36 protein-coding genes and 2 tRNA genes are annotated in these 44,300 nt (G+C 61.9%); 28 read left to right on the top strand and 10 right to left on the bottom strand.

From position 1 onward, the window contains the following. Positions 1-109 precede the first annotated feature (109 nt). The 3 genes from ACPZMI_RS22570 to ACPZMI_RS22560 all read right to left on the bottom strand — a co-directional run bounded on the left by ACPZMI_RS22570 (position 110) and on the right by ACPZMI_RS22560 (position 5,874). On the bottom strand, positions 110-2,920 hold the full coding sequence (locus tag ACPZMI_RS22570) for an FAD-binding and (Fe-S)-binding domain-containing protein (protein ID WP_426353113.1): 2,811 nt from the start codon (positions 2,918-2,920) through the stop codon (positions 110-112). 74 nt (positions 2,921-2,994) lie between these two features. Then, on the bottom strand, positions 2,995-4,140 hold the full coding sequence (gene lldD / locus ACPZMI_RS22565; RefSeq protein ID WP_112897265.1) for an FMN-dependent L-lactate dehydrogenase LldD: 1,146 nt from the start codon (positions 4,138-4,140) through the stop codon (positions 2,995-2,997). A 63-nt stretch (positions 4,141-4,203) separates the two neighbouring features. Further along, complete coding sequence (locus ACPZMI_RS22560; RefSeq protein ID WP_186711857.1) at positions 4,204-5,874, bottom strand: lactate permease LctP family transporter; 1,671 nt, start codon at positions 5,872-5,874, stop codon at positions 4,204-4,206. A 255-nt stretch (positions 5,875-6,129) separates the two neighbouring features. On the opposite strand from ACPZMI_RS22560, the gene ACPZMI_RS22555 reads away from it, so the two are divergent. Then, complete coding sequence (locus ACPZMI_RS22555; RefSeq protein WP_426353112.1) at positions 6,130-6,897, top strand: FCD domain-containing protein; 768 nt, start codon at positions 6,130-6,132, stop codon at positions 6,895-6,897. 71 nt (positions 6,898-6,968) lie between these two features. On the opposite strand, the gene smpB is transcribed toward ACPZMI_RS22555, so the two are convergent. After that, complete coding sequence (smpB, locus tag ACPZMI_RS22550; RefSeq protein ID WP_027917703.1) at positions 6,969-7,451, bottom strand: SsrA-binding protein SmpB; 483 nt, start codon at positions 7,449-7,451, stop codon at positions 6,969-6,971. A gap of 160 nt (positions 7,452-7,611) precedes the next feature. On the opposite strand from smpB, the gene ACPZMI_RS22545 reads away from it, so the two are divergent. Both ACPZMI_RS22545 and ACPZMI_RS22540 read left to right on the top strand, forming a co-directional pair. Then, on the top strand, positions 7,612-8,046 hold the full coding sequence (locus tag ACPZMI_RS22545; protein WP_054892629.1) for a type II toxin-antitoxin system RatA family toxin: 435 nt from the start codon (positions 7,612-7,614) through the stop codon (positions 8,044-8,046). Further along, complete coding sequence (locus tag ACPZMI_RS22540) at positions 8,039-8,341, top strand: RnfH family protein (RefSeq protein WP_426353111.1); 303 nt, start codon at positions 8,039-8,041, stop codon at positions 8,339-8,341. The genes ACPZMI_RS22545 and ACPZMI_RS22540 overlap by 8 nt, the downstream gene beginning before the upstream one ends. A 69-nt stretch (positions 8,342-8,410) precedes the next feature. On the opposite strand, the gene ACPZMI_RS22535 is transcribed toward ACPZMI_RS22540, so the two are convergent. Continuing rightward, positions 8,411-8,932, bottom strand: a complete 522-nt coding sequence (locus tag ACPZMI_RS22535; RefSeq protein WP_054892627.1) for an outer membrane protein assembly factor BamE — start codon at positions 8,930-8,932, stop codon at positions 8,411-8,413. A 97-nt stretch (positions 8,933-9,029) separates the two neighbouring features. Between ACPZMI_RS22535 and fur the strand changes: the two genes are divergently transcribed. Next, positions 9,030-9,434, top strand: a complete 405-nt coding sequence (gene fur, locus ACPZMI_RS22530; RefSeq protein WP_046788147.1) for a ferric iron uptake transcriptional regulator — start codon at positions 9,030-9,032, stop codon at positions 9,432-9,434. An 81-nt stretch (positions 9,435-9,515) separates the two neighbouring features. Here the strand turns inward: fur and recN are convergent, their stop codons facing one another. Continuing rightward, positions 9,516-11,189, bottom strand: a complete 1,674-nt coding sequence (gene recN, locus ACPZMI_RS22525) for a DNA repair protein RecN (RefSeq protein ID WP_186720377.1) — start codon at positions 11,187-11,189, stop codon at positions 9,516-9,518. A 181-nt stretch (positions 11,190-11,370) separates the two neighbouring features. Between recN and grpE the strand changes: the two genes are divergently transcribed. The 8 genes from grpE to ACPZMI_RS22485 all read left to right on the top strand — a co-directional run bounded on the left by grpE (position 11,371) and on the right by ACPZMI_RS22485 (position 21,812). Beyond that, positions 11,371-11,925, top strand: a complete 555-nt coding sequence (gene grpE / locus ACPZMI_RS22520; protein WP_112897268.1) for a nucleotide exchange factor GrpE — start codon at positions 11,371-11,373, stop codon at positions 11,923-11,925. A 101-nt stretch (positions 11,926-12,026) separates the two neighbouring features. Then, positions 12,027-13,952 carry a molecular chaperone DnaK gene (gene dnaK, locus ACPZMI_RS22515; RefSeq protein ID WP_186669392.1) on the top strand — a complete coding sequence of 642 codons (1,926 nt, stop codon included), beginning with the start codon at positions 12,027-12,029 and terminating at the stop codon, positions 13,950-13,952. A gap of 201 nt (positions 13,953-14,153) precedes the next feature. After that, entirely contained in the window at positions 14,154-15,278 is a 1,125-nt protein-coding gene (dnaJ, locus tag ACPZMI_RS22510) for a molecular chaperone DnaJ (protein WP_186669394.1), read from the top strand. A 13-nt stretch (positions 15,279-15,291) separates the two neighbouring features. Continuing rightward, entirely contained in the window at positions 15,292-16,098 is an 807-nt protein-coding gene (dapB, locus tag ACPZMI_RS22505; RefSeq protein WP_186711517.1) for a 4-hydroxy-tetrahydrodipicolinate reductase, read from the top strand. A 343-nt stretch (positions 16,099-16,441) separates the two neighbouring features. After that, positions 16,442-17,578: a glutamine-hydrolyzing carbamoyl-phosphate synthase small subunit gene (gene carA / locus ACPZMI_RS22500; RefSeq protein ID WP_186669398.1), complete on the top strand. Its 1,137-nt coding sequence runs from the start codon at positions 16,442-16,444 to the stop codon at positions 17,576-17,578. A 106-nt stretch (positions 17,579-17,684) separates the two neighbouring features. Next, on the top strand, positions 17,685-20,906 hold the full coding sequence (carB, locus tag ACPZMI_RS22495; RefSeq protein WP_125930812.1) for a carbamoyl-phosphate synthase large subunit: 3,222 nt from the start codon (positions 17,685-17,687) through the stop codon (positions 20,904-20,906). Then, positions 20,903-21,385, top strand: a complete 483-nt coding sequence (greA, locus tag ACPZMI_RS22490) for a transcription elongation factor GreA (RefSeq protein ID WP_081255197.1) — start codon at positions 20,903-20,905, stop codon at positions 21,383-21,385. Before carB ends, greA begins: the two co-directional genes overlap by 4 nt. Then, positions 21,363-21,812, top strand: coding sequence for an MFS transporter (locus ACPZMI_RS22485; protein ID WP_081255198.1), 450 nt, complete (start codon positions 21,363-21,365; stop codon positions 21,810-21,812). Before greA ends, ACPZMI_RS22485 begins: the two co-directional genes overlap by 23 nt. A gap of 12 nt (positions 21,813-21,824) precedes the next feature. Here ACPZMI_RS22485 and yhbY read toward each other — a convergent pair whose 3' ends face one another. Further along, positions 21,825-22,133 (bottom strand): ribosome assembly RNA-binding protein YhbY, encoded by a 309-nt coding sequence (gene yhbY / locus ACPZMI_RS22480; protein WP_426353110.1) that lies wholly within the window; start codon positions 22,131-22,133, stop codon positions 21,825-21,827. 102 nt (positions 22,134-22,235) lie between these two features. On the opposite strand from yhbY, the gene rlmE reads away from it, so the two are divergent. From rlmE to ACPZMI_RS22400, 16 genes are all read left to right on the top strand, one after another. Beyond that, positions 22,236-22,862 (top strand): 23S rRNA (uridine(2552)-2'-O)-methyltransferase RlmE, encoded by a 627-nt coding sequence (rlmE, locus tag ACPZMI_RS22475; protein WP_054892618.1) that lies wholly within the window; start codon positions 22,236-22,238, stop codon positions 22,860-22,862. A gap of 202 nt (positions 22,863-23,064) precedes the next feature. Next, the gene (gene ftsH, locus ACPZMI_RS22470) at positions 23,065-24,972 is read left to right on the top strand and encodes an ATP-dependent zinc metalloprotease FtsH (protein ID WP_186669402.1); all 1,908 of its coding nucleotides are present in this window, start codon (positions 23,065-23,067) and stop codon (positions 24,970-24,972) included. A gap of 8 nt (positions 24,973-24,980) precedes the next feature. After that, positions 24,981-25,832: a dihydropteroate synthase gene (gene folP, locus ACPZMI_RS22465; protein ID WP_426353109.1), complete on the top strand. Its 852-nt coding sequence runs from the start codon at positions 24,981-24,983 to the stop codon at positions 25,830-25,832. A 17-nt stretch (positions 25,833-25,849) separates the two neighbouring features. Next, complete coding sequence (glmM, locus tag ACPZMI_RS22460) at positions 25,850-27,190, top strand: phosphoglucosamine mutase (protein WP_186711621.1); 1,341 nt, start codon at positions 25,850-25,852, stop codon at positions 27,188-27,190. Positions 27,191-27,256: 66 nt separating this feature from the next. Continuing rightward, a complete protein-coding gene (tpiA, locus tag ACPZMI_RS22455) occupies positions 27,257-28,012 on the top strand; it encodes a triose-phosphate isomerase (protein WP_426353108.1) in 756 nt (251 codons plus the stop codon). Positions 28,013-28,016: 4 nt separating this feature from the next. Then, positions 28,017-28,409, top strand: coding sequence for a preprotein translocase subunit SecG (gene secG, locus ACPZMI_RS22450; RefSeq protein WP_054892613.1), 393 nt, complete (start codon positions 28,017-28,019; stop codon positions 28,407-28,409). Between the two features lie 21 nt (positions 28,410-28,430). After that, positions 28,431-28,516: transfer RNA gene (locus ACPZMI_RS22445), tRNA-Leu, on the top strand. 98 nt (positions 28,517-28,614) lie between these two features. Beyond that, positions 28,615-28,691: transfer RNA gene (locus ACPZMI_RS22440), tRNA-Met, on the top strand. Positions 28,692-28,821: 130 nt separating this feature from the next. Next, complete coding sequence (gene rimP, locus ACPZMI_RS22435; protein ID WP_426353107.1) at positions 28,822-29,280, top strand: ribosome maturation factor RimP; 459 nt, start codon at positions 28,822-28,824, stop codon at positions 29,278-29,280. A 59-nt stretch (positions 29,281-29,339) separates the two neighbouring features. Beyond that, entirely contained in the window at positions 29,340-30,821 is a 1,482-nt protein-coding gene (gene nusA, locus ACPZMI_RS22430) for a transcription termination factor NusA (RefSeq protein ID WP_186669412.1), read from the top strand. A gap of 27 nt (positions 30,822-30,848) precedes the next feature. Next, on the top strand, positions 30,849-33,386 hold the full coding sequence (infB, locus tag ACPZMI_RS22425; protein ID WP_186669413.1) for a translation initiation factor IF-2: 2,538 nt from the start codon (positions 30,849-30,851) through the stop codon (positions 33,384-33,386). 118 nt (positions 33,387-33,504) lie between these two features. Continuing rightward, complete coding sequence (rbfA, locus tag ACPZMI_RS22420; RefSeq protein WP_054892610.1) at positions 33,505-33,903, top strand: 30S ribosome-binding factor RbfA; 399 nt, start codon at positions 33,505-33,507, stop codon at positions 33,901-33,903. Positions 33,904-33,906: 3 nt separating this feature from the next. Further along, the gene (gene truB, locus ACPZMI_RS22415; RefSeq protein ID WP_065861581.1) at positions 33,907-34,824 is read left to right on the top strand and encodes a tRNA pseudouridine(55) synthase TruB; all 918 of its coding nucleotides are present in this window, start codon (positions 33,907-33,909) and stop codon (positions 34,822-34,824) included. A gap of 151 nt (positions 34,825-34,975) precedes the next feature. Beyond that, on the top strand, positions 34,976-35,245 hold the full coding sequence (gene rpsO / locus ACPZMI_RS22410; protein WP_029613930.1) for a 30S ribosomal protein S15: 270 nt from the start codon (positions 34,976-34,978) through the stop codon (positions 35,243-35,245). 257 nt (positions 35,246-35,502) lie between these two features. Then, on the top strand, positions 35,503-37,608 hold the full coding sequence (gene pnp / locus ACPZMI_RS22405; protein ID WP_411383750.1) for a polyribonucleotide nucleotidyltransferase: 2,106 nt from the start codon (positions 35,503-35,505) through the stop codon (positions 37,606-37,608). A gap of 263 nt (positions 37,609-37,871) precedes the next feature. Then, positions 37,872-38,225 (top strand): BON domain-containing protein, encoded by a 354-nt coding sequence (locus tag ACPZMI_RS22400; RefSeq protein ID WP_186669415.1) that lies wholly within the window; start codon positions 37,872-37,874, stop codon positions 38,223-38,225. A gap of 96 nt (positions 38,226-38,321) precedes the next feature. Here ACPZMI_RS22400 and ACPZMI_RS22395 read toward each other — a convergent pair whose 3' ends face one another. Genes ACPZMI_RS22395 through acs form a run of 3 tightly spaced genes read right to left on the bottom strand, consistent with a single transcriptional unit; the run spans position 38,322 to position 44,169 of the window. Next, entirely contained in the window at positions 38,322-41,303 is a 2,982-nt protein-coding gene (locus ACPZMI_RS22395; RefSeq protein WP_483407409.1) for a DUF748 domain-containing protein, read from the bottom strand. 31 nt (positions 41,304-41,334) lie between these two features. Next, on the bottom strand, positions 41,335-42,204 hold the full coding sequence (locus ACPZMI_RS22390) for an oxygenase MpaB family protein (protein ID WP_426353105.1): 870 nt from the start codon (positions 42,202-42,204) through the stop codon (positions 41,335-41,337). Positions 42,205-42,234: 30 nt separating this feature from the next. Next, positions 42,235-44,169 (bottom strand): acetate--CoA ligase, encoded by a 1,935-nt coding sequence (gene acs / locus ACPZMI_RS22385; RefSeq protein WP_411383753.1) that lies wholly within the window; start codon positions 44,167-44,169, stop codon positions 42,235-42,237. Positions 44,170-44,300: the final 131 nt, after the last annotated feature.

Here is a 44,300-nt window from a genome sequence, read left to right as displayed (position 1 = left end):
GCGGGTTTACCCGCGAAGAAGACACCGCGCTGCCTGGCACGGGCTACGCCCGTGTTCGCGGGACAAGTCGCAGCGGCGAACCGTCGCTCCCACAGGGATTGGGCTGACCTCAGATAGCTCGTGCGCGCGTCACCCGGTCCACCAGATAGACCAACCCGTGATAGTCGATACCACTATGGCTCGACAGCCCGATCTCACAGGTCCGGCTGGTGGAAATTCCTTCGCTGCAGTACTGCACGGCATCTTTCAGGCTGCGCAGGGAGTGGGCATTGAGCTCCGGCGTGGTGAAGCCCTTGTCGCCAGCGAACCCGCAGCAATGGATACCCTCGGGAATCACCACCTGCTTGCTGCAACGCCGCGCGAGGTCGATCAACGCCTGGCTTTCGCCCAGGTGCTGGGTGCTGCAGGTGACATGCACGGCCACAGGTTCCTCCTGCGGGGTGAACTCCAGCTTGTCGAGCAGATGCGTGCGGATGAAGCGTACCGGGTCGTAAAGATCCAGTCGGGTTTCCCCCAGGTCCTGTACCAGGCGCAAGGTGCAGGGGCTGGTGTCGCAGTAGATCGGGTCGAGGCCGCCGCGGCTCGCATGCAGCAGGGCGGCGATCAGTTCCTGGCGTTTGTGCTCGGCCTGTTCGGCATAGCCCTTGGAAGCGAATGGCTGGCCGCAGCAGAGGTTGTCGGCGTTGTCGGGGAAGATCACCTGGTAGCCGGCCTTTTCCAGCAGGCCCCGGGTCTTGTCCAGCAGCGAGCGCTGCTCGCGATCGCCATAGGCCGGGCCCATGACGCGCGACACGCAGGCCGCGAGGTAAACCACCCGAGGTCGTGCATCGTGGCTTGCCGGGCCGAAGTCGATCGGTTTGAGCGGTTGCGGCATGGCCGGTGTCCACTGCGGCAGGCGACCGTTGCTGACCTTGCGCAGGCCGCTGCTGAGGCGTCCCAGGCGCGGGGCGCCGAGCAGCTTGCGGGCGCCGTTGGCTGCGGCGAGGGTCAGGCGTGCGCCGCTGAGGGCCGAGTGGAAGTGCTCGGCCAGCCAGTCGGCGGTCTTCAGATGGCCGGCGGCCTCGCCGCGAAGCTTTTTCACCAGCTCGCCGGTGTTGATCCCCACCGGGCAGCGCTGGGCGCACAGGCCGGTCGCGGCACAGGTGTCGAGGCCCTGGTATTGATAGTTCTGCAGCAGCTCGCGGGTGTCGAGACCGGCACGGCGCCTGGCCTGGATATCGCGCCACATGACGATGCGCTGGCGCGGGCTGAGGGTCAGCCCTTTGGACGGGCACACCGGCTCGCAGAAGCCGCACTCGATGCATTTGTCGACGATGTCGTCGGCCGCCGGCAGTGGCTTGAGGTTTTTCAGGTGGATGTCTGGATCGCTGCTGAGCACCACATCCGGGTTGAGGATGCCGTTGGGGTCGAGCAAGCGCTTGAGTGCCCACATCAATTGGTAGGCGTCCTTGCCCCATTCCAGCTCGACGAAGGGCGCCATGTTGCGTCCGGTGCCGTGCTCGGCCTTGAGCGAACCGCCGAATTCCACCGCCACCAGTTGCGCAACGTCCTCCATGAAGGCCTGGTAACGCGCAACTTCTTCGGCGCTGTTGAAGCCCTGGGTGAAAACGAAGTGCAGGTTGCCTTCCAGCGCGTGGCCGAAAATGATCGCCTCGTCGTAGTGATGCTTGTCGAACAGCTGGATCAGGCGGTTGACGCCTTCGGCCAGTTGTTCGACCGGGAAGGTTACGTCTTCGATGATCACTGTGGTGCCGGTCTGGCGCACGGCGCCGACAGCGGGGAAGGTGTCCTTGCGAATCTTCCACAGCAGGTTGTACACCGCCGGATCTTCGCTGAACTCGACCTTCTGCTCGAGCGGGAACTCGGCGATGGACCCCATCACCTGCGCCAGTTGTTCGTGCAGCAGGCTCTGGCTGGCGGCGCGGGACTCGATCAGCAGGGCGCAGGCGTTGTCTGACAGGCCCTTCACCCAGGCCGGCATGCCTGGCATCTCCTGCACCGAGCGCAGGCTGCGGCGGTCGAGCAGCTCGACCGCCGACACGGGCTGGCGCTTGAGCACGGTCACCGCTCGGCAGCAGCTTTCGACACTGGGGAACACCAGCAGGGCGCTGGCCTTGTGCGGGTGGTCGGGCACGGTGTCGTAGGTGACTGCGCTGATGAAGCCCAGGGTGCCTTCGGAGCCGACCAGCAGATGCTGAAGGATGTCCAGCGGCTGGTCGTAGTCCACCAGTGCGTTGAGCGAGAGGCCGGTGGTGTTCTTCAACCGGTACTTGTGGCGGATACGGTCGGCCAGTTCGGTGTTGGCGCGGGTCTCACGGCCAAGGCGGGCAAGGTCGTCGAGCAGCGCGGCGTGGCTTTGTTCGAAGGCGGCGACGCTGGCCGGATCCTCGCTGTCCAGGCGAGTGCCGTCGGCCAGCACCAGGCGCAGGCCGGCAAGGGTGTGGTAGGTGTTCTGCGCGGTGCCGCAGCACATGCCGCTGGCATTGTTGGCGACGATGCCGCCGATCTTGCAGGCATTGATCGACGCCGGATCTGGCCCGATCTTGCGCCCATAGGGGGCCAGCCAGGCATTGGCCTGGGCACCGATGACCCCGGGCTGCAGGCGGATCTGTTCGCCCTGGTTGCGAATCTCGCGGCCGTTCCAGTTGTCGCCCAGCACGATCAGCACCGAATCGCTGATGGCCTGGCCGGAAAGGCTGGTGCCAGCGGCACGGAAGGTTACCGGCACGCGCTCGCGCTGGGCCAGGCGGATCAGCTCGACCACCTCGTCCTCGGATTCGACGCGCACCACCAGCTTGGGGATCAGCCGGTAGAAACTGGCGTCGGTGCCGAAGGCCAGGGTCGAAGTCGGGTCGTCGAAACGGCGTTCGGCAGGGATCAGGCGCTCGGCATCACGCAGGAACGCAGCGGGCAGGCTCATGCAATCTCCTCGCGGGGCCGGCGCGTCTGGCGCGCGACGTGCCCCGGACTATCAGGCGTTTGTTTCGTAAGGGCTCAGGCGCCCAGCTCGCGTACCAGCGAATCGCGGCTGATCTCGCCGATCGACTTGGCGCCGGTCAGTACCATGGCCACGCGCATTTCTTTCTCGAACAGCTCCAGCAGGTTCTTCACCCCGGCCTGGCCATGCACGGCCAGGGCCCAGAGGAAGGCGCGGCCGATCAGTACCGTGTCGGCGCCCAGGGCGATCATGCGCACCACGTCCAGGCCGCTGCGGATGCCCGAGTCGGCGAGGATCTTCAAGTCACCCTTGACCGCGTCGGCAATGGCCGGCAGGGCGCGGGCGCTGGACAGCACGCCGTCGAGCTGGCGGCCGCCGTGGTTGGAGACGACGATGCCGTCGGCACCGAACCTCACGGCGTCACGGGCGTCATCGGCATCGAGGATGCCCTTGATGATCATCGGGCCGTCCCAGAATTCGCGGATCCACTCCAGGTCCTTCCAGGAAATCGACGGGTCGAAATTGTTGCCCAGCCAGCCGATGTAGTCGGCAAGGCCGGTCGGGTTGCCGCGATAGGTGGAAATGTTGCCCAGGTCGTGCGGGCGTCCCATCACGCCGACGTCCCAGGCCCATTCAGGGTGGGTCATGGCTTGCAGCACGCGACGCATCGGGCCGTTGGCGCCACTCATGCCGGAATGGGCGTCGCGGTAGCGGGCACCGGGCACGGGCATGTCGACGGTGAACACCAGCGTCTTCACCCCGGCGGCCTTGGCGCGCTCCAGGGCGTTGCGCATGAAGCCGCGGTCCTTGAGGACATATAGCTGGAACCACATGGGCCGGTCGATGGCCGGCGCCACTTCCTCGATCGGGCAGACCGACACCGTGGACAGGGTGAAGGGAATGCCGTGCGCCGCCGCCGCGCGCGCCGCTTGCACTTCGCCACGGCGCGCGTACATGCCGGTGAGGCCGACCGGGGCCAGGGCCACGGGCATGCTCAGGGTTTCGTCGAACAGCCGGGTCTGAAGGCTCAGCTCCGACATGTTTCTCAGGACCCGCTGGCGCAGGGCGATGCTGGCCAGGTCCGAGACGTTGTGGCGCAGGGTGTGCTCGGCGTAGGCGCCGCCGTCGGCGTAGTGGAACAGGAAGGGGGGCAGCTTGCGCTGGGCCGCGGCGCGATAGTCGGTGGAGGCGGAAATGATCATGGATTCTCGCAGCGTGGGTTGAGGGAGCTGCCGGGCGCATGAGGGCGCCCGGCCCCTGTCACTTTAGTGATGAACCAGCATACCGGTCAGCCAATAGGCCTGGACCAGGGTGATCAGGCCGACGATGGTAGCGAAGAACAGGCTGTGCTTGACGGTGAAGCGGAACAGGTCCGACTCCTTGCCGACCAGGCCGGTGGCGGCGCAGGCCACGGCGATCGACTGCGGCGAGATCATCTTGCCGGTCACGCCGCCGCTGGTGTTGGCGGCGACCAGCAAGGTGTCGCTGACGCCGATCTGGTGCGCGGTGGTGGCCTGCAGCGAGCTGAACAGGGCGTTGGACGACGTGTCGGAGCCGGTCAGGAACACGCCCAGCCAACCCAGGAACGGCGAGAAGAACGGGAACGCCGCGCCGGTGCCGGCCAGGACCAGCGCCATGGTCGAGGACATGCCCGAGTAGTTGGTGACGAAGGCGAAGGCCAGCACCATGCCAATCGACAGGATCGGCCAGCGCAGTTCCCAGAAGGTCTCTTTGAAAGTGGTAAGACCAGTTTTGAAGTTGATCTTCAGGACCCACATCGAGATCAGTGCCGACAGGAAGATCGCGGTGCCGGTGGCGGAGATCGGGTCGAGCTTGAACACCGCCGGCATTGCGGTCGGCGCGGTCACGATCGGCGCGGTCTTGATCACCAGTTGATCGAGGTGCGGGATGGCGAAGTTGAACACGAAGTTGTACATCGCACCGCCCGGCGCGAATGCGGCCTTGAAGGGCTTGAGGGTCCAGATGGTCACCAGCACGGTGAGAATCAGGAATGGCGACCAGGCCTTGAAGATCTCGCCGAAGCTGTACGGCGAAGGCTGGCTGCCGCCACTGCTGACCACGGCTGCACCGACACTGCCCTTGGCCTCGGCGAACGCGCGCTTGGGCTGCCAGACTTTGAGGAACAGGGTCAGGGCGATCAGGCTGGCCAGGGCCGAGGTGATGTCCGGCAGTTCAGGACCGATGAAGTTGGAGGTGAAGTACTGGGTCACGGCGAAGCTCAGGCCGGCGACCAGCGCGGCGGGCCAGGTCTCTTTCACGCCACGCAGGCCATCCATCATGAACACCAGCCAGAACGGCACGAACAGCGACAGCAGCGGCAGCTGGCGGCCGGTCATGGCGCCAATGTGGAAGGCGTCGATGCCGGTCACCTGCCCGGCGACGATGATCGGGATACCCAAGGCGCCGAAGGCGACCGGCGCGGTGTTGGCGATCAGGCACAGACCGGCGGCATACAGCGGGTTGAAGCCCAGGCCCACCAGCAGTGCGGCGGTGATGGCCACAGGGGCGCCAAAGCCAGCTGCACCCTCAAGGAAGGCACCGAAGCAGAAGCCGATCAGCAGCACCTGCAGGCGCTGGTCGTCGGTGATCGACAGCACCGAGCTGCGGATGACTTCGAACTGGCCGCTCTTGACCGTGAGTTTGTACAGGAACACCGCGGCAACGATGATCCAGGCAATCGGCCAGAGGCCGTAGAGGAAGCCATAGCCTGCTGCGGCAAGGGCCATGTCGACAGGCATCTGGAAGGCGAAGATCGCCACCAGGATCGACAGGCCGAGGGTAATGCTGCCTGCCACGTGGCCCTTGAGGCGGAACACGGCGAGGGCGAGGAAGAAGAACACGATGGGGATGACCGCCGCCAGTGCGGACAGGCCGAGACTACCAAGCGGTGTGTAGAGTTGTTGCCAGGTTTGCATATGGGGTGACCCCTAATTGTTGTTGGTCAGCACTGGCATTGGATAATTGGTAAGACCAATTTACAATGACTGGTCGCTAGGTTAAAAGCCGGATACGGGGTGTGTCAATTTGTCCCAAGCAAAACTTTGGTCGAGTGCCGATGAGCGGATGGCGAGATCGCGTCGGATCAATCGAGGAATATCTGTCGGGCTGCCGCGGATAGGCGCAGAATAGGCGCCCCGAAATCGGTGCCGGGGGTTTGTGGAGAGCATGTGATGGTTTTTGATCAGGTCCGCCAACGGCGCCTGTCCGACGATATCGTCGATCGACTGGAAGGGATGATTCTCGAGGGGACGTTGACCTCGGGGCAGCGCCTGCCCGCCGAACGCGCCCTGGCCGAGCAGTTTGGCGTTTCCCGCCCGTCGTTGCGCGAGGCGATCCAGAAACTGGTGGCCAAGGGGCTGCTGGTCAGCCGCCAGGGGGGCGGCAACTATGTGGCCGAGTCGCTGGGATCGACGTTCAGTGATCCCTTGTTGCAGTTGCTCGAGCACAATTCTGAGGCTCAGCGCGACCTGCTGGAGTTTCGTCACACCCTTGAGGCCTCATGCGCCTTCTACGCAGCCCAGCGTGCTACCGAGCCGGATCGGGCGCGGTTGAAGGCCGCCTTCGATGCGCTGCAGGACTGCTATGCCCGCGTCGATGAGGTCAGTCGTGCAGAAGAAGGCGCTGCGGATGCGCGTTTTCATCTGGCGATTGCCGAAGCCAGCCACAATGCCGTGCTGCTGCATACCATTCGTGGCCTGTTCGACCTGCTCAAGCGCAATGTGGTGACCAACATCGGGGGCATGTACCAGCAGCGCACGGAGACGCGCGACATGCTGATCAGTCAGCATCGCGAACTGTACGAGGCGATCGTCGAGGGGCGTGCGGAAGATGCGCGGGAGGTGTCGAGCCGGCACATCCTGTATGTGCAGGAAGTGCTGGAAGAGGCGCAGCAGGAAGCTCAGCGCGTGGCGCGTGCGGAGCGACGCAGCGGGCGCTAGACAGGTGTTGCAGCATTCGCGGGCAAGTCGAAGCGCCGAACCGCCGCTGCGACTTGCCCGCTGAAGAACATCTACTCTTCCTTGCCCTTGTTGCGCACCGCACGCTGTAGCTCGCGGTTGGAGTCGCGCTCGCGCATCGTGTCGCGCTTGTCGAACTCCTTCTTGCCCTTGCCGAGCGCGATTTCGCACTTGATCAGGTGCTTGCTCCAGTACAGCGCCAAGGCCACGCAGGTGTAGCCTTTCTGCGCCACGGCAGCTTCCACGCGCTCGAGCTCGCGCTTGTTCAGCAGCAGCTTGCGGGTACGCATGGGGTCGGCGATGACGTGGGTGCTGGCGGTGTTCAGCGGGGTGATGTGGCTGCCGAACAGCCAGGCTTCGCCATCCTTGAGCAGCACGTAGCTGTCGGTCAGGTGCGCCTTGCCGGCCCGCAGGCTTTTTACTTCCCAACCGGACAGGACCAGCCCGGCCTCGAACTTGTGTTCGATGAAGTAATCGTGTCGCGCTTTCTTGTTCTGCGCGATGGTCCCGGTCGGATGTTTCTTTTGCTTAGCCATAGGGGCGGCATTATAGGCAGTCGCCACGTCCTCTGGCTATGGGGTTCGGTGCGCTTGAGCCAGCAGGATGAATCCCGGACAATGCAGGCCTCGTTCCGTTGCACGGAACCGTTCCGAAGCGCTGCGATGCGCTGCCGCCCAGCTTGGAAGTGATGCCTGGATGACTACCCATATTCAACGCTCCGCCCTGCTGCCATACCCTGCCCAGGCGCTCTACGACCTGGTCAACGACGTGGCCAGCTACCCTGAGTTTCTTCCCTGGTGCTCGGACTCGACGGTGCTCGAGGCGAGTGACACCCACATGCGGGCGAAGCTGGAGGTGGCCAAGGGCGGCATGAGCCAGCAGTTCGTCACGCGCAATGTGCTGGTGCCGGGGCAATCCATCGAGATGAACCTGGAAGAAGGACCCTTCACCCAGTTGCATGGCGTATGGGTGTTCAAGGCGCTGGGCGAAAAAGCCTGCAAGATCAGCCTCGACCTGTCGTTCGATTATGCCGGGCCGCTGGTGCGCGCCACCCTCGGGCCATTGTTCAACCAGGCAGCCAACACCCTCGTCGATGCCTTCTGCCAGCGAGCCAAGCAGCTGCATGGCTGAGACGCTGGGTATCGAGGTGGCCTACGCGACTGCCGAGCGCCAATGGCTGCTGGCGTGCCGGGTGCCGCATGGCGTGACGCTGCGTGAGGCCTTGCGGTTGTCTGGCATTGCTGCGCTAGTGCCAGGGCTGGATATCGAAGGTTGCCCGGTGGGCGTGTTTGGCAAGGTCGTTGCCGAACCGCATCAGCGTCAGGTAGAGGAGGGTGAGCGCCTGGAAATCTACCGGCCGCTGCTGGTGGACCCGAAGGCGATGCGCAGGCAGCGAGCCGAAAAGGCCAAGGCTGCACGCGGGTAAGGTTGTTGCTGTATACGCTGCGCAATAAAAAGCCCGGACCATGTCCGGGCTTTTTCATGGGCCATGCCGTTATTGCGGCGAGGTCTCCAGTGGCGCCGGCGTAGGCACCGGGGTCGTCTCGATGGTGTCGATTTCGCGCTGGATCGACTCTTCCGTCGAGCCAGCCTTGGCTGGTTTTTCCGGCTGTTGAGACGGCTGGTTGGCCGGGCTGACGGTCGTGGTGCTGCTGCCGCCCAGGATTTCCTGGTCGCGGCTTACGCCCGGCATGAAGTCGCCGGAAAGGCTGACCAGTTGGTCGCTCTCGTTGAAGAAGATACTCATGCGCTCCTGCTGGCGCTTACCGCCGCCAGGCTGGATGCTGTAGAGATAATCCCAGCGATTGGTGTTGAAGGTGTCCTGCAGGAGTGGGTTGCCCATGATAAACCTTACTTGCCGTCGGGTCATTCCGGGGCGCAATTGGTCTATCATGTCCTGCGTGACGACATTGCCCTGCTGGATGTCGATTTTGTAAACCCCGGGAAACGAGCAACCGGCGAGTGCGAGCAGTCCCACGAGGGTGAGGCTGGTTAGCAAGAGCTTGGTGTTTTGCATCGGTGGGCGACTTCCACTATCTTGGCTGGACAACGTAAACCCCGATCATACCCGTATTAAGAGAAGCTGCGAAGCAGCATCGGCGAGAAAGCTGACCATGGTTGAAAATAGCGAATTGCGCAAAGCCGGTCTCAAGGTGACCCTGCCTCGAGTCAAGATCCTTCAGATGCTCGATTCGACCGAGCAGCGTCACATGAGCGCCGAGGATGTTTACAAGGCGCTGATGGAAGCGGGTGAGGATGTCGGTCTGGCGACCGTCTACCGCGTACTGACCCAGTTCGAAGCTGCGGGTCTGGTGGTTCGCCACAACTTCGATGGCGGCCACGCGGTGTTCGAGCTGGCCGATGGCGGACACCACGACCATATGGTCAACGTGGACACCAGCGAAGTGATCGAATTCATGGATGCGGAGATCGAGCGCCGCCAGAAAGAGATCGTCGCCGAACATGGCTACGAGCTCGTGGACCACAATCTGGTCCTGTATGTGCGTAAGAAAAAGTAACGATTTCGATCGTTATTAACAGCAAAGGCGACCTTCGGGTCGCCTTTGTGCTTTCTGGCGCGGGTCGAGGAGTGAGCTGCCTCAGGCCTTGCCGCTGACTACCATCTTGCGCGCATGCGCCAGGGACTCTTTGGTCAGGTCTATCCCACCCAGCATGCGTGCCACTTCTTCGACCCGCTCGCGCTTGCCGAGGCTGGCCACGGCGGTATGGGTGGTGTCGCTGTTGCGTACCTTGTGCACGAACAGGTGATGGTGCCCTTGGGCTGCAACCTGCGGCAGGTGGGTGACGGTCAGGACCTGGCCGCGCTCGCCCAGGCGGCGCAACAGTTGGCCGACGATCTCGGCGGTCGGGCCGCCGATGCCCACGTCCACTTCGTCAAAGACCAGTGTGGGAATGCGCGAGGTTTGTGCGGTGATGACCTGAATGGCCAGGCTGATGCGTGACAGCTCACCTCCCGAAGCCACTTTGGCCAGCCCCTTGAGCGGTTGGCCGGGGTTGGCGCTGACCAGCAACTCGACCTGCTCCAGCCCGTGGGGCGAAAGCTCACCGCTCTCGTTGGGCGACAGCTCGATACAGAAGCGCCCGCCGGGCATGCCCAGGCGCTGGATCTCCTGCTCGACCGCCACCGCCAGTTGCGCTGCGGCCTGCCGGCGCAGATTGCTGAGCTCGACGGCCTTCTCTTTATAGTGCTGTGCATAGGCGGCCAGCTCGCCGCCCAGGCGCTCGATGGATTCATCGCTGGCGTTGAGCCCTTCGAGCTCTTCCATCAGGCGCTGTTGCAGGTGTGGCAACTCGCTCGGGTGCACGCGGTGCTTGCGAGCGAGGGTATAGAGGGTGTCGAGCCGCTCTTCCAGTGCTTGCAGGCGCAGAGGGTCGGCGTCGAAGTGATCAAGGAAGCGGTTGAGCTCGCCAACCGCTTCCTCGATCTGGATCTGCGCACTGGCGATCAGGTTGACGGCTTCGCCCAATGCCTTGGGGGCGTTGTTCACGGCGGTCAGGCGATTGAGGCTGACCGTCAGGGCGCTGAGCACGTTGCCGGAGTCGCTTTCGCTGCATTGATCGATGACCTGGCGGCAGATGCCGAACAGGGCTTCGGCATTGGTCAGGTTCTTGTGCTCGTGCTCAAGCTGTTCCAGCTCGTTTTCGCCAAGGCCCAGGTTGTCGAGCTCTTCGAGCTGGTAGCTCAGTAGCTGATGACGGGCGCGTTGCTCGTCGCCGGAGTTGGAAAGGCGCTCCAGCTCCAGGCGGGTCTGGCGCCAGCGCTGGGCTGCCAGTTGCACCTGGCGGGCGAGGTCGACGGCGCCGGCGTACTCGTCGACCAGACGACGATGCGTGTCGGTCTTGAGGAGCGACTGGTGCTCGTGCTGGCTGTGGATGTCGATCAGTAGCTCGCCGAGTGCCTTGAGGTCGGCAAGCGGGCAGGGAGTGCCGTTGATGTAGCCGCGGCTGCGGCCTTCGGCGGTGATCACCCGCCGCAGGATGCACGGGCCGTCGGTGTCGAGGTCGCGTTCTGCCAGCCAGGTGCGGGCTTCGGGGATATCGACCAGGTCGAAGGTGGCAAGCAGGTCGGCCTTGTCGGCGCCGGGTCGCACCACGCCACTGTCGGCGCGGTCGCCCAGCGCCAGGCCAAGCGCGTCGAGCATGATCGACTTGCCAGCGCCCGTTTCGCCGGTGATCACCGACATTCCGCGGGCGAGTTCGAGGTCGAGGTGCTCGACGATGGCGTAGTTGTGAATGGACAGGTGCACCAGCATGAGGGCCACTCCCGAAGGTCATGTCTGGTTATTTATACAGTACTTTTTTCCTGCCTGCCAATGCTCGCCTGATGAATGTGGAAATGCCGCTCGCCCCTTGAACCTGTTTTTTCCGACCCCATATAACCGGCAGACAAGGCAGGCATGACCTGTACACCAGAAATTGCGGAGGAGAGACCCGATGGCTGACGAACAGCTGGATGAACAAAACCTTAACGCCGAAGAAGCCGGCTCCGAAGATCTCGGTGCCCGCGTCCAGGTGCTCGAGGAGCAGCTGGCCGCCGCCAAGGATCAGTCGCTGCGCGTGGCTGCAGACCTGCAGAACATCCGCCGTCGTGCCGAGCAGGACGTCGAGAAGGCTCACAAGTTCGCCCTGGAGAAATTCGCCGGCGACCTGCTGCCGGTGATCGACAGCCTGGAACTGGCCCTGGCCCACTCCAGTGCCGATGACGAGAACGTCAAGCAGATCCGCGAAGGTGTCGAGCTGACCCTGAAGATGTTCCAGGACACCCTCAAGCGCTACAACCTCGAAGCCGTCGATCCCCATGGCCAGCCGTTCAATCCTGAGCATCACCAGGCCATGGCCATGCAGGAAAACGCCGAGGTAGAGCCGAACAGCGTGCTCAACGTGTTCCAGAAGGGTTATCTGCTCAACGGTCGCCTGCTGCGCCCCGCCATGGTGGTGGTCAGCAAGGCGCCGGCAGCGCCCCAGCCTTCTATCGATGAAAAGGCTTGAAATCCGCCGGGGCATCCCCATCTAGGTGTCAAGCCTTCAAGTATTACCGCAGTTGGCCAAAGTAGTCGCTGCTACCAAATTCAAGTTTCGGGAGAGTTAACATGGGCAAAATCATCGGTATCGACCTGGGGACGACCAACTCGTGCGTCTCCATTCTGGAAAACGGTAACGTCAAGGTCATCGAGAACGCCGAAGGTGCGCGTACCACCCCTTCGATCGTGGCCTACGCCAACGACGGCGAAATCCTGGTCGGTCAGTCGGCCAAGCGCCAGGCCGTCACCAACCCGCACAACACCCTGTTCGCAGTGAAGCGCCTGATTGGCCGCCGCTTCGAAGAAGACGTCGTGCAGAAAGACATCAAGCTGGTCCCGTACAAGATCGTCAAGGCCGGCAACGGTGACGCCTGGGTCGAGGCCGCTGGCAAGGAAATGGCTCCGCCGCAGATCAGCGCCGAAGTCCTGAAGAAAATGAAGAAGACCGCCGAAGACTACCTCGGCGAGCCTGTCACCGAAGCGGTCATCACCGTTCCGGCCTACTTCAACGACAGCCAGCGCCAGGCTACCAAGGATGCCGGTCGCATCGCCGGTCTGGACGTCAAGCGCATCATCAACGAACCGACCGCCGCTGCACTGGCCTATGGCATGGACAAGGCCAAGGGCGACCACACCGTCATCGTCTATGACCTGGGTGGTGGTACTTTCGACGTGTCGGTCATCGAAATCGCCGAAGTCGACGGTGAGCATCAGTTCGAAGTACTGGCCACCAACGGTGACACCTTCCTGGGTGGTGAAGACTTCGACATGCGCCTGATCGACTACCTCGTCGACGAGTTCAAGAAAGAGTCCGGCATGGACCTGAAGAACGATCCGCTGGCACTGCAGCGTCTGAAAGAAGCTGCTGAAAAGGCCAAGATCGAGCTGTCTTCCGCCCAGTCGACCGACGTCAACCTGCCGTACATCACTGCTGACGCAACCGGTCCGAAGCACCTGAACGTGAAGATTTCCCGCGCCAAGCTGGAGTCGCTGGTAGAAGACCTGGTCAGCCGTACCATCGAGCCTTGCCGCATCGCCCTGAAAGATGCCGGTATCGACGCGAGCAAGATCGACGACGTGATCCTCGTCGGTGGCCAGACTCGTATGCCGCTGGTGCAGAAAGCCGTTGCCGACTTCTTTGGCAAGGAAGCGCGCAAGGACGTTAACCCGGACGAAGCCGTTGCCATGGGTGCCGCCATCCAGGGTGCAGTACTGGCCGGTGACGTGAAGGACGTCCTGCTGCTCGACGTCAGCCCGCTGACCTTGGGTATCGAAACCATGGGTGGCGTGATGACCGCGCTGATCGAGAAGAACACCACCATCCCGACCAAGAAGTCGCAGGTGTTCTCGACTGCCGACGACAACCAGGGTGCAGTGACCATCCACGTCCTGCAGGGCGAGCGCAAGCAAGCTGCGCAGAACAAGTCGCTGGGCAAGTTCGACCTGGCTGACATTCCGCCAGCCCCGCGCGGCGTTCCACAGATCGAAGTGACCTTCGACATCGACGCCAACGGCATCCTGCATGTCGGCGCGAAAGACAAGGCCACCGGCAAAGCGCAGTCGATCGTGATCAAGGCCAACTCCGGCCTGTCCGACGAAGAAGTCGAGCGCATGGTGCGTGATGCCGAGGCCAACGCCGAGGAAGACCGCAAGTTCGAAGAGCTGGCCGCTGCCCGCAACCAGGGTGATGCGCTGGTTCACTCGACCCGCAAGATGGTCGTCGACGCCGGTGACAAGGCGACTGCCGAGGAAAAGGCTGCGATCGAAGCTGCCGTGGTTGCCCTGGAAGCTGCCGTCAAGGGCGACGACAAGGCTGCCATCGACGCCAAGGTCGAGGAGCTGTCCAAGGTCTCCGCGCCAGTTGCCCAGAAGATGTACGCCGAGCAACAGGCACAGCAGCCTCAGGACGGCGCTCAGCAGGCCGAGCCGGAAGCCAAGCACGATGACGTGGTTGACGCCGAGTTCGAGGAAGTGAAAGACAACAACAAGCAGTAATGCCTGCATGTTGTCGGCCGGTTCATCGCCATTGGTCGGTGAACTGGTAGGATGTCGCCGCGCGGGGGCTTGCTCCCGCGTTGGCGTGTCTGGAACACGGGAAATATTTCCAGCATCTGTCAGGGCGCATCAGGCGTGTTGCGGCAGGTGCTGACGGCACGGTGCACAGATGCCGAAAGCCCTCAAGAGTGCAAATGACCTATGGCAAAGCGTGATTTTTATGAGGTCCTGGGTGTCGAGCGCGGCGCCAGCGAAGGTGACCTCAAGAAGGCCTATCGCCGCCTGGCGATGAAATTCCACCCGGACCGCAACCCGGGCGACAAAGAGTCGGAAGAGAGATTCAAGGAGGCCAACGAGGCCTACGAAGTGCTCTCCGATGCCAGCAAGCGCGCGGCCTACGATCAGTACGGCCATGCCGGCGTCGACCCGAGTATGGGTGGCGGTGGCGCCGGTTTCGGCGGCGCGAACTTCTCCGATATCTTCGGCGACGTCTTCAGCGACTTCTTTGGTGGCGGTCGCGGCGGCGGCCGTGGTGGTGCCCAGCGGGGCAGTGACCTGCGCTACACCCTCGAGCTGAACCTGGAAGAAGCAGTGCGTGGCACCACGGTCAACATTCGTGTGCCGACGCTGGTCAACTGTCAGCCCTGTGACGGGACGGGCGCCAAGAAGGGCTCTACACCGTCGACGTGCCCGACCTGCGGTGGCATCGGTCAGGTGCGCATGCAGCAAGGCTTCTTCTCCGTGCAGCAGACCTGCCCGCGCTGTCATGGCCAGGGCAAGATCATCACCGACCCTTGCAACGCCTGCCATGGCGAAGGACGGGTCGAGGAATACAAGACCCTGTCGGTCAAGGTGCCGGCAGGCGTCGATACCGGTGATCGCATCCGCCTGTCTGGCGAGGGCGAGGCGGGGGCCCATGGTGGTCCGACTGGTGACCTGTACGTAGTGATCAGTGTGCGCGAGCACGCGATCTTCCAGCGTGACGGCAAGCACCTGTTCTGCGAAGTGCCGATCAGCTACACCGATGCGGCGCTGGGTGGCGAGCTGGAAGTGCCGACGCTGGACGGCCGGGTCAAGTTGAAGATCCCGGAAGGCACCCAGACCGGCAAGCAGTTCCGCCTGCGCGGCAAGGGCGTGGCGCCGGTGCGCGGTGGTGCGGCGGGCGATTTGCTGTGCCGTGTTGCGGTGGAAACGCCGGTCAACCTGAGCCGTCGCCAGCGCGAACTGCTCGAAGAGCTGCGTGACTCGCTCGAAGGCGACAGCTCCCATTCGCCCAAGGCCAGCGGCTGGTTCGAGGGTGTGAAGCGCTTCTTCGGCGATCTCTGACAAGGAACAGGCTATGCGACGTATTGCGGTAATGGGCGCGGCAGGGCGGATGGGCAAGACCCTCGTCGAAGCCGTGCAGCAGCAGGCTCCCCAGGCTGGCCTGACGGCGGCGATCGATCGTCCGGACAGCACCCTGGTGGGGGCCGACGCCGGCGAGCTCGCGGCGCTGGGTCGTATCGGCGTGCCGATCTCCGATGACCTGACCAAGGTCGCTGACGAGTTCGATGTGCTGATCGACTTCACTCACCCGTCGGTGACCCTGAAGAACCTGGCGTTCTGCCGTAAGGCGGGCAAGGCCATGGTGATCGGCACCACTGGCTTCTCGCCAGAAGAGAAGCTGCTGCTGGTCGAGGCGGGCAAGGAGATTCCGATCGTCTTCGCTGCCAACTTCAGCATTGGCGTCAACCTGTGCCTGAAATTGCTCGATACTGCCGCGCGGGTGCTGGGTGACGAGGTGGACATCGAGATCATCGAGGCTCACCACCGCCACAAGGTCGACGCTCCGTCGGGTACCGCGCTACGCATGGGTGAGGTGGTTGCACAGGCGTTGGGTCGCGATCTGCAGGAAGTGGCCGTCTATGGTCGCGAAGGCCAGACCGGCGCGCGTGATCGCCAGACCATCGGCTTTGCCACTGTGCGTGCCGGTGACGTGGTCGGTGATCACACTGTGCTGTTCGCGGCAGAGGGCGAGCGCGTCGAGATCACCCACAAGGCCTCGAGCCGCATGACTTTCGCCAAGGGTGCCGTACGTGCGGCGCTGTGGCTGGATGGCCGCGAGCCTGGGCTGTACGACATGCAGGATGTGCTCGAGCTGCATTGAGGCGTCAGTGCGGCAGTGGCTTGTTCGCGGGACAAGTCGCAGCGGCGAACCGCCGCTCCCACAGGAAATACACGAACCTGAAGGCTTGCAAAAATCCAGTGGGAGCGGGCTTGCCCGCGTAGAAGCCATCGCCGACGCCAGTCTGTCGCAATCATGTGTTTTAGAGGCACATATACGGTAGACCGAAACCTCACTTTTCTGTAGACTACAGCTTTAGTGTATCCACTAAAAGCGCGCAGAGAATTGAATTCAGCACATAAAAGCGGGGTGACGTATCCATACGGCACTCCGCTTTTTTGCAACCTGCGATCGCCCCTTCATGCGTCATTTACGGGAGGTCTTCTTGACAAAGCCAGCCATACTCGCCCTTGCTGATGGCAGCATTTTTCGCGGTGAGGCCATTGGGGCCGACGGACAAACCGTTGGTGAGGTGGTGTTCAACACCGCTATGACCGGCTACCAGGAAATCCTTACAGACCCTTCCTATTCGCAGCAGATCGTCACCCTGACCTACCCGCACATCGGCAACACCGGCACTACGCCGGAAGACGCCGAATCGAACCGTGTATGGTCCGCAGGCCTGGTCATCCGTGACCTGCCGCTGCTGGCCAGCAACTGGCGCAACACCCAATCGCTGCCGGACTACCTCAAGGCCAACAACGTCGTTGCCATCGCTGGCATCGACACCCGTCGCCTGACCCGTATCCTGCGTGAGAAAGGCGCCCAGAACGGCTGCATCCTGGCCGGTGACAACATCACCGAAGAGCAGGCCATCGCCGCTGCCCGTGCCTTCCCGGGCCTCAAGGGCATGGACCTGGCCAAGGTCGTCTCCACCAAGGAGCGCTACGAGTGGCGTTCCAGCGTGTGGGAGCTGAAAACCGACAGCCACCCGACCATCGAGGCCGCCGACCTGCCGTACCACGTCGTCGCCTACGACTATGGCGTCAAGCTGAACATCCTGCGCATGCTGGTCGCTCGTGGCTGTCGTGTGACCGTGGTGCCTGCCCAGACCCCGGCGAGCGAAGTGCTGGCGCTGAATCCGGACGGCGTGTTCCTGTCCAACGGCCCAGGCGATCCTGAGCCGTGCGACTACGCGATCCAGGCGATCAAGGATGTCCTCGAGACCGAGATTCCAGTCTTCGGCATCTGCCTCGGCCACCAGTTGCTGGCCCTGGCCTCCGGTGCCAAGACCGTCAAGATGGGCCACGGCCACCACGGTGCCAACCACCCGGTCCAGGACCTGGATACCGGTGTGGTCATGATCACCAGCCAGAACCACGGTTTCGCCGTCGACGAAGCCACCCTGCCGGGCAACGTGCGTGCCATCCACAAGTCGCTGTTCGACGGCACCCTGCAGGGTATCGAGCGTACCGACAAGAGCGCGTTCAGCTTCCAGGGCCACCCTGAAGCGAGCCCAGGCCCGACCGACGTCGCGCCACTGTTCGATCGTTTCATCGATGCCATGGCCAAGCGCCGCTGAGCATCCTGCATCAAGGCCCCGGACCGGCATGCGCCGCGTCCGGAAGCGCCTGACCCAGATTGTTCAAGACGGCTTGCCGACTGACCCGCGGATTTGAGTGACAACCATGCCAAAACGTACAGACATCAAAAGCATCCTGATTCTCGGCGCTGGCCCGATCGTGATCGGCCAGGCCTGCGAATTCGACTATTCCGGCGCCCAGGCCTGCAAGGCCCTGCGCGAGGAAGGTTTCCGCGTCATCCTGGTGAACTCCAACCCGGCCACCATCATGACCGACCCGGCCATGGCCGACGCCACCTACATCGAGCCGATCAAGTGGCAATCGGTGGCCAAGATCATCGAAAAAGAGCGTCCTGACGCGGTGCTGCCGACCATGGGCGGCCAGACTGCACTGAACTGCGCCCTGGACCTGGAGCGCCACGGCGTTCTGGAGAAGTTCGGCGTAGAGATGATCGGTGCCAACGCCGACACCATCGACAAGGCCGAGGACCGTTCGCGTTTCGACAAGGCGATGAAGGACATCGGCCTTGAGTGCCCGCGCTCCGGTATCGCCCACAGCATGGAAGAGGCCTACGCGGTTCTCGAGAAGCTGGGCTTCCCATGCATCATCCGTCCTTCGTTCACCATGGGCGGCACCGGTGGCGGCATCGCCTACAACCGTGAAGAATTCGAAGAAATCTGCACCCGTGGCCTGGACCTGTCGCCGACCAAGGAACTGCTGATCGACGAGTCGCTGATCGGCTGGAAGGAATACGAGATGGAGGTGGTCCGTGACAAGAAGGACAACTGCATCATCGTCTGCTCCATCGAGAACTTCGACCCGATGGGCGTGCACACCGGTGACTCCATCACCGTTGCTCCTGCACAGACCCTGACCGACAAGGAATACCAGATCATGCGCAACGCCTCGCTGGCGGTGCTGCGTGAGATCGGTGTCGAAACCGGCGGTTCCAACGTGCAGTTCGGTATCTGCCCTAACACCGGCCGCATGGTCGTGATCGAGATGAACCCGCGGGTTTCTCGTTCGTCGGCCCTGGCCTCGAAAGCCACTGGCTTCCCGATCGCCAAGATCGCCGCCAAACTGGCTATCGGCTACACCCTCGACGAGCTGCAGAACGACATCACCGGCGGTCGCACCCCGGCGTCCTTCGAGCCGTCCATCGACTACGTCGTGACCAAGCTGCCACGCTTCGCCTTCGAGAAATTCCCGAAAGCCGATGCCCGCCTGACCACTCAGATGAAGTCGGTCGGTGAAGTCATGGCCATTGGCCGTACCTTCCAGGAGTCCTTGCAGAAAGCCCTGCGTGGCCTGGAAGTCGGCGCCTGTGGCCTGGACCCGAAAGTCGACCTGGCCAGCGCCGATGCTTCCAGCATCCTCAAGCGCGAGCTGACCGTGCCGGGCGCCGAGCGCATCTGGTACGTGGCTGACGCCATCCGCTCGGGCATGACCATCGAAGCAATCTTCGAGCTGACCGGTATCGACCTGTGGTTCCTGGTGCAGATGGAAGATCTGATCAAGGAAGAAGAGAAGGTCAAAACCCTGGCCCTGTCGGCCATCGACAAGGACTACATGCTGCGCCTCAAGCGCAAGGGCTTCTCGGACCAGCGCCTGGCCAAGCTGCTCGGCATCACCGACAAGAACCTGCGTCGTCACCGCCACAAGCTGGAAGTGTTCCCGGTCTACAAGCGCGTCGACACCTGCGCGGCCGAGTTCGCCACCGACACCGCCTACCTGTACTCGACGTATGAAGAAGAGTGCGAGGCCAACCCGTCGACCCGCGACAAGATCATGATCCTGGGTGGTGGCCCGAACCGTATCGGCCAAGGCATCGAGTTCGACTACTGCTGCGTACACGCCGCCCTGGCGCTGCGTGAAGACGGTTACGAGACCATCATGGTCAACTGCAACCCGGAAACCGTCTCCACCGACTACGACACCTCCGACCGCCTGTACTTCGAGCCGCTGACCCTGGAAGATGTGCTGGAAGTCTGCCGCGTCGAGAAGCCGAAGGGCGTGATCGTCCACTACGGCGGCCAGACCCCGCTGAAGCTGGCCCGTGCCCTGGAAGAAGCCGGGGTGCCGATCATCGGTACCAGCCCGGACGCCATCGACCGCGCCGAAGACCGCGAGCGCTTCCAGCAGATGGTGCAGCGCCTGAACCTGCTGCAGCCGCCAAACGCCACTGTGCGTAGCGAAGAAGAGGCCATCAACGCTGCTGGCGGTATCGGCTACCCGCTGGTCGTGCGCCCGTCGTACGTACTGGGCGGTCGTGCCATGGAGATCGTCTATGAGCTGGACGAACTCAAGCGCTACCTGCGCGAAGCGGTCCAGGTGTCCAATGACAGCCCGGTCCTGCTCGACCACTTCCTCAACTGCGCCATCGAGATGGACGTGGATGCGGTCTGCGACGGCACCGACGTGGTGATCGGTGCGATCATGCAGCACATCGAGCAGGCTGGTGTTCACTCCGGTGACTCGGCGTGTTCGCTGCCACCTTACTCGCTGAGCCAGCAAGTGCAGGACGAAGTCCGCGAACAGGTCAAGAAAATGGCCCTGGAGCTGGGCGTCGTCGGCCTGATGAACGTGCAGCTGGCCCTGCAGGGCGACAAGATCTACGTGATCGAAGTCAACCCGCGCGCCTCGCGTACCGTACCGTTCGTGTCCAAGTGCATCGGCACCTCGCTGGCGATGATCGCGGCTCGCGTCATGGCCGGCAAAACCCTCAAAGAGCTGGGCTTCACTCAGGAAATCATCCCGAACTTCTACAGCGTCAAGGAAGCCGTCTTCCCGTTCGCCAAGTTCCCGGGGGTTGACCCGATCCTCGGCCCTGAGATGAAATCCACCGGTGAAGTCATGGGTGTCGGCGACAGCTTCGGTGAAGCCTTCGCCAAGGCCCAGATGGGCGCCAGCGAAGTGCTGCCGACCGGCGGTACCGCGTTCATCAGCGTGCGTGACGACGACAAGCCACAAGTGGCTGGCGTTGCCCGTGACCTGATTGCCCTGGGCTTCGAAGTGGTTGCTACTGCAGGCACCGCCAAGGTTATCGAAGCGGCGGGTCTGAAAGTGCGCCGTGTGAACAAGGTGACCGAGGGTCGTCCGCACGTGGTCGACATGATCAAGAACGACGAAGTGTCGCTGATCATCAACACCACCGAAGGCCGCCAGTCTATCGCCGACTCCTACTCGATTCGTCGCAATGCGCTGCAGCACAAGATCTACTGCACGACCACCATTGCGGCAGGTGAAGCCATCTGCGAGGCGCTGAAATTCGGTCCCGAAAAGACCGTTCGTCGCCTGCAGGATCTGCATGCAGGACTGAAAGCATGAGCATTACCAAGTACCCGATGACCGTCCAGGGCGCTCGCGCCCTGGAAGAAGAGCATTTGTTCCTGAGCAAGACCGAGCGTCCACGTCTGAGCCAGGCGATCGGCGAGGCCCGTGAGCTTGGCGATCTCAAGGAAAACGCCGAATACCATGCTGCTCGTGAAGAGCAGGGCATGGTCGAGGCGCGTATCCGTGATATCGAAGGTCGTCTGCAGAACTCGGTGGTGATCGACGTCACCACCATCGCCCACACCGGCAAGGTGATCTTCGGGACTACCGTAGACCTAGAAAACACCGAGACCGGCGATCAGGTCACCTACCAGATCGTTGGCGAGGACGAAGCGGACATCAAGAAAGGCAAGCTCTCGGCGAGCGCGCCTATCGCCCGTGCCATCATTGGCAAGGAGGAGGGTGATACGGTCGTGGTCAAGACGCCGAGCGGCACCGTCGAGTACGAGATTGTCGAAGTCAAGCACATCTGATCGGCGCCAGCGCGCGCCGTCCCTCGAGGGCATCCTCTGGCAACTGGCCCAGGTATTCTGGGTCGGTGGCCTGTGGGTGTTTCATGTGGGGCTGGTGCCGGCGCTGAAGGTCAGCGGCCTTGCGCCATTATTGGTGCAGGACATCGCCGGGCAGATCGATCGCTGGTTGATCGGCGTGGCGCTGCTCGGGCTGTTGACCCAGTTGGCAGTGCTGGCGAGGGTGGATGGCCTGGCGGCCTGGTGGCGGCAGTTCCGCGGCCAGATGCTGTTGCTCGGCTTTGGTGCCTGTGTCGGCTACTACACGCTGCGCTACGGGATTTCCGTAGGGGAGCGCTGGCAGATGTTCTGTTTCCTGGTGCTGGGCTTTTCCGGCATCGTGCTGGTGGCCCAGCCGGTCCCGGTCAGGGTGCGCAAGGCGCGCCACTGACCGGCGCCACCCTTACTTGTAGCGGTGGATGTTGGACAGCTGCTTGTTCGGCTGTGGGTTCTTGCGATAGATCAGTGCCTTCTTGCCAATGGTCTGTACCAGCTCGGCACGGCCCGCCTTGCACAGTTCAGCGATAGCGGTGGCGCGCTCTTCACGATCGTCCGAGCGAATTTCGACCTTGATCAGCTCGTGATCGGCCAGCGCACGCTCCAGTTCGGCGATCACGCCTTCATTCAGGCCGTTACCGGCAACGATCAGGACCGGTTTCAGGTCGTGACCAATAGACTTGTACTGTTTCTTCTGCTCGTTATTGAGCGGCATAATCTGACCCTTTTCGTCTGATTCTGTAAAATTGGTGGCCATTTTACCCGAGGGCCACTGGCTCCGCCCAGTCAATCACGACGCTAATCATCGAGGTGCCCCGTGGCGCAGCGTTCCAAAAGCAGCCATAACTGGCTGAGAGAGCATTTCAACGATCCTTTCGTCAAGCAGGCGCAGAAGGATGGCTACCGCTCGCGTGCGAGCTACAAACTGCTGGAGATCCAGGAAAAGGACCGCCTCATCCGCCCCGGCATGAGCGTGATCGACCTTGGCGCAGCACCGGGCGGCTGGTCGCAGGTGACCAGTCGTCTGATTGGTGGGCAAGGGCGTCTGATTGCCTCCGATATCCTGGAAATGGACTCGATCCCTGACGTGACCTTCATCCAGGGCGATTTCACCCAGGACTCGGTGCTCGAGCAGATTCTCCAGGCGGTCGGCGATTCACATGTGGACCTTGTGATTTCCGATATGGCCCCCAATATGAGTGGTACGCCCGCTGTGGACATGCCGCGCGCCATGTTCCTCTGCGAGCTCGCCCTGGACCTGGCAACCCGTGTGCTCAAGCCCGGCGGCGACTTCCTGATCAAGATTTTCCAGGGAGAAGGCTTCGATGTGTACCTCAAGGATGTGCGCAGCAAGTTCGACAAGGTGCAGATGCGCAAGCCGTCGTCCTCTCGGGATCGCTCCCGTGAACAGTACTTGCTGGCCAGGGGGTACAAGGGCGAGTGACTGTGGAAGGGCGGGGTGCCGATAGTTATTTCCAATCGGCCGCGGCCTCTGGATCGTCCGAACTTCGTGTAGTCTAGGTTTCACAAAGGGTTACAGACGGTGCCTGCGGATGCGCAGGTAATGTAGTAAGTTAGGGCGGTGAATATCATGCGAGGCACGGCTGCGTCGTGCGCCGACCTCAGAGGGTAGCTAATTGAACGACATGGCAAAGAATCTGATCCTGTGGTTGATCATCGCGGCTGTCCTCGTGACGGTGATGAACAACTTCTCCAGCCCTAACGAGCCGCAGACCCTCAACTATTCCGACTTCATCCAGCAGGTCAAGGACGGTAAGGTCGAGCGCGTGACCGTCGACGGCGCCGTCATCACCGGCAAGCGTACCGATGGCGACAACTTCAAGACCGTTCGTCCGGCCATCGCCGATAACGGCCTGATCGGTGATCTGGTCGACAATCACGTCGTGATCGAAGGCAAGCAACCCGAACAGCAGAGCATCTGGACCCAGTTGCTCGTTGCTAGCTTCCCCATCCTCGTGATCATCGCCGTGTTCATGTTCTTCATGCGCCAGATGCAAGGCGGTGCAGGTGGCAAGGGCGGGCCGATGAGCTTCGGCAAGAGCAAGGCGCGCCTGCTCTCCGAAGACCAGGTGAAAACCACACTGGCCGATGTCGCCGGTTGCGATGAAGCCAAGGAAGAAGTCGGCGAACTGGTCGAATTCCTGCGTGACCCGGGCAAGTTCCAGCGCCTGGGTGGTCGTATCCCGCGTGGCGTGCTGATGGTTGGCCCGCCCGGTACCGGTAAGACCTTGCTGGCCAAGGCCATCGCCGGTGAAGCGAAAGTGCCGTTCTTCACCATTTCCGGTTCCGATTTCGTCGAAATGTTCGTCGGGGTCGGTGCCAGCCGTGTCCGTGACATGTTCGAGCAGGCGAAGAAACACGCGCCGTGCATCATCTTCATCGATGAGATCGACGCCGTCGGTCGCCACCGTGGCGCCGGCATGGGTGGTGGTCACGACGAACGCGAGCAGACCCTGAACCAGTTGCTGGTCGAGATGGATGGCTTCGAGATGAACGATGGCATCATCGTCATCGCTGCCACCAACCGACCTGACGTGCTCGACCCGGCGCTGCTGCGTCCCGGTCGCTTCGACCGCCAGGTGGTGGTCGGCCTGCCGGATATCCGTGGTCGTGAGCAGATCCTCAAGGTGCACATGCGCAAGGTGCCGGTCGGCGAGAACGTCAATGCCGCCGTCATTGCCCGTGGTACCCCAGGCTTCTCCGGTGCCGACCTTGCCAACCTGGTCAACGAGGCGTCGCTGTTCGCTGCTCGTGCCAGCAAGCGCCTGGTCGAGATGAAGGAGTTCGAACTGGCCAAGGACAAGATCATGATGGGCGCCGAGCGCAAGACCATGGTCATGTCCGAGAAAGAGAAGCAGAACACGGCCTACCACGAAGCGGGTCACGCTATCGTTGGTCGTGTCGTGCCTGAGCACGACCCGGTGTACAAGGTTTCGATCATTCCGCGCGGTCGTGCGTTGGGTGTGACCATGTTCCTGCCCGAGGAAGACCGTTACAGCCTCTCCAAGCGCGCGCTGATCAGCCAGATCTGCTCGCTGTACGGCGGCCGTATCGCCGAGGAGATGACCCTGGGCTTCGACGGCGTCACCACGGGTGCGTCCAATGACATCATGCGTGCCAGCCAGATCGCACGGAACATGGTCACCAAGTGGGGCCTGTCCGAGAAGCTCGGTCCGTTGATGTACGCCGAAGAAGAGGGCGAGGTGTTCCTCGGTCGCAGTGCTGGCAGCCAGCACGCCAGCGTCTCCGGTGAGACTGCCAAGCTGATCGATTCCGAAGTGCGCAGCATCATTGATCAGTGCTATGCCACTGCCAAGCAGATTCTCACCGACAACCGCGACAAGCTTGACGCGATGGCCGAGGCCCTGATGAAGTACGAAACCATCGATGCCGACCAGATCGACGACATCATGGCGGGCCGCACGCCGCGCGAGCCGCGCGACTGGGACAACGATGCCGGCACCTCCGGCAACCAGGCCTCCCAGGGCGATCGCCCCGAGTCGCCGATCGGTGGTCCGGCGGCTCAACACTAAGGGTTCATATGGCCTCTCAGCAGTACCCGACCCGGTTGCCTTGCGGCAACCGGGTTCTTGATTTGTCCCGTACCCATGTCATGGGTATTCTCAATGTCACCCCTGACTCATTCTCCGACGGCGGTCGCTTCAATCGCCGTGACGAGGCCCTGCGCCATGCCGAGGCCATGGTCGCGGCGGGTGCCACGCTTATCGACGTTGGTGGCGAGTCCACCCGCCCCGGTGCTCGCGCAGTGTCGCCCGTCGAGGAGCTGGAGCGCGTCGCGCCGATCGTCGAGGCGATCAGCAGTCGCCTCGATGTCATCATCTCTGTCGATACCTCTACGCCTGCGGTGATGCGCGAGACGGCTCGGCTCGGTGCCGGGCTGATCAACGATGTGCGCGCCCTGGAACGCGATGGCGCGCTGGACGCTGCAGCGGACACCGGTCTGCCGGTATGCCTGATGCACATGCGTGGTGAGCCGGGTAACATGCAGGACAATCCACGATATGACGATGTCACCGAGGAGGTGGCTAGCTATCTGGAGCGGCGCATGGCTGCCTGCGCGGCAGCTGGCATCGGCGCAGAACGAATCATTCTTGATCCGGGCTTCGGGTTCGCCAAGAACCTGGCGCACAACCTGAGCCTGTTCAAGCATATGGAAGTACTCTATCGCCTGGGGCGGCCGCTGCTGGTGGGCGTCTCGCGCAAGAGCATGATCGGCCAGGCGCTGGATCGTCCGGTCGGAGAGCGGCTGTACGGCAGTCTCGCGCTCGCGGCATTGGCCATGACCATGGGAACGAGCATTCTGCGCGTGCATGATGTGGCCGAGACTGTCGACGTGGTGCGCATGATCGCTGCGGTACAGAGCGCCGAATAAGAACGTTTGGAGTTTCTATGAGCAGAAAATACTTTGGTACCGATGGTATCCGTGGTCGCGTTGGCGAATATCCGATCACTCCCGACTTCATGCTGAAACTCGGCTGGGCGGCAGGCATGGCCTTCCGCAAGCAGGGCAACTGCCGCGTTCTGGTGGGCAAGGATACCCGTATCTCCGGCTACATGTTCGAGTCTGCGTTGGAGGCCGGCCTCTCGGCCGCCGGTGCCGACGTGATGCTTCTCGGGCCCATGCCGACCCCGGCCATCGCCTACCTGACCCGCACCTTCCATGCCGAAGCGGGTATCGTCATCAGTGCTTCGCACAATCCGCATGATGACAATGGCATCAAGTTCTTCTCGGGTAACGGTACCAAGCTGCCAGACGAGGTCGAGTTGATGATCGAGGAACTGCTCGATCAACAGATGAGCGTGGTTGAGTCGAGCAAGTTGGGCAAGGTTTCTCGAATCAATGACGCCGCGGGCCGTTACATCGAGTTCTGCAAGAGCAGCGTGCCCAGCAGCACTGATTTTGCAGGCCTCAAGCTGGTCGTCGATTGCGCACATGGCGCCACCTACAAGGTCGCTCCCAGCGTGTTCCGCGAGCTGGGCGCCGATGTCACCGTGCTGCACGCCCAGCCTGACGGTTTGAACATCAACGAGGGCTGTGGTTCTACGCATATCGAGTCGCTGCAGGCGGCCGTGCTGGTGGGGCATGCCGATCTGGGTATCGCCTTCGATGGCGATGGCGATCGGGTGCTGATGGTCGATCACACCGGGGCCATCGTCGACGGTGACGAACTGCTGTTCATCATTGCCCGTGACCTGCAGGAGCGTGGCAAGCTGCAGGGTGGGGTGGTTGGCACGCTCATGAGTAACCTGGGTCTGGAGCTGGCGTTGAAGGACCTCGATATTCCGTTCGCACGCGCCAAGGTCGGTGATCGCTATGTCATGGCCGAGCTGCTTGAGCGCGAATGGCAGCTTGGTGGCGAGAACTCCGGCCATGTGGTGTGCTGCAACCACACCACCACAGGCGACGCGATCATTGCGGCGCTGCAGGTGCTGATGGCGCTCAAACGTCGTGGCGAAAATCTTGCCCAGGCCCGTCAGGCAATTCGCAAATGCCCGCAGGTACTGATCAATGTCCGGTATGCCGCCGGCAGCGCCGATCCGCTGGAAAACCCAGCCGTGCAGGAAGCCAGTGCCAAGGTGACCGAGGCAATGGCAGGTCGTGGTCGTGTGTTGCTGCGCAAGTCCGGGACCGAACCGCTGCTGCGGGTGATGGTCGAGGGTGACGACGAAAATCAGGTGCGCAGCCACGCCGAAGCCTTGGCCAAGGTCGTTGCAGAAGTTTGTGCCTGAAAGATGCTTGCCAGCGTGATTCTGGTTGGGTAAGATCTGCGCCCACTTTGACCGACGAGGTAGAGCATGCGTCGCCCCATGGTAGCTGGTAACTGGAAGATGCACGGTACCCGCGCCAGCGTCGCTGAGCTGAGCCTGAGCCTGAGTAATCTGGCTCTTCCGAGTAGTGTCGAAGTTGCGGTGTTTCCACCGTCGCTGTTCATCAATCAAGTTGTTGATGCGCTGAAGAACAAAGGAATCATCGTTGGAGCACAGAATTCTGCAGTACAGCCCGATCAGGGTGCGCTGACGGGTGAAGTTGCACCCAGTCAGTTGGCCGACGTCGGTTGCAAGTTGGTCTTGATTGGTCACTCGGAACGCCGCCAGATCATTGGTGAGTCGGACGAAGTGCTGAATCGCAAGTTTGCAGCTGCACAGGCAAGTGGTTTGAAGCCGGTGCTTTGCGTAGGGGAAACCCTCGAGGAGCGCGAGGCTGGCAAGACGCTCGAAGTTGTAGGGCGTCAACTAAGCAGTGTTATCGATGCATTCGGTATCAGTGCTTTTGCCAATGCAGTAATTGCCTATGAGCCTGTATGGGCCATTGGTACTGGTTTGACGGCCTCGCCTCAGCAAGCTCAGGATGTGCATGCTGCCATCCGTGCTCAGCTGGCGGCGCAGGACGCCGAAGTTGCAGCGAATGTGCAACTTCTCTACGGCGGTAGCGTGAAGGCGGCCAATGCGGCCGAACTGTTCGGCATGCCGGATATTGATGGGGGGCTCATTGGTGGAGCATCCCTGAACGCAGACGAATTCGGTGCAATTTGTCGCGCCGCAGGAAACTGAACATATGCTGGAAACAGTCGTAGTTGTTTTTCATCTGTTGGCTGCGCTGGCGCTGGTAGCGCTGGTTCTGATGCAACAGGGTAAAGGTGCGGAAGCAGGTGCATCTTTCGGCGCAGGTGCTTCAAATACTGTGTTCGGAAGCCAAGGTTCTGCTACCTTCCTGAGTAAATTTACTGCTATACTTGCTGCCACTTTCTTTTTGACTGCACTTGGGTTAGGATACTTCGCCAAGCAGCAGGCACACCAGCTGACTCAAGCCGGTTTGCCAGATCCAGCGGTGCTGGAAGTCAAAGAGCAAAAGCCGGCAGTAAATGATGATGTACCGGTGCTCCAGGAACAGAAGAGTGAAGCCGCCCCAAAAGGTGATGTTCCTCCTCCTACCGAAGAGCAGAAGTAACGGGTTTCAAGATGTAGTATTGCCGAGGTGGTGGAATTGGTAGACACGCAACCTTGAGGTGGTTGTGCCCATAGGGTGTAGGGGTTCGAGTCCCCTTCTCGGTACCAATTGAAGCATGAGAGCCCGCTTTAGCGGGCTTTCTTGCAGGTGGAGGTCGGATTGACCCTGCAGAGGGTTCGGTCTTATACTTTCGCCCCAGCTTTGTCGCGGGGTGGAGCAGCTTGGTAGCTCGTCGGGCTCATAACCCGAAGGTCGTTGGTTCAAATCCAGCCCCCGCAACCAGCTTCAGCGGAGCCCCTTTTCAGGGGCTTTTTGCTAGCTGAACAGTTCTTCGCGTCGTTGTTCAACGGCGCTTTCAGGGATGGGCGCTTCGCCCATTTTTTATTTGCACAGCATGCACGAGGGGGTTCAGGTGTCGAGCAAGCTAGAACAGTTGCAGGCCTTGTTGGCCCCGGTTGTCGAGGGTCTGGGCTATCAGTGCTGGGGGATCGAATACGTTTCCCAGGGTAAGCATTCGGTACTGCGCATCTACATCGACAAGGAAGACGGGATCCTGGTGGACGACTGCGAAGCGGTCAGCCGTCAGGCCAGTGCGATTCTTGATGTGGAAGATCCGATCAGCAGTGAATACACCCTCGAGGTGTCCTCTCCAGGCATGGATCGCCCGCTGTTCACTCTGGAACAGTTTGCTTCGCATGCCGGCGAACAAGTGAAGATCAAGCTGCGTACGCCCTTCGAGGGGCGTCGTAACTTCCAGGGCCTTCTCCGCGGTGTGGAGGATCAGGATGTGGTGGTCCAGGTGGACTCCAACGAATTCCTGCTGCCGATCGACTGGATCGACAAGGCCAATATTATTCCCAGTTTTGACTGAGACGTGCCGGGCCCGGCGTACATTCCGGGTCTAATGGCTTGCGCAAGGCGAGGCGTACGATGAGCAAAGAAGTACTGCTGGTTGTTGAATCGGTATCCAACGAAAAGGGTGTACCGCCCGGCGTCATTTTCGAAGCGCTGGAAGTGGCCCTGGCCACTGCAACCAAAAAACGTTTTGAGGACGAAGTCGACCTGCGTGTGGAAATCAACCGCCACACCGGTAGCTACGAGACGTTCCGCCGTTGGACCGTGGTCGATGAAAACGACCTTGACGATCCGGCGATCGAAACCTGGCTGGACAAGATCAAGGACACTCACCCCGAAGCCAAGATCGGTGATGTGATCGAAGAGAAGATCGAGTCGATCGAGTTCGGTCGTATCGCCGCCCAGACCGCCAAGCAGGTCATCGTGCAGAAGGTCCGTGAGGCCGAGCGCGCACAGGTGGTCGATGCCTATCGCGAGCGTGTTGGCGAAATCATCTCCGGCACCGTCAAGAAAGTCACCCGTGACAACGTCATCGTCGACCTGGGCAACAACGCCGAGGCGCTGTTGGCCCGCGAAGACATCATCCCGCGTGAGACTTTCCGTGTTGGCGTGCGCCTGCGTGCCCTGCTCAAGGAAATTCGCACCGAGAACCGCGGTCCGCAACTGATCCTGTCGCGTACCGCACCGCAGATGTTGATCGAGCTGTTCCGCATCGAAGTACCGGAAATCGCCGAAGGCCTGATCGAGGTGATGGCAGCGTCCCGTGATCCGGGTTCGCGCGCCAAGATCGCCGTGCGCTCCAAGGACAAGCGTATCGACCCGCAAGGCGCCTGCATCGGCATGCGTGGTTCGCGCGTTCAGGCTGTCTCCGGTGAACTGGGTGGTGAGCGTGTGGATATCGTCCTGTGGGACGAGAACCCGGCGCAGTTCGTCATCAACGCCATGTCGCCGGCTGAAGTCGCGGCGATCATCGTCGATGAAGATGCCCATGCCATGGACATCGCCGTTGCCGAGGACAACCTGGCCCAGGCCATTGGCCGTGGCGGTCAGAACGTTCGCCTGGCCAGTCAGCTGACTGGCTGGACCCTGAACGTGATGACCGAGAAGGACATCCAGGCCAAGCAGCAAGCCGAAACAGGTGACATCCTGCGTAACTTCATCGAGGAACTGGAAGTCGACGAAGAGCTGGCACAGGTGCTGGTCGACGAAGGCTTCACCAGCCTCGAAGAAATTGCTTACGTACCGTTGGAAGAAATGCTCAACATCGATGGCTTCGACGAGGAAATCGTCAACGAGCTGCGTGCTCGTGCCAAGGACCGTTTGTTGACCAAAGCCATCGCTACCGAAGAAAAACTGGCAGACGCCCATCCGGCCGAAGACCTGCTCTCCCTCGAGGGCATGGACAAGGATCTGGCGGCGGAACTGGCGGTGCGCGGCGTGGTTAACCGCGAAGACCTGGCCGAGCAGTCGATCGACGACCTGCTCGACATCGACGGCATCGACGAAGAGCGTGCCGGCAAGTTGATCATGGCCGCCCGAGCCCACTGGTTCGAGTAATTAGGCGCGGCCTGAGGAGAGAAGTGCATGACGCAAGTCACGGTGAAAGAACTGGCCCAAGAGGTCGAGGCACCGGTAGAGCGCCTGCTGCAGCAGATGCGTGAGGCAGGTCTGCCGCACACCGACGCCGGTCAGGTAGTGACCGACAATGAGAAGCAGGTTCTGCTGACTCATCTGAAAAGCAGCCACAAGAGCAAGGCGGAAGAGCCACGCAAGATTACCTTGCAGCGCAAGACCACCAGCACCCTGCGTGTCGCCGGTAGCAAGAGCATCAGCGTAGAAGTACGCAAGAAGAAAGTATTCGTACAGCGTAGCCCGGAAGAGATCCAGGCCGAGCAGAAGCGTGAGGCTGAAGAGCGCCGTGCTGCGGAAAACGCTGCGCGTGAGAAGGTCGAGGCCGAGACTCGCCAGCGCAACGAAGAGCAGGCTCGCCGTCAGGCCGCCGAAGCTCCAGTTGCAGCGACTGCTCCACGTGCCGAGCCGGCTCCGGTTGCTGCCGAGCCTGTCGTGGCCGACGCCCCGGTGTCCGACGACGCCGCTGTACGTGCCGCCGAGCGCAAGAAGGACGAAAACCGTCGCAACGAAAACCGCACCCGTGACGACGACCGTCGTGGCGCCGGTGGTGAGCGTCGCGGTGAAGCCCCTCGCGTTTCGATCAAGGTCAAGGTCAAGGAGAAGGAAAAGGCTCCGACTCCGCGCGCTGCACCGCGCACCACTGACGAAGAGAGCGATGGCGCACGTCGTGGCCGTGGCGGCAAGAGCAAACTGAAGAAGCGTAACCAGCACGGCTTCCAGAGCCCGACCGGCCCCGTCATCCGTGACGTCAGCATCGGCGAGACCATCACCGTCTCCGAGCTGGCTCAGCAGATGTCGGTCAAGGCTGCCGAAGTCGTCAAGTTCATGTTCAAGCTGGGTACTCCGGTCACCATCAACCAGGTGCTCGACCAGGAGACCGCTCAACTGGTCGCCGAAGAGCTGGGCCACAAGGTCACCCTGGTCAGCGATACCGCCCTGGAAGATTCCCTGGCCGAATCGCTGAAGTTCGAAGGTGAAGTCGAGTCCCGTGCGCCGGTCGTGACCGTCATGGGCCACGTCGACCACGGCAAGACTTCGCTGCTCGACTACATCCGTCGTGCCAAGGTTGCCGCTGGCGAAGCCGGTGGTATCACCCAGCACATCGGTGCCTACCACGTGGAAACCGACCGCGGCATGGTCACCTTCCTCGACACCCCAGGCCACGCTGCGTTTACGCAAATGCGTGCCCGTGGTGCCAAGGCGACCGACATCGTCATCCTGGTGGTGGCGGCGGACGACGGCGTGATGCCACAGACCCGTGAGGCGGTTCAGCACGCGAAAGCTGCTGGTGTTCCGCTGGTGGTCGCAGTGAACAAGATCGACAAGCCGGGTGCCGACCTCGATCGCATCCGCAACGAACTGGCCGTCGAAGGCGTGACCTCCGAGGACTGGGGTGGTGACACTCCGTTCGTCAAGGTTTCGGCGAAGATGGGTACCGGTGTCGACGAACTGCTCGAAGCTGTCCTGCTGCAGGCCGAGATTCTCGAACTGACCGCTACCCCGACCGCACCTGGTCGTGGCGTTGTCGTCGAGTCGCGTCTGGACAAGGGCCGTGGTCCGGTAGCCACCATCCTGGTTCAGGACGGCACGCTGCGTCAGGGCGACATGGTTCTGGTCGGCTCCAACTATGGCCGCGTACGTGCCATGCTCGACGAGAACGGCAAGCCTGTGAAGGAAGCCGGCCCGTCGATCCCGGTCGAGATCCTCGGCCTGGATGGCACTCCGGAAGCCGGTGACGAGCTGTCCGTGGTCGCTGACGAGAAGAAGGCACGTGAAGTCGCCCTGTTCCGTCAAGGCAAGTACCGCGAGGTCAAGCTGGCCCGTGCTCACGCAGGCAAGCTGGAAAACATCTTCGAGACCATGGGTCAGGAAGAGAAGAAGACCCTCAACATCGTCCTCAAGACCGACGTGCGCGGCTCTCTGGAAGCACTCCAGGGCTCGCTCGGCGGCCTGGGCAACGACGAAGTTCAGGTACGCGTCATCGGTGGCGGCGTCGGTGGTATCACCGAGAGCGATGCCAACCTGGCGCTGGCTTCGAATGCAGTACTGTTCGGCTTCAACGTGCGTGCCGATGCCGGTGCGCGCAAGATCGTCGAGCAGGAAGGTCTGGATATGCGTTACTACAACGTGATCTACGACATCATCGAAGACGTCAAGAAAGCACTGACCGGCATGCTCGGCAGCGATGTTCGCGAGAACATCCTGGGTGTCGCCGAAGTGCGTGATGTGTTCCGTTCGCCGAAGTTCGGCGCCATCGCTGGCTGTATGGTCATCGAAGGTACCGTGTACCGCAACCGTCCGATCCGCGTACTGCGCGAGGACGTCGTGATCTTCGAAGGCGAGCTGGAATCGCTGCGTCGCTTCAAGGACGACGCCGCCGAAGTGCGTAACGGCATGGAGTGCGGTATCGGCGTGAAGAGCTACAACGACGTCAAAGTCGGCGACAAGATCGAAGTCTTCGAGAAAGTCCAGGTTGCCCGTACCCTGTAAGGGATGGGCGCGGCCCAGGCCCCGTCGCAAGGCGGCTGGCTGGGCCTCTGAAGGTAACGCCCGGTCAGGCACACCCGCCTGACCGGGCGTTTGCCGCTTTAAGATACAGGTAGCAAAAATGGCAAAAGAATATAGCCGTACCCAACGCATCGGCGATCAGATGCAGCGCGAGCTGGCCGAGCTGATCCGCCGTGAAGTCAAGGATCCACGCGTGGGCCTGGTGACCATCACCGCGGTCGACGTCAGCCGTGATCTTGGCCACGCCAAGGTCTTCATCACCGTGATGGGCCAGGACGACGCCGACGCAGTCCCCCAGACCCTCAAGGCGCTCAACAGTGCCGCCAGTTTCCTGCGCCTGCACCTCGGCCGGGCGATGCAACTGCGCAGTGTTCCACAACTGCATTTCCACTTCGATGAAAGTGTCAGCCGGGGTGTTCATCTCTCGGCACTGATCGAGCGTGCGGTGGCCGAAGATCGCCTGCACAAGGATGCTGACGAGCTGGACACCAAGGAGTAAGCGGTGGCCCAGGTCAAACGTATCCGTCGTAACGTCAGTGGTATCATCCTGCTCGACAAGCCCTTGGGGTTCACCTCCAATGCAGCCTTGCAGAAAGTCCGCTGGCTGCTCAATGCAGAAAAGGCCGGCCATACCGGCAGCCTCGACCCACTGGCCACCGGTGTGTTGCCGCTGTGCTTTGGTGAGGCGACCAAGTTTTCGCAGTACCTGCTCGATTCCGACAAGGGCTACGAAACCGTCATGCAGCTGGGGCAGACTACCAGCACAGCGGACGCCGAAGGCGAGGTGCTGCAGACTCGCGAGGTGACCGTTGGTCGCGCCGATATCGAAGCCGCGATCCCGCGTTTTCGCGGTGAAATCCGCCAGGTGCCGCCGATGTACTCGGCGCTCAAGCGTGACGGCCAGCCGCTTTACAAATTGGCGCGTGCAGGAGAGGTAGTGGAGCGCGAGGCGCGTTCTGTTACTATTAACCGCTTAGAGTTGCTCGAGTGCGAAGGCACCCGTGCGCGCCTCTCGGTCGGCTGCAGCAAAGGCACCTATATCCGCACGCTGGTCGAGGATATCGGTGAGGTGCTGGGCTGTGGTGCCTATGTCGCAGAACTGCGTCGCACCCAGGCCGGGCCTTTCGCCCTGGCACAGACCGTGACGCTCGAGGAGCTCGAGCAGGCGCATGCCGAAGGTGGCAACGAAGCACTCGATCGCTTCCTCATGCCGTCCGACAGCGGGCTGCAGGACTGGCCGCTGGTGCTGTTGTCCGAGCACAGCGCGTTCTACTGGCTGCACGGTCAGGCAGTGCGAGCACCGGACGCGCCGCAGTTCGGCATGGTCCGGGTACAGGATCACAATGGCCGCTTCATCGGTATCGGTGAAGTGAGCGAAGACGGGCGCATTGCGCCGCGTCGACTGATTCGGTCGGAATGACCGAAACCACAGGGCAGGGCTTCGGTCATGCGCTGTGGAACCGAGGATGGCTGTCAGTAGGCACGGTCAGACCTCTTTTTATTAATACAGGGATTTCAGTCCCTGGCCTATTGGACCCCGCTTGCGGGATCCGTTTATCAGGAGAAGCCAAATGGCCCTCAGCGTTGAAGAAAAAGCTCAGATCGTTGCCGATTACCAGCAAGCCGCCGGCGATACCGGTAGCCCGGAAGTGCAGGTTGCTCTGCTGACCGCCAACATCAACAAGCTGCAAGGCCACTTCAAGGCCAACGAAAAAGACCACCACTCCCGTCGTGGTCTGATCCGTATGGTCAACCAGCGTCGTAAGCTGCTGGATTACCTGAAGGGCAAAGACACCACTCGTTACAGCGCCCTGATCGGTCGCCTGGGCCTGCGTCGCTAATAGCGGCCTGGCAGTGGTGTGCATGGCGTGTCGCATGCTTGGGGAGCGCTGCTTGTCAGCGCTACCCTTGGACACGCCACGCGTATCTCCGAGGTTGGCAGCCTGATACCGTCGAGCGAATTTTCGCAAGACGCCCAGGCTCCCAGCCTCGTGTTGTATCTGGACGGTCAACGGAGTCGACACTCCCTTCCGCCCAAGAATTCGCAAGATCCCAGTTTTCCCAGTTCCCCCAAGAGCCACTGAAAAGGTAGGAAACCGTGAACCCGGTAATCAAGACGTTCCAGTTCGGTCAATCGACCGTCACTCTCGAAACGGGCCGCATTGCCCGTCAGGCCACCGGCGCCGTGCTGGTCACCGTCGACAACGATGTCACCGTGCTGGTGACCGTGGTCGGTGCCAAGCAAGCTGATCCAGGCAAGGGCTTCTTCCCGCTGTCCGTGCACTATCAGGAAAAGACCTACGCCGCTGGCAAGATCCCTGGCGGTTTCTTCAAGCGTGAAGGCCGTCCTTCCGAGAAAGAAACCCTGACCTCGCGTCTGATCGACCGTCCGATCCGCCCGCTCTTCCCCGAAGGCTTCATGAACGAAGTGCAGGTCGTCTGCACCGTGGTTTCCACCAGCAAGAAGACCGATCCGGACATCGCTGCGATGATCGGTACCTCGGCTGCCCTGGCCATCTCCGGCATTCCGTTCGAAGGCCCGATCGGCGCCGCCCGCGTTGCCTTCCACGAAAGCACCGGCTACCTGCTGAACCCGACCTACGAGCAACTGGCTGCCTCGAGCCTGGACATGGTCGTTGCCGGTACCTCCGACGCCGTACTGATGGTCGAATCGGAAGCCCAGGAGCTGACCGAAGACCAGATGCTGGGCGCCGTGCTGTTCGCCCACGACGAATTCCAGGCTGTGATCCAGGCCGTCAAGGAACTGGCCGCCGAAGCCGGCAAGCCAACCTGGGACTGGAAACCTGCCGTCGCCAACACCGCACTGTTCGACGCTATCCGCGCCGAGTTCGGTGAAGCCGTATCCCAGGGCTACACCATCACCGTCAAGGCCGACCGCTACGCGCGCCTGGGCGAGCTGCGCGACCAGGCCGTCGCCAAGTTCTCCGGTGAAGAAGGCCAGCCATCGGCGAGCGAAGTCAAAGACATCTTCGGCGAAATCGAGTACCGCACCGTTCGCGAAAACATCGTCAACGGCAAACCGCGTATCGACGGTCGTGACACCAAGACCGTGCGTCCGCTGAACATCGAAGTCGGTGTTCTGCCTAAGACCCACGGTTCGGCGCTGTTCACCCGTGGCGAAACCCAGGCCCTGGTGGTTGCCACCCTCGGCACCGCCCGTGACGCCCAGCTGCTGGACACCCTCGAAGGCGAGAAGAAAGACCCCTTCATGCTGCACTACAACTTCCCGCCGTTCTCGGTAGGCGAGTGTGGTCGCATGGGCGGTGCTGGCCGTCGTGAAATCGGTCACGGCCGTCTGGCACGTCGCTCGGTCCAGGCCATGCTGCCTGCTGCCGACGTATTCCCGTACACCATCCGTGTCGTTTCGGAAATCACCGAATCCAACGGTTCGAGCTCCATGGCTTCGGTCTGCGGCGCTTCCCTGGCCCTGATGGACGCTGGCGTTCCAATGAAGGCGCCGGTTGCCGGTATCGCTATGGGCCTGGTCAAGGAAGGCGAGAAATTCGCGATCCTGACCGACATCCTGGGTGATGAAGACCACCTGGGCGACATGGACTTCAAGGTTGCCGGTACCGCCAAAGGCGTGACCGCGCTGCAGATGGACATCAAGATCAACGGCATCACCGAAGAGATCATGGAGATCGCCCTGGGCCAGGCCCTGGAAGCGCGCCTGAACATCCTCGGCCAGATGAACCAGATCATCGGTCAGTCGCGTACCGAACTGTCGGCCAACGCCCCGACCATGATCGCGATGAAGATCGACACCGACAAGATCCGTGACGTCATCGGTAAAGGCGGCGCCACCATCCGCGCCATCTGTGAAGAAACCAAGGCCTCGATCGACATCGAAGACGACGGCTCGATCAAGATCTTCGGCGAAACCAAGGAAGCGGCAGATGCTGCCAAGCAGCGCATCCTGGGCATCACCGCAGAAGCCGAGATCGGCAAGATCTACGTCGGCAAGGTCGAGCGTATCGTCGACTTCGGCGCCTTCGTCAACATCCTGCCTGGCAAGGACGGTCTGGTGCACATCTCCATGCTCAGCGATGCGCGTGTAGAGAAGGTCACCGACGTGCTGAAAGAAGGTCAGGAAGTCGAAGTACTGGTACTGGACGTGGACAACCGCGGCCGTATCAAACTGTCGATCAAGGACGTCGCCGCTGCCAAGGCATCGGGTGTCTAAGCCTTATCGGCCCTGATGAAAAGGACCTCTTCGGAGGTCCTTTTTTTATGTGCGCAGAAAAACCTGTCGGACTTGCATCTTGCATGCAGGTTTTTCGCCGGGCTTGCAAATTGCACGACACCAACAAGATGAATGTTTTCGTAAGTCATTGTTTTTAAAGGAATCAAGCGAAGCGGAAAAACTGGCACAGCCCCTGCAACTACCTTCGTACCTGCAGCCAGGAACCACGGCGCAGATCTTTCGAATAAACAGGAGTGACCCACATGAAGAAGTTTGCCATTGCTGCCGCTACTGCTACCGCCCTGACTCTGTCCATGGCTAACGGCGCATTCGCCGCAGAGGCTACCCAAGCTCCAGTGATGCTGGCTTCCAACCAACCGGTGGCCGATGCCAAGCAAGAAACCTCGGACACCTGGATCACCACCAAGGTCAAGGCTGATCTGCTGACTGAAAAAGGCATCCCGGGCAGCGATATCAAAGTTGAAACCAGCCACGGTGTTGTCTCCCTGTCTTCGGACACGAAGGTCACCCCATCGCAGAAAGAAGCCGCGGTGAACATCACCAAGAAGATCAAAGGCGTGAAAGACGTAACTGCTGAAGCGCTGAAAACCGAATAAGGATTGTCCCGTCGGTCAGAAGGATCTGGCCACCCAAAGAGAAAGCCCCGGTATCTGCCGGGGCTTTCTCTTTGCGCATCTGAAATCGTTCAGGGATTACTCTGCGTCAAGATGCATCGGGGTGATCACTCGCCCGTCGCTTTCGGCCTGCCCCAGGCTGGTATCGATGAAGTACACCCGGTCATCCTCCAGCTTGCCCTTGTCTACCAGGTAGTCCTTGATGCTGCTCGCCCGATCCTGGCCGAGGTTGCGCAGCAAGACCGCGCTTTCGGCCCAGGATTTGATCACCGCCTCGCGCAGCTTGGTGGTGCGTTCGTCGCGGCTGAGCTTCTCCCATTCCGCAGGTGGCTGCTGCTTGAGACGGGTGCGGTAGATGCCCTCGAGCATGGCCGGCTTGTCGCTGTCGTCGACCACCAGCATCGAGGCATTGGCCGGCACCTTGTCGCCGCGACGCTGCAGGATCTTGTACCAGGTCGTCTGGTACTCGCGCTCCAGGCGTTGCTGGGCGATCAATGGGCCGTCGCTGCTCTGCGCGCTCGTACCTTCGATCTCCAGGCGCAGTTCCGGCCGCTGTTGCAGGGCCGAGGCCAGCTTGTCCAGGGCCGACTGGGCCTCGCTGCTGAGGTCGCTGGAACCGGGAGCGAAGGATACGTTGCCCAGATCTTCCGAACCGCCCCCGGCAATCAACCCGCCGATGAACTTGAACGGCGCCTGCGCTGCACGCAGCACCAGGTTGCGCAGGGTCTGCCAGACGATCGGCATGACGCTGAACTGCGGGTTGTTGAGATCGCCCGTGACAGGCAGCTCGATGGAGATCTTGCCCTCGGTATCCTTGAGCAACGCGACAGCGAGGCGAATAGGCAGGTCGACGGCATCGGGGCTGTCGACTTTTTCACCCAGTTGCAGTTGCTCCACCACGACCTTGTTCTCGGCCTTGAGCTGACCCTTGGTGATCACATAGTGCAGGTCGAGATTCAGGCGTCCCTTGCGGATCCGGAACCCGGCGAACTTGCCGGAGTAGGGCGTCAGGGTGGTCAGTTCGACGCGCTTGAAGCTGGTGGCGATGTCGAGGCTGGCCATCGGGTCGAACGGGTTCAATGCGCCCTTGATGGTCACCGGCGCGTAGCGATCAACCTTGCCTTTGACGTCAACCTTCGCCGGCAGCGGCTTGCGGTTGTCGATGGTGCCGATCTGGCCGTTCAACTGTTGCACGGCGGTGGCGAAGTTGGGCGTCAGTGTCAGGTCGGCGAAGTTGGCCGAGCCATCGTTGATATCGATCTGGCCGATTCGGATGCCCAGCGGCTTTTCAGTGCTGGCTGTGGCCGGTTTCGCTTGGCTGGCGGCGGGTGCGTCAGCAGGTTGCGGGATGAGAAGGTCGTCGACACTGGTGGTGCGGTCTTCGTTGATGATGAAGCGCGCGTAGGGCTGCAACAGGGTGATCTTGTCGATCGACAGGGCATCGCCGTGCACATAGGACAGCCCATCGACGTTCACCTGCTGCCATTTCACGAAGTCGCGCCCCTTGATCGTGTCGAGGGTGTGCAGTTGGTTGACCTGGGCCTTGCCCGCCACGCTGAAGGCCAGTGGCTCGGTGCCCTTGAGATCGACCTTGAGATCGCTGGCGAGCATGCCGCTGCGCAGCTCCAGGCGAATGAACGGGCTGATGTAGGCCTGGGCTACGCGCAGGTCGATGTCGCGGGTACTGACGTCCAGCTTGGCGGTGACCGGTGCCAGGTTGACCTGGCCGGCAGCCTGCAGCTTGCCCTGGCGGCCAACGCCGGTGTCGAGCTTGAGCGTGAAGGGAGACTTGTTGAGGCTGTCAAAGCCTTGCATGTCCAGGTTGAGCGGCCCGACATCGAGCGCTACGGGCTCTTTCTGGCTGCGGTCGGCCAGGTGAATCATGTAGTTGCGTGCCTGAACATCCTTGAGCAGTACCTGCCAGGGTTTGCTGGGCTGCTTGGCGGCGTTCTCCTCAGGGGGCGGCGCTGCGGTGGCGGGCTCGGCCTTTTCCTTGGGGGTGGCTTTGGCGGGCTGACTGGCGAAGAGTTTCTGCCAGTCGAGCTGGCCGTCACGTTCGAGCGCGGCCCAGGTTTCGAGTTTTTCGCTGCGGATCTTGCCGACGGTCACCAACTGCTTGGCCAGGTCGATGGAGGTTTCGCTGACCTCAAGGCTGGCCAGGCGCGCCAGCGGGCGGCCGTCGGGCGCCTTGATGGCGAAGGGCGCGACGCGCACGGAGGCGTTATCGAGCAGCAGCTCGGTTTCCTTGGACAGGTTCAGTTTGTAGTGGGTATCGAGGCTGAGCACGCCGTCTTCCAGCACCAGCGGTACGGCATCACGTACGTAGGGCCAGAACAGCTTCATCTTGCTGTCGGTGATCTTCAGCGTGCCTTCGGAGGTGATGGGCGACAGGCTCAGGTTGCCGCTCCAGTCGATACGCCCGCCGTTGGGACCATTGGCGACCAGCGTCATGTCGGCGCTGTCGTCCGGCAAGGTGCTGAGGTTCTTCAGTTCGAGGTTCATCGAGTCGTAGAGGAACTCGATGGGTTCGCTCGGGCGCAGGTCCTGGAAGTGCAGGTAGCCTTCGTTGAGCTTGATGCTGGCGACCCGCAGCGGGAACGGATCGCTCGGCGGCTCGTCCGGTTTCGGCTCGCTCGGCGGCAGCTTGAACAGCTGACTGAGGTTGAGGCTGCCGTCCTTGGCGAACAGCAGCTCGGTGCGCGGCTTGTCCAGCTCTACCGCGTCCAGGTGCAGGGCGCCGCTCCATAGGCTGTCGAGCGAGAGGTTGGCGTAGAGGCGTTCGAAGGCCACTTGCTCCTTGCCCGGCTCGCCGATCTGCAGGCCCCACAACGTCAGCTCGAGGCTGAACGGGTTGAACTCGATACGCTGCAGGTGCGCCGGCGCGGCGGCGTACTGCGCCAGTTGCTGGTTGGCGATGCGCAGGCCCACACCGGGAAGAATGAAGAAGCCAAGCAGGCTGTACAGGGCCACGATGGCCAGCAAGGCGCCAATGGCGCGATTCAATCCTTTGGGCATGTGCGGCGTCGTCTGTCTCGAGCGGAGGTGCTTGGAGTATGGCACGTCAAATCAGTTCCGATACATCGGAGAACTCTTAGAGCAAGCCCATCCGCCGCCGGGCGCGGTGCGCCGAACCGTCACGCATGGCCCAGCGCAACACGGGCGCCGCACGCTCTACGCCAAGACGTACCAGGCGCCGTCGCAGCGTGCCCTGGTGCTGACCGAGCATGACGCTGGCCCAATCGGGCAACAGGTCGATACCTGCGTGCAGCATCAGCTTGCCCACAGGCTCTGCCAGGCGACTGGGCGCCGGGGCTTCGAGCAGGATGTCGACCACTTCCAGGCTGCGAGCATCACAAAGCAGTTGTGCGCGCATGTGCTGCAGGTAGTCGTCCACCTGGCGGCATGAGCGCGGGACGTTGCGGGCGCCCAGGCGTTCGGCGATCAAGGCGATCTCGTCGTAGTAGGCGTCCTGGTCGGCCACTGACAATCGCGGGTTGCGGTAGCGCAGGTGAGCGGCGAGAAAACTGCTGACCTCGGCCACGTGTACCCAGGTCAGCAGGTCCGGGTCGCTGGCGGCGTAATGACGCCCATCGGGAGCGGTGCCGACCACCTTGAGGTGGATGGTGCGGACCTTTTCGATCAGCCATTCGGCATCTCGGGTCGAGCCGAAGGTGGTGCCTGAGATGAACTGGCTGGTGCGGCGCAGTCGGCCGAGCAGGTCTTCGCGAAAATTCGAGTGATCCCAGACCCCGGCCAGTGCCAGCGGATGCAACAGTTGCAGCATCAGTGCGCTGATGCCGCCGATCAGCATGCTGGGGAAATCACCATGTACTTGCCAACTGACGCTTTGCGGGCCGAACAGGCCCGGGTCGCCTTTGGGGGACTCCAGATCGAGCTGGCCGAGGGCCAGCCCGGTGAGGCTCATGACCTGGGTTTCGATGCGGCGACGTAAGGCTTCCATGGCGACCTGTGCTGGCCGCTTGGCGGCCGTCTATTGGTTGAGGCGTGTGTCGATGAGGCCCTGGACCACGCTGGGATCGGCGAGGGTCGAGGTATCGCCGAGGTTGTCCAGCTCGTTGCAGGCGATCTTGCGCAGTATACGCCGCATGATCTTGCCCGAGCGGGTCTTGGGCAAGGCCGGTGCCCACTGGATCAACTCGGGTTTGGCGAAACTGCCGATCTCTTTGCTGACCAACGCCAGCAGCTCGGCCTTGAGCGCATCGTTTGGGGTGATGCCATTCATCGTGGTGACGAAGGCATACACGCCCTGGCCCTTGAGGTCGTGGGGGTAGCCGACCACCGCAGCCTCGGCGATGCTGTCATGCAGCACCAGCGCACTCTCCACCTCGGCGGTGCCGATGCGATGGCCGGATACGTTGATCACATCGTCGATACGCCCGGTGATCCAGTAGTCGCCGTCGGCATCGCGGCGTGCGCCATCGCCGGTGAAGTAGTAGCCGGGCATGGGCTTGAAGTAGGTGTCGACCATCCGCTGGTGATCAGCATAGACGCTGCGGATCTGCCCTGGCCAACTGGCCTTGATCGCCAGCAGGCCGGCGCCGGGGCCTTCGATCAGCTTGCCTTTTTCGTCCAGCAGCACCGGTTGCACACCGAACATCGGTTGCGTGGCGCAGCCGGGCTTGAGACGTGGTGTTCCGGGCAGCGGGGTGAGCATGATGCCGCCGGTTTCGGTCTGCCACCAGGTGTCGACGATGGGGCAGCGCTTTTGCCCGACGGCTTCGAAATACCATTCCCAGGCTTCAGGGTTGATCGGCTCGCCGACGCTACCGAGCAGACGCAGGCTCTCGCGCGAGGTGCCCTGCAACGGTTTGTTGCCTTCGCGCATCAAGGCGCGCAGCGCTGTGGGCGCGGTGTAGAAGATGTTCACCTGGTGTTTGTCGACCACCTGCCAGAAGCGCGAGGTGTCCGGGTAGTTGGGCACGCCTTCGAACATCAGCGAGATGGCACCGTTGGCCAGCGGGCCATAGACGATGTAGCTGTGGCCAGTGACCCAGCCGACGTCGGCTGTGCACCAGAAGACTTCGCCGTCGCGGTAATCGAATACCACCTTGAACGTCATCGTCGCCTGCAGCAGGTAACCTGCCGTGCTGTGCAGCACGCCCTTGGGTTTGCCAGTACTGCCGGAGGTGTAGAGGATGAACAGCGGGTCTTCGGCGGCCATTGGTTCGGGGGCGCAGTCGTCGCCTGCGCGCTCGGTGGCCTCGTGGTACCAGAGGTCGCGTCCTTCGCTCCAGGCCACATCACCCCCGGTGCGCTTGACCACCAGCACGCTGCTGACGTTCGGGCAACTGGCCAGGGCTTTGTCGACGTTCTGCTTGAGAGGGATGCGTTTGCCGCCACGCACGCCTTCGTCGGCAGTGATCACCGTGCGACAGTCGGCATCGAGGATGCGGTCGCGCAGGGCATCGGGGGAGAAGCCGCCGAATACCACCGAATGAATGGCGCCGATTCGCGTGCAGGCGAGCATGGCGTAGGCGGCTTCGGGGATCATCGGCATGTAGATGCAGACCCGGTCGCCTTTCTTCACGCCGCGTGCTTTCAGGGCGTTGGCCAGGCGACAGACCTGGCGATGCAGTTCGCGGTAGGTGATCGGTTTGGCGTCTTTCGGGTCGTCGCCTTCCCAGAGCAGGGCGGTCTGCTCGCCACGCTTGTCGAGATGACGGTCGATGCAGTTGTAGCTGACGTTGAGCTGGGCGCCCTCGAACCAGCGTGCGGTGCCGGTCTTGAGGTCGCACTGTTGCACGCTCGACCAGGGTTTTATCCAGTCCAGGCGCCTGGCCTGCTCGGCCCAGAAGGTATCGGGGTCATCCACCGACTGGCGGTAGAGGCGGCGGTAATCTGCGTCGGAGAGTTCTGCGGCCTGGCTGACGGCCAGGGCCTGGGGGTAGTTGCGGATATCGAACATGGCGGGTTGTCCTGCTCTTGTCGGAGGGACTTCAACGGCTATTCGATGGACAGTGTAGCTGGAACTGTTGTTCAACCTGTGCTGGCCTCTTCGCGGGCGAGCCCGCTCCTACAAGGGCCCGTAGGAGCGGG

Source organism: Pseudomonas wayambapalatensis (assembly GCF_049942315.1).
GTDB classification, from domain to species: Bacteria; Pseudomonadota; Gammaproteobacteria; order Pseudomonadales; family Pseudomonadaceae; genus Aquipseudomonas; species Aquipseudomonas wayambapalatensis.
Note: the sequence above shows the minus strand (reverse complement) of the source record. Positions and strands in the feature narration are given on the sequence as shown.

Excerpts from the sequence above, each read along its gene's own strand:
- ACPZMI_RS22570 (WP_426353113.1), bottom strand. The coding sequence starts at position 2,920 with ATGAGCCTGCCCGCTGCGTTCCTGCGTGATGCCGAGCGCCTGATCCCT.
- lldD (WP_112897265.1), bottom strand. The coding sequence starts at position 4,140 with ATGATCATTTCCGCCTCCACCGACTATCGCGCCGCGGCCCAGCGCAAG.
- ACPZMI_RS22560 (WP_186711857.1), bottom strand. The coding sequence starts at position 5,874 with ATGCAAACCTGGCAACAACTCTACACACCGCTTGGTAGTCTCGGCCTG.
- ACPZMI_RS22555 (WP_426353112.1), top strand. The coding sequence starts at position 6,130 with ATGGTTTTTGATCAGGTCCGCCAACGGCGCCTGTCCGACGATATCGTC.
- smpB (WP_027917703.1), bottom strand. The coding sequence starts at position 7,451 with ATGGCTAAGCAAAAGAAACATCCGACCGGGACCATCGCGCAGAACAAG.
- ACPZMI_RS22545 (WP_054892629.1), top strand. The coding sequence starts at position 7,612 with ATGACTACCCATATTCAACGCTCCGCCCTGCTGCCATACCCTGCCCAG.
- ACPZMI_RS22540 (WP_426353111.1), top strand. The coding sequence starts at position 8,039 with ATGGCTGAGACGCTGGGTATCGAGGTGGCCTACGCGACTGCCGAGCGC.
- ACPZMI_RS22535 (WP_054892627.1), bottom strand. The coding sequence starts at position 8,932 with ATGCAAAACACCAAGCTCTTGCTAACCAGCCTCACCCTCGTGGGACTG.
- fur (WP_046788147.1), top strand. The coding sequence starts at position 9,030 with ATGGTTGAAAATAGCGAATTGCGCAAAGCCGGTCTCAAGGTGACCCTG.
- recN (WP_186720377.1), bottom strand. The coding sequence starts at position 11,189 with ATGCTGGTGCACCTGTCCATTCACAACTACGCCATCGTCGAGCACCTC.
- grpE (WP_112897268.1), top strand. The coding sequence starts at position 11,371 with ATGGCTGACGAACAGCTGGATGAACAAAACCTTAACGCCGAAGAAGCC.
- dnaK (WP_186669392.1), top strand. The coding sequence starts at position 12,027 with ATGGGCAAAATCATCGGTATCGACCTGGGGACGACCAACTCGTGCGTC.
- dnaJ (WP_186669394.1), top strand. The coding sequence starts at position 14,154 with ATGGCAAAGCGTGATTTTTATGAGGTCCTGGGTGTCGAGCGCGGCGCC.
- dapB (WP_186711517.1), top strand. The coding sequence starts at position 15,292 with ATGCGACGTATTGCGGTAATGGGCGCGGCAGGGCGGATGGGCAAGACC.
- carB (WP_125930812.1), top strand. The coding sequence starts at position 17,685 with ATGCCAAAACGTACAGACATCAAAAGCATCCTGATTCTCGGCGCTGGC.
- greA (WP_081255197.1), top strand. The coding sequence starts at position 20,903 with ATGAGCATTACCAAGTACCCGATGACCGTCCAGGGCGCTCGCGCCCTG.
- yhbY (WP_426353110.1), bottom strand. The coding sequence starts at position 22,133 with ATGCCGCTCAATAACGAGCAGAAGAAACAGTACAAGTCTATTGGTCAC.
- ftsH (WP_186669402.1), top strand. The coding sequence starts at position 23,065 with ATGGCAAAGAATCTGATCCTGTGGTTGATCATCGCGGCTGTCCTCGTG.
- folP (WP_426353109.1), top strand. The coding sequence starts at position 24,981 with ATGGCCTCTCAGCAGTACCCGACCCGGTTGCCTTGCGGCAACCGGGTT.
- glmM (WP_186711621.1), top strand. The coding sequence starts at position 25,850 with ATGAGCAGAAAATACTTTGGTACCGATGGTATCCGTGGTCGCGTTGGC.
- tpiA (WP_426353108.1), top strand. The coding sequence starts at position 27,257 with ATGCGTCGCCCCATGGTAGCTGGTAACTGGAAGATGCACGGTACCCGC.
- secG (WP_054892613.1), top strand. The coding sequence starts at position 28,017 with ATGCTGGAAACAGTCGTAGTTGTTTTTCATCTGTTGGCTGCGCTGGCG.
- nusA (WP_186669412.1), top strand. The coding sequence starts at position 29,340 with ATGAGCAAAGAAGTACTGCTGGTTGTTGAATCGGTATCCAACGAAAAG.
- infB (WP_186669413.1), top strand. The coding sequence starts at position 30,849 with ATGACGCAAGTCACGGTGAAAGAACTGGCCCAAGAGGTCGAGGCACCG.
- rbfA (WP_054892610.1), top strand. The coding sequence starts at position 33,505 with ATGGCAAAAGAATATAGCCGTACCCAACGCATCGGCGATCAGATGCAG.
- rpsO (WP_029613930.1), top strand. The coding sequence starts at position 34,976 with ATGGCCCTCAGCGTTGAAGAAAAAGCTCAGATCGTTGCCGATTACCAG.
- ACPZMI_RS22400 (WP_186669415.1), top strand. The coding sequence starts at position 37,872 with ATGAAGAAGTTTGCCATTGCTGCCGCTACTGCTACCGCCCTGACTCTG.
- ACPZMI_RS22390 (WP_426353105.1), bottom strand. The coding sequence starts at position 42,204 with ATGGAAGCCTTACGTCGCCGCATCGAAACCCAGGTCATGAGCCTCACC.
- acs (WP_411383753.1), bottom strand. The coding sequence starts at position 44,169 with ATGTTCGATATCCGCAACTACCCCCAGGCCCTGGCCGTCAGCCAGGCC.